The organism is Streptomyces humidus (genome assembly GCF_014649655.1).
Taxonomy (GTDB): Bacteria; Actinomycetota; Actinomycetes; order Streptomycetales; family Streptomycetaceae; genus Streptomyces; species Streptomyces humidus.
Map to the genome: position 1 here is coordinate 114975 of NZ_BMTL01000013.1, position 57671 is coordinate 172645.

43 protein-coding genes (2 of these 43 cut by a window edge) are annotated in these 57671 nt (G+C 72.0%); 10 read left to right on the top strand and 33 right to left on the bottom strand.

The genetic code is table 11. The features are described from left to right. The 5 genes from IE239_RS17270 to IE239_RS17290 all read right to left on the bottom strand — a co-directional run. On the bottom strand, positions 1–1379 hold the 5' portion of the coding sequence (locus IE239_RS17270) for a monocarboxylic acid transporter (protein ID WP_190150218.1). The gene continues 214 nt to the left of window position 1, outside the view; 1379 of the gene's 1593 nt are visible here — the first part of the coding sequence; it begins with the start codon at positions 1377–1379; the stop codon falls past the left edge of the window. Then, on the bottom strand, positions 1376–1951 hold the full coding sequence (locus IE239_RS17275; protein ID WP_190150219.1) for a DUF485 domain-containing protein: 576 nt from the start codon (positions 1949–1951) through the stop codon (positions 1376–1378). Before IE239_RS17275 ends, IE239_RS17270 begins: the two co-directional genes overlap by 4 nt. Positions 1952–2031: 80 nt before the next feature. Continuing rightward, positions 2032–2715 carry a response regulator transcription factor gene (locus IE239_RS17280; protein WP_190150220.1) on the bottom strand — a complete coding sequence of 228 codons (684 nt, stop codon included), beginning with the start codon at positions 2713–2715 and terminating at the stop codon, positions 2032–2034. Next, on the bottom strand, positions 2712–3863 hold the full coding sequence (locus tag IE239_RS17285) for a sensor histidine kinase (protein WP_190150221.1): 1152 nt from the start codon (positions 3861–3863) through the stop codon (positions 2712–2714). The genes IE239_RS17280 and IE239_RS17285 overlap by 4 nt, the downstream gene beginning before the upstream one ends. Before the next feature lie 342 nt (positions 3864–4205). Then, positions 4206–6326, bottom strand: coding sequence for a DNA gyrase/topoisomerase IV subunit B (locus tag IE239_RS17290; protein ID WP_190150222.1), 2121 nt, complete (start codon positions 6324–6326; stop codon positions 4206–4208). Between the two features lie 445 nt (positions 6327–6771). On the opposite strand from IE239_RS17290, the gene IE239_RS17295 reads away from it, so the two are divergent. Next, positions 6772–7002, top strand: coding sequence for a DUF7455 domain-containing protein (locus IE239_RS17295; RefSeq protein WP_069767438.1), 231 nt, complete (start codon positions 6772–6774; stop codon positions 7000–7002). Between the two features lie 131 nt (positions 7003–7133). Here the strand turns inward: IE239_RS17295 and IE239_RS17300 are convergent, their stop codons facing one another. From IE239_RS17300 to IE239_RS17330, 7 genes are all read right to left on the bottom strand, one after another. Continuing rightward, positions 7134–8000 (bottom strand): serine protease, encoded by an 867-nt coding sequence (locus tag IE239_RS17300; RefSeq protein WP_190150223.1) that lies wholly within the window; start codon positions 7998–8000, stop codon positions 7134–7136. A 133-nt stretch (positions 8001–8133) separates the two neighbouring features. After that, entirely contained in the window at positions 8134–9678 is a 1545-nt protein-coding gene (locus tag IE239_RS17305) for an RNA polymerase sigma factor (protein WP_190150224.1), read from the bottom strand. A 479-nt stretch (positions 9679–10157) separates the two neighbouring features. Beyond that, positions 10158–11045, bottom strand: coding sequence for a FadR/GntR family transcriptional regulator (locus tag IE239_RS17310; RefSeq protein ID WP_190150225.1), 888 nt, complete (start codon positions 11043–11045; stop codon positions 10158–10160). Positions 11046–11208: 163 nt separating this feature from the next. Then, entirely contained in the window at positions 11209–13479 is a 2271-nt protein-coding gene (locus IE239_RS17315) for an ABC transporter ATP-binding protein (RefSeq protein ID WP_190150226.1), read from the bottom strand. A gap of 114 nt (positions 13480–13593) precedes the next feature. Next, a complete protein-coding gene (locus tag IE239_RS17320; protein WP_190150227.1) occupies positions 13594–14352 on the bottom strand; it encodes an NUDIX hydrolase in 759 nt (252 codons plus the stop codon). A 140-nt stretch (positions 14353–14492) separates the two neighbouring features. After that, positions 14493–16412, bottom strand: coding sequence for a glycogen debranching N-terminal domain-containing protein (locus IE239_RS17325; protein WP_190150228.1), 1920 nt, complete (start codon positions 16410–16412; stop codon positions 14493–14495). A gap of 735 nt (positions 16413–17147) precedes the next feature. After that, positions 17148–18905 carry a DUF4192 domain-containing protein gene (locus IE239_RS17330; protein ID WP_190150229.1) on the bottom strand — a complete coding sequence of 586 codons (1758 nt, stop codon included), beginning with the start codon at positions 18903–18905 and terminating at the stop codon, positions 17148–17150. 702 nt (positions 18906–19607) lie between these two features. Here IE239_RS17330 and IE239_RS17335 point away from each other — a divergent pair. Together IE239_RS17335 and IE239_RS17340 are read left to right on the top strand one after the other, a co-directional pair. Further along, positions 19608–21773: a RecQ family ATP-dependent DNA helicase gene (locus tag IE239_RS17335; protein ID WP_190150230.1), complete on the top strand. Its 2166-nt coding sequence runs from the start codon at positions 19608–19610 to the stop codon at positions 21771–21773. Positions 21774–22210: 437 nt separating this feature from the next. After that, positions 22211–22831, top strand: coding sequence for a hypothetical protein (locus IE239_RS17340; protein ID WP_190150231.1), 621 nt, complete (start codon positions 22211–22213; stop codon positions 22829–22831). 489 nt (positions 22832–23320) lie between these two features. Here the strand turns inward: IE239_RS17340 and IE239_RS17345 are convergent, their stop codons facing one another. The 5 genes from IE239_RS17345 to IE239_RS17365 all read right to left on the bottom strand — a co-directional run bounded on the left by IE239_RS17345 (position 23321) and on the right by IE239_RS17365 (position 27626). After that, the gene (locus IE239_RS17345) at positions 23321–23956 is read right to left on the bottom strand and encodes a hypothetical protein (protein ID WP_190150232.1); all 636 of its coding nucleotides are present in this window, start codon (positions 23954–23956) and stop codon (positions 23321–23323) included. Positions 23957–24024: 68 nt separating this feature from the next. After that, entirely contained in the window at positions 24025–24726 is a 702-nt protein-coding gene (rnhB, locus tag IE239_RS17350; RefSeq protein ID WP_190150233.1) for a ribonuclease HII, read from the bottom strand. Between the two features lie 596 nt (positions 24727–25322). Next, entirely contained in the window at positions 25323–26228 is a 906-nt protein-coding gene (locus IE239_RS17355; protein ID WP_190150234.1) for an ADP-ribosylglycohydrolase family protein, read from the bottom strand. Next, a complete protein-coding gene (locus tag IE239_RS17360; RefSeq protein ID WP_190150235.1) occupies positions 26225–26902 on the bottom strand; it encodes a histidine phosphatase family protein in 678 nt (225 codons plus the stop codon). Before IE239_RS17360 ends, IE239_RS17355 begins: the two co-directional genes overlap by 4 nt. A 118-nt stretch (positions 26903–27020) precedes the next feature. Beyond that, positions 27021–27626: a YdbC family protein gene (locus IE239_RS17365; RefSeq protein ID WP_190150236.1), complete on the bottom strand. Its 606-nt coding sequence runs from the start codon at positions 27624–27626 to the stop codon at positions 27021–27023. A gap of 156 nt (positions 27627–27782) precedes the next feature. Between IE239_RS17365 and IE239_RS17370 the strand changes: the two genes are divergently transcribed. Further along, positions 27783–28316 (top strand): TerD family protein, encoded by a 534-nt coding sequence (locus tag IE239_RS17370; RefSeq protein WP_190150237.1) that lies wholly within the window; start codon positions 27783–27785, stop codon positions 28314–28316. Between the two features lie 112 nt (positions 28317–28428). On the opposite strand, the gene IE239_RS17375 is transcribed toward IE239_RS17370, so the two are convergent. Further along, a complete protein-coding gene (locus IE239_RS17375; protein ID WP_190150238.1) occupies positions 28429–31332 on the bottom strand; it encodes a vitamin B12-dependent ribonucleotide reductase in 2904 nt (967 codons plus the stop codon). 161 nt (positions 31333–31493) lie between these two features. After that, positions 31494–32063, bottom strand: coding sequence for a transcriptional regulator NrdR (gene nrdR, locus IE239_RS17380; protein ID WP_190150239.1), 570 nt, complete (start codon positions 32061–32063; stop codon positions 31494–31496). Between the two features lie 593 nt (positions 32064–32656). Between nrdR and lexA the strand changes: the two genes are divergently transcribed. Then, a complete protein-coding gene (lexA, locus tag IE239_RS17385) occupies positions 32657–33436 on the top strand; it encodes a transcriptional repressor LexA (protein WP_190150240.1) in 780 nt (259 codons plus the stop codon). Positions 33437–33555: 119 nt separating this feature from the next. On the opposite strand, the gene IE239_RS17390 is transcribed toward lexA, so the two are convergent. From IE239_RS17390 to IE239_RS17405, 4 genes are all read right to left on the bottom strand, one after another. Next, positions 33556–35607, bottom strand: a complete 2052-nt coding sequence (locus IE239_RS17390; RefSeq protein ID WP_229878143.1) for an ATP-dependent DNA helicase — start codon at positions 35605–35607, stop codon at positions 33556–33558. A 175-nt stretch (positions 35608–35782) separates the two neighbouring features. Beyond that, the gene (locus tag IE239_RS17395; protein ID WP_190150241.1) at positions 35783–36388 is read right to left on the bottom strand and encodes a GNAT family N-acetyltransferase; all 606 of its coding nucleotides are present in this window, start codon (positions 36386–36388) and stop codon (positions 35783–35785) included. Positions 36389–36409: 21 nt separating this feature from the next. Next, on the bottom strand, positions 36410–38311 hold the full coding sequence (locus tag IE239_RS17400; protein WP_190150292.1) for an IucA/IucC family protein: 1902 nt from the start codon (positions 38309–38311) through the stop codon (positions 36410–36412). Positions 38312–38624: 313 nt separating this feature from the next. Then, a complete protein-coding gene (locus IE239_RS17405) occupies positions 38625–40250 on the bottom strand; it encodes a diaminobutyrate--2-oxoglutarate transaminase family protein (RefSeq protein ID WP_308435398.1) in 1626 nt (541 codons plus the stop codon). A gap of 286 nt (positions 40251–40536) precedes the next feature. Here IE239_RS17405 and IE239_RS17410 point away from each other — a divergent pair, with 286 nt between their 5' ends. After that, positions 40537–41760: a trypsin-like serine peptidase gene (locus IE239_RS17410; RefSeq protein ID WP_190150242.1), complete on the top strand. Its 1224-nt coding sequence runs from the start codon at positions 40537–40539 to the stop codon at positions 41758–41760. Between the two features lie 230 nt (positions 41761–41990). Here the strand turns inward: IE239_RS17410 and hflX are convergent, their stop codons facing one another. The 6 genes from hflX to miaA all read right to left on the bottom strand — a co-directional run bounded on the left by hflX (position 41991) and on the right by miaA (position 50301). Then, positions 41991–43481: a GTPase HflX gene (gene hflX / locus IE239_RS17415; RefSeq protein ID WP_190150243.1), complete on the bottom strand. Its 1491-nt coding sequence runs from the start codon at positions 43479–43481 to the stop codon at positions 41991–41993. A 137-nt stretch (positions 43482–43618) separates the two neighbouring features. After that, on the bottom strand, positions 43619–45142 hold the full coding sequence (locus IE239_RS17420) for a M1 family metallopeptidase (protein WP_190150244.1): 1524 nt from the start codon (positions 45140–45142) through the stop codon (positions 43619–43621). 135 nt (positions 45143–45277) lie between these two features. Next, entirely contained in the window at positions 45278–47470 is a 2193-nt protein-coding gene (locus tag IE239_RS17425; RefSeq protein ID WP_190150245.1) for a RelA/SpoT family protein, read from the bottom strand. A gap of 300 nt (positions 47471–47770) precedes the next feature. Beyond that, entirely contained in the window at positions 47771–48640 is an 870-nt protein-coding gene (gene dapF, locus IE239_RS17430; RefSeq protein WP_190150246.1) for a diaminopimelate epimerase, read from the bottom strand. 77 nt (positions 48641–48717) lie between these two features. Then, positions 48718–49254 (bottom strand): hypothetical protein, encoded by a 537-nt coding sequence (locus tag IE239_RS17435; RefSeq protein WP_190150294.1) that lies wholly within the window; start codon positions 49252–49254, stop codon positions 48718–48720. 108 nt (positions 49255–49362) lie between these two features. Next, on the bottom strand, positions 49363–50301 hold the full coding sequence (gene miaA, locus IE239_RS17440) for a tRNA (adenosine(37)-N6)-dimethylallyltransferase MiaA (RefSeq protein WP_190150247.1): 939 nt from the start codon (positions 50299–50301) through the stop codon (positions 49363–49365). 237 nt (positions 50302–50538) lie between these two features. Here miaA and IE239_RS17445 point away from each other — a divergent pair, with 237 nt between their 5' ends. Together IE239_RS17445 and IE239_RS17450 are read left to right on the top strand one after the other, a co-directional pair. Continuing rightward, positions 50539–50823, top strand: a complete 285-nt coding sequence (locus IE239_RS17445; RefSeq protein ID WP_229878145.1) for a hypothetical protein — start codon at positions 50539–50541, stop codon at positions 50821–50823. A 24-nt stretch (positions 50824–50847) separates the two neighbouring features. Next, entirely contained in the window at positions 50848–51135 is a 288-nt protein-coding gene (locus IE239_RS17450) for an antitoxin (protein WP_190150249.1), read from the top strand. Between the two features lie 242 nt (positions 51136–51377). Here the strand turns inward: IE239_RS17450 and IE239_RS17455 are convergent, their stop codons facing one another. The 4 genes from IE239_RS17455 to IE239_RS17470 form a co-directional block, all read right to left on the bottom strand. Next, a complete protein-coding gene (locus tag IE239_RS17455; RefSeq protein ID WP_190150250.1) occupies positions 51378–52193 on the bottom strand; it encodes a class III extradiol dioxygenase subunit B-like domain-containing protein in 816 nt (271 codons plus the stop codon). A 114-nt stretch (positions 52194–52307) separates the two neighbouring features. Then, positions 52308–53837 (bottom strand): tRNA (N6-isopentenyl adenosine(37)-C2)-methylthiotransferase MiaB, encoded by a 1530-nt coding sequence (gene miaB / locus IE239_RS17460; RefSeq protein WP_190150251.1) that lies wholly within the window; start codon positions 53835–53837, stop codon positions 52308–52310. Between the two features lie 66 nt (positions 53838–53903). Continuing rightward, positions 53904–54605 carry a response regulator gene (locus IE239_RS17465; protein WP_373308112.1) on the bottom strand — a complete coding sequence of 234 codons (702 nt, stop codon included), beginning with the start codon at positions 54603–54605 and terminating at the stop codon, positions 53904–53906. Between the two features lie 101 nt (positions 54606–54706). Then, the gene (locus tag IE239_RS17470; protein ID WP_229878147.1) at positions 54707–55702 is read right to left on the bottom strand and encodes a sensor histidine kinase; all 996 of its coding nucleotides are present in this window, start codon (positions 55700–55702) and stop codon (positions 54707–54709) included. A gap of 357 nt (positions 55703–56059) precedes the next feature. Between IE239_RS17470 and IE239_RS17475 the strand changes: the two genes are divergently transcribed. Beyond that, a complete protein-coding gene (locus IE239_RS17475; RefSeq protein WP_190150253.1) occupies positions 56060–56545 on the top strand; it encodes a cation:proton antiporter regulatory subunit in 486 nt (161 codons plus the stop codon). Positions 56546–56549: 4 nt separating this feature from the next. Next, positions 56550–57671, top strand: the 5' portion of a protein-coding gene (locus IE239_RS17480; protein ID WP_190150254.1) for a cation:proton antiporter. The gene runs 105 nt beyond the window's last position; only the first 1122 of its 1227 coding nucleotides appear in the window; the start codon lies at positions 56550–56552; its stop codon lies beyond the right edge, outside the window.

Below are 57671 nucleotides of genomic sequence, written 5' to 3' on the forward strand. Positions count from 1 at the left end.
AGCACCAGGGCCGGGATCAGGCCGCCGTACACCGCCCACACGGCGCCTCGGGTGGTGAAGCCCTGCCAGAACAGCGAATACAGCAGGGCCGGCAGGTTCGCGGACGCCGCGACGGCGAAGGCCAGCCCGACCAGGAAGGCGACGTTGAGATCGCGGGCCAGCAGACCGAGGCCGATCGCGACCACGCCGACGCCCACGGCGGCGATGCGCGCCACCGTGACCTCGCTGCGGGGTTCGGCGTCGCGTCGGCGCAGGGAGGCGTACAGGTCGTGCGCCACCGACGCCGAGGAGGCGAGGGTGATGCCTGCGACGACGGCCAGGATCGTGGCGAAGGCGACGGCCGTCACGACGGCGAACAGGACCGTGCCGCCCGTGGAGTCTGCGCCGCCCCCGAGATCGAGTGCCAGGAGGGGCACCGCCGTGTTCCCGGACGCGTTCGAACCGCGCACGGCCTGCGGGCCGACGATCGCCGCCGCACCGAAGCCGAGCACGATCGTCATCAGGTAGAAGCCGCCGATCAGCCCGATCGCCCAGACGACCGAGCGCCGGGCGGCCCGTGCCGTCGGCACGGTGTAGAAGCGGGACAGGATGTGCGGCAGCCCCGCCGTGCCCAGCACCAGCGCGAGCCCCAGACTCATGAAGTCGAACCGCGCGGTCCAGTCCCCGCCGTACTTCAACCCGGGCGCCAGGAACGCGGCGCCGTGCCCGCTGCGGTCGGCGGCCGTGCGCAGCAGCTGGTCGAAGTCACCGTGGAAGCGCAACAGGACGAGCACGGTGAGGACGACGGTGCCGCCCAGCAGCAGTACCGCCTTCACGATCTGGATCCAGGTCGTGGCCCGCATCCCTCCCAGCGACACATAGACGACCATGAGCGCGCCGACCCCGATGACGGCCCAGGAGCGCGCCGCCTCGCCCGTGTTGCCCAGGAGCAGCGCGACCAGACTGCCCGCGCCCACCATCTGGGCCACCAGGTAGAGAACGGACACGGTGACCGAGGAGGTTCCCGCCGCGATGCGCACCGGCCGCTCGCTCATCCGCGCGGCGACCACGTCGGCGAGGGTGAACCGACCGCAGTTGCGGACCAGTTCGGCGACGAGGAACAGCACCACCAGCCAGGCGACGAGGAAGCCCACTCCGTACAGCAGCCCGTCGTACCCGAACAGGGCGATCAGCCCGGAGACGCCCAGGAAGGAGGCGGCCGACATGTAGTCGCCGGCGATGGCAAAACCGTTCTCCATCGGGGAGAACAGCCGTCCGCCCGCGTAGAACTCCTCCGCCGAGCCGTGCCGGTTGCGACTCACCCAGGTGGTGATCCCCAACGTCACCGCGACGAAGACACTGAACAGCAGCAACGCCGGCGTCTGATGGTTGCCGGTCACAGCGCACCGCCTCTCGCTCCACGCGTCAGCTCCTGTGTGTCCCAGCGCAGTTCGAGTGCCGCCCGGTCCCGGCGCAGCCGCGCGTGGCGGGCGTAGGCCCAGGTGAGCAGGAACGTGCTGAGGAACTGTCCGAGGCCGGCGAGCAGCGCCACGTTCACCGCTCCCGCCACGGGTCGTGCCATGAACTCCGGCGCGGTCGTCGCGGCCACGACGTAGGCCACGTACCAGACGAAGAACCCGAGAACGGCGGGCACGACGAAGCGCCGGTACCGGCGGCGGACTTCCTGGAAGGCCGCACTGCGCTGGACCTCGAGATAGATCCGGGCCGCCGCCGCGGCGCCGGTCTCCCGCTCCCGGCGGGCCCCCGGCACCTCGCTCACGTGAGGGCTGACAGCCGACTCGCCCCAGCCGGAGGCGAGAGCGTCGTACCACGGGTCCTCGTAGTGCAGGTCTCCTGCCGTCTCGACGAATGCCCGGCCCAGATCTTCGTGGTGTTCACGCGCGTGCGACGTGGGACCGCCGGTCTCGGGACCGTCCCCGTCAGCACGGGCACGATCGTTGCTTGACTGCATGCCCAAGGATGGACAGAACGGGAAGATCTCTGACTCTTCTTTCCCGAACACTTCACCCCATCAGGTGACCAAAAGGCCATTCACCCTGTGGGTGGTCGTACCAAGCCCTTTCGGAACGCGTAACGCACCGCCTGGGCACGGCCCTTGAGCCCGGTCTTGGTGAACATGTTGTTGATGTGGGTCTTCACCGTGGCGGTGGACACGCTCAGCCTGCGCGCGATCTCCTGGTTGCTGAGACCCTCGGCGATCAGCACCAGCACCTCCGCCTCCCGAGTGGTCAGCCCGTCGGGCACGACCGCGGGTTCCGCCGGCTCCCGCTCGGGGGCGGACAGACGCTCCAGGAGCCTTCGCTGGACGCTCGGCGAAAGCCCCGCGTCCCCGGACAGCACGCTGTGCACCGCCCGTACGATCTCGTCCCCGTCGGCGTCCTTGGTCAGGTAGCCGCGTGCTCCCGCTCTCAGCGCCGGGAACAGGGACTCGTCGTCCGCGTAGGTCGTGAGCACCACCACCTGCGTCCCCGGGTGTTCCGCGCGGATGCGCCGGGTCGCCTCCACTCCGTCGCAGCGGGGCATGCGCAGGTCCATCAGCACCACGTCGGGAGCGAGTTGGCCCACGAGTCGCACCGCCTCGTCCCCGTCCGCCGCGGCGCCCACGACCTCGACTCCCGGCAGCAGCCCGAGCAGCATCACGATGCCTTCCCGGACGACCGTCTGGTCGTCCGCGACCACCACCCGGGCGGGCTTCTTCTCCGGCTCCTCGGTCATACCGGCACCTTCAGCGTCACCACGAACCCCTCCTCGCCCGGTCCCGCGGCGAGCGAGCCGCCCAGCAGCTCGGCGCGCTCCCGCATGCCCAGCAGACCGTACCCGCCTCCGGCCTCCGCGAGTTCGCCCGGCGGACCCCCTGTGTCCCGCACGTCCAGGGTGACTTCGCGTGGGCCGTACTCCAGCCGTACGCGGATCTTCGCGCCCGGTGCGTGTCTCCGGGCGTTCGTCAGGGCTTCCCGGGCGACCCTGCGCACGGCCTGCGACGCCTCGGCCGGCAGCGGCCGGCGTTCGCCCCCCACGGTGACCTCGACGGCGTCGGACGTTCGCACGAGGGCCCGCAGGCAGTCTTCCAGGGGCGTCAGTTCTCCCCGCAGCGCGGAGAGCGACTGTCTGGTCTCGTCCAGACCGTCGCGGGCCATTCCGCGGGCCGCCACGACCCGTGCGAGGATCTGCGCGCGGTCCGCTCGTCCCTCGAGCAGCAGTCGGGCCGCTTCCAGGTGCACGAGTTGCGCCGAAAGGCTGTGCGCGAGGACGTCGTGGATCTCCCGGGCGACACGGGCCCGCTCGGCGAGGGCGGCCGACTCGGCTTCGGCGGCGCGCGCCGCCCGCTCCTGGGCGAGCAGCCGATGCGCGTTGCCCCGGGCCTCGGCGTCGAGCCGCAGGGCGTATCCGGCGAGCGCCATCCCCCCGATGGCGGAGGCCGAGGTCGGACCGGTGCCGTCGTCGACCGCGACGAAGGCGGCGAAGGCGACCGAGGCCGCCGGCAGGGCCGCGAGCAAGGGCAGCCGCTCCAGGGCCGTGACGGCGCACCCACAGCACAGCACGACGGCGGCCGGTCGGAAACCGGCGGCCTCCGACCCGGCGGCCAGTCCGAGCAGCATGAGGACGAGGGCGAGGGACGGCCGCAGCCGGTGCTCGGGCGTGGTCCGCAAGAGCGCCCCTGCCAGCCCGCCGGACGCCAGGGCCGCGCCGGCGCCGGCCACCGCGATCCACCCGTGGACGCGGCTGTCGTGGAAGGCGGTGCACATCAGCGCGGCCGGCACCAGCAGCCTCACCGCCCAGGCGAGCAGCCGCCCGGGGCGCGAGACCTCCTTGGGGCTCGGCGCCTCCCGGGAGAGCCGGCGGGTCCACCCGTTCGCCGTCACCCGCGCTCCTTCCGCGCGGTGCGGGCCACACCGTCCCCGTACGCCGTGGCGGCGGCGAGAGCCGGGCGCGGAGACGGACATCACGGCCTCCGTGAGCGGGAAGGGGAGGCCGGCAGCGAGTGCCGCCGACGCCTTCGACGCTACGGAGATCCGTCCGTCCGCAGATCGGAGCCGGGGTGGATCGTGGGTGGACCTTCACCGGCGAGGGTCTCCACCCGTGGGTGGAGACCCCGACCGGACGACATGCCGTCGCATCGGCCGGCGCGTCTCGCGGGCCCTGCCGGACCGCCGCGCGGATTCCCGGCCGAGCCCACGCAGACCCGCGAGCGGTCGCCGCCGCGGCTACGCGTCGATGCGCGACCGGTCCAGCGTCGCCGCGGAGCTGGAGATGAACTCCTTGCGCGGTGCCACGTCGTTGCCCATGAGCAGGTCGAACACCTGCTCGGCGGCCTCCAGGTCGGAGAGGTTGATCCGCCGCAGGGTGCGATGACGTGGGTCCATCGTCGTCTCGGCCAGCTGATCGGCGTCCATCTCGCCGAGGCCCTTGTAGCGCTGGATGGAGTCCTTGTACCGGACGCCCTTGCTCTGGAACTCCATGAGCTTGTCGCGCAGCTCCCGGTCGGAGTACGTGTACACGTACTTGTCCTGGCCCTTCTTGGGCTGGACCAGCTCGATGCGGTGCAGCGGCGGCACCGCGGCGAACACCCGCCCGGACTCGACCATGGGCCGCATGTAGCGGTGGAACAGGGTCAGCAGCAGCGTCCGGATGTGGGAACCGTCCACATCGGCGTCGGTCATCATGATGATCTTGCCGTAGCGGGCCGCGTCGATGTCGAAGGTCCGCCCGGAGCCCGCTCCTATGACCTGGATGATCGCGCCGCACTCGGCGTTCTTCAGCATGTCGGTCACGGACGACTTCTGGACGTTGAGGATCTTGCCCCGGATCGGCAGCAGCGCCTGGAACTCGGAGTTGCGGGCCAGCTTCGCCGTGCCGAGCGCGGAGTCTCCCTCGACGATGAACAGTTCGCTGCGCTCGACGTCGTCGCTGCGGCAGTCGGCCAGCTTCGCGGGCAGCGACGAGGACTCCAGTGCCGTCTTGCGGCGCTGTGCGTCCTTGTGCTGCCTGGCCGCGATACGCGTCCGCGCGGCCGCGACCGCCTTCTCCATGACGACCCGCGCCTGAGCGGCCGCGTCGCGCCTGGTGGAGGTGAGGAACGCCTTGAGCTCCCTGGAGATCACGGTGTTCACGATGCGCCGGGCCGCCGAGGTGCCGAGGACCTCCTTGGTCTGCCCCTCGAATTGGGGCTCGGCCAGGCGTACGGTGACGACCGCGGTCAGGCCCTCCAGGGCGTCGTCCTTGACGATGTCGTCCTCGGCGACGCGCAGCAGCTTCTTGGTGCGCAGCACCTCGTTCATCGTCTTGGCGACGGCCTGCTCGAAGCCGGCGACATGGGTGCCGCCCTTGGGCGTGGCGATGATGTTGACGAACGACCGGAGGGTCGTGTCGTACCCGGTGCCCCAGCGCAGGGCGACGTCGACGCCGAGCTCGCGGGTGACCTCGGTGGGGGTCATCTGCCCATGGTCGTCGAGGACCGGGACCGTCTCCTTGAACGTGCCCTGACCGGTGAAGCGCAGGACGTCGCAGACGGGCTTGTCGGTGGCCAGGTACTCGCAGAACTCGCTGATGCCGCCGTCGAAGCGGAAGGACTCCTCGCCCTTGCTGCCGCCCTCGCCGAGCCCGTACTCGTCACGCACGACGATGGTCAGACCGGGCACCAGGAAGGCCGTCTGGCGGGCGCGCTGGTGGAGGTGGTCCAGGGAGAGCTTGGCGTCCTTGAGGAAGATCTGGCGGTCGGCCCAGTACCGCACGCGCGTGCCGGAGCGGTTCTTGGCGACCCGCTTGACCTTGCGCAGACCGCCGGTCTCGAACTTGGCGTCGGGACCGGCTGCGGCGAAGGCGCCCGGAACGCCTCGCCGGAAGCTGATGGCGTGTGTGTGGCCGCCACGGTCCACCTCGACGTCGAGCCGGGCGGACAGGGCGTTGACCACGGAGGCGCCGACGCCGTGCAGGCCGCCGGAGGCTGCGTAAGAGCCGCCGCCGAACTTGCCGCCGGCGTGCAGCTTGGTCATGACGACCTCTACGCCGGACAGACCGGTCTTGGGCTCGACGTCGACGGGGATGCCACGGCCGTTGTCACGGACCTCGACCGAGGCGTCGTCGTGGAGGATCACCTCGATGTGGTCGCAGTAACCGCCCAGGGCCTCGTCGACGGAGTTGTCGATGATCTCCCACAGGCAGTGCATCAGGCCACGGCTGTCGGTCGAGCCGATGTACATACCCGGGCGCTTCCGCACGGCCTCGAGGCCTTCGAGGACGAGCAGGTGCCGCGCGGTGTAATTGGAACCGTCCCGGTCTGCTCCTGCCAGCAGCGCTGTGGACGGCACGGACATTTCGGCGGTCACGCGGTTCGCTCCTCGCTGAATTTCAGTTGGGGCCCTTCTGGGTAAGGGCGCGGCTTGGGTTGCCGCCACGAGGGTACCGAGGCCTGGTAGAGCCGTTGTCACGCCACCCTCGCGTCTGAACTCACACTAGACCAGCGTCGTATGCATGTTCGATCCCTCGAAGGAGTGAAGTACATGTCACGTTCCCTTCGAGGCATGAACCATTTAGGCTCCGGGCACGTCCTCATGAACAAACCGGCAAGCCAGCCGGGAGGACGGGACCATGACCGACAGCGCGAAACCGTAAGCACCGCAGACCACGCAATACGGCACATTCGCCGCCAAACCGGCAGCAGACGGCCACCTCGGAAAGATTTTTCGAGGAAAAGCCACGAGCGGGAACGTTTTGGGGCTGGTTGGATGTTGACCCTGGTACGACAGCTCGTCGAGCTAGAGAAGAGGCGACGTGACTACTGTTCTGACCCCCGCGAGCCCGCTGACGGCCGCTGACCGCTGCGACCGCTGCGGCGCCCAGGCGTACGTGCGCGTCGTTCTGCTCAGCGGCGGAGAACTGCTCTTCTGCGCCCACCACGGCCGCAAGTTCGAGCCGGAACTCAAGAAGATCGCCGCTGAGATACAGGACGAGACGGAGCGGCTGACTACCGTTCCCGTGTCCGCCTCCGAAGAAGAGCGCTGATCCGACGCGTCCACGACGAGCCAGACCGGCACAGGCCGGCGTACGGGCGGTCGTCCCTGCTCCCAGGGGCGGCCGCCCGTCCGCGTGCCGCCCGACTGTCCGGGGAGGCCACCGCGCCCGAGCAGGTCCGCTCAGGCGCTGCGAGGGGCCTCGTGGGGGCTTCCCGTGCCGGCGTCCCAGTGCAGTGTCCGCAAGGCGTCGGAGACCCGTGTGTAGACGCCCGGGCTTCCCGGGCGACCGCAGCCGCTGCCCCAGGACACGAGTCCGATGAGCCGGCCCCGCGCGACCAGCGGTCCCCCGCTGTCGCCCTGGCAGGCGTCGGGGCCGCCCCGCGCCTCCCCCGCGCACACCATGCTCCGCGCCTGGTAGGCGCCGTCGGCGGATCTGGGATACGCCCGCTCACAGAGCGTGTCGGCAAGGACGTGCACGTGCGCCGCCCGCAGCCCGTGGGCGTATGCGCCGAATCCCGTGGTGTCGCCCCAGCCGTAGACGACGGCGTCCGAGCCGGGTTCGTAGGCCCTGTCGCCCGTCGCGGCCATGGGGGCGACCGCCGTCGCCGCGAGCGGCTCGGCAAGGCCGAGCACGGCGAAGTCGCCGGCGTTGGTGGAACCCTGGTAGTCCGGGTTCACCCAGACGCTGCGCACGGAGATCTCTCGGCCCGCGCCCGTGGACAGGTCCGTACGGCCCGCGACGACCTTCAGGTCGGGCAACCGTCCCGGCGGCACTCCCAGGACGTCCTCGCCCATGCAGTGGGCCGCCGTGAGCACGGTGGACCGGCCGACGGCCACGCCCCCGCAGAACTGGCCCGAGCGCGTACCTCCGAACCGGTCACGGCTGGACAGGGCGACCACCCACGGGGCCTGGGAGACGTCGACGGGGACACCCCCGAGGACGATGCCGCCGGACGCGGCCGGGGCGGCGGACGCCAACGGTATGGCCATCGCAGCGGCCGCCAGGACCAACGGCCGGGACAGAGCCCGGACCAGACAACGACGCATGCGCGCTCCTCACTCGAAGTGATCGATGAACACCCAGAGTGATGCAGAGGAACCGGCCCCGCACCCGCGCACCGACGCCGAAGGCCCGGCTCCCCGAGGGGGTCCGGGCCTTCGGCGTCGGCGGGCCGGCGACTCAGTCGAGGTAGTCGCGCAGCACCTGCGAACGCGACGGGTGGCGCAGCTTCGACATGGTCTTGGACTCGATCTGGCGGATGCGCTCGCGCGTGACGCCGTACACCTTGCCGATCTCGTCGAGGGTCTTCGGCTGACCGTCGGTGAGACCGAATCGCATGGAGACGACGCCCGCCTCCCGCTCGGACAGGGTGTCGAGCACCGAGTGCAGCTGCTCCTGCAGAAGCGTGAAGCTGACCGCGTCGGCCGGGACGACGGCTTCGGAGTCCTCGATGAGGTCGCCGAACTCGCTGTCGCCGTCCTCGCCGAGAGGGGTGTGCAGCGAGATGGGCTCGCGACCGTACTTCTGGACCTCGATGACCTTCTCCGGGGTCATGTCGAGTTCCTTGGCCAGCTCCTCCGGGGTGGGCTCGCGGCCCAGGTCCTGGAGCATCTGGCGCTGCACGCGCGCGAGCTTGTTGATGACCTCGACCATGTGCACCGGGATGCGGATGGTGCGGGCCTGGTCGGCCATCGCGCGGGTGATCGCCTGACGGATCCACCAGGTGGCGTACGTGGAGAACTTGTAGCCCTTGGTGTAGTCGAACTTCTCGACCGCGCGGATCAGACCGAGGTTGCCCTCCTGGATGAGGTCCAGGAAGAGCATGCCGCGGCCGGTGTAACGCTTGGCCAGGGAGACCACCAGACGGAGGTTGGCCTCCAGGAGGTGGTTCTTGGCGCGACGCCCGTCCTCCGCGATGATCTCCAGTTCGCGCTTGAGTTTCGGCGCGAGCTTGTCGGCGTTGGCCAGCTTGTCCTCGGCGAACAGACCGGCCTCGATGCGCTTGGCGAGCTCGACCTCCTGCTCGGCGTTGAGCAGCGGGACCTTGCCGATCTGCTTGAGGTAGTCCTTGACCGGGTCGGCGGTGGCGCCCGCGGCCGCGACCTGCTGGGCCGGGGCGTCGTCCTCGTCCTCGTCGGACAGGACGAAGCCGGCGCTCTCGGTGCCCTCGGGCTCGCCCTCGGCCTTGGGAGCGTCCTCGAGGACCTCTTCCTCGACCAGCTCGGCGTCGTCCTTCTTGGCGGTGGTCTTCTTGGCCGCCGTCTTCTTCGTGGCGACGGTCTTCTTGGCGACGGCCTTCTTGGCGGTCGTCGCCTTCTTGGCAGCCGCCTTCTTGGCGGGGGCGGCTTCCTCTGCAGGGTCGTCCACAGCGGGGGCGGCAGGGGCGGCCTCGGTGGCGGCGGCGGCCTTCCGCGTGGTCACCGTCTTCGCCGCGACCGTCTTGGTGGCGGTGCGCTTGGCCGGACTCTTCGCTGCGACGCTCTTTCGGGTGCGCTTTGGCTCCGCGGCACTGACCATCAGCGTCACACCCTCTTCCTCGAGGATCTGGTTGAGGCTGCGCAGTACGTTCTTCCACTGAGTGGCCGGAATCTGGTCAGCTTCGAAGGCCCGACGCACATCGTCGCCGGCGATCTGCCCCTCAGCCTTTCCCCGCTCAATGAGCGCCATGACAGAGACGGACTCGGCGATCTCCGGCGGGAGCGTACGGGATGTGCTGGCCGACACGAACAACCTCTCGGAACGTTGGAAAACGGCTTCCGGCCCCGTTCGCAGACGAACAGGAGCCGACCACCGGCCTGGGGGTGGGCCGACGGTGCGGGCGGGGACCGGGAGGATGCACAGCGCCTTGAACGGCGTCCGTATTCCCTCCGCGGCAGCCACCTCTTAGGTCATCGCGTTGTTTCCACAAGCGTTACGCCCAATCTTCGTGGCCCGAGTCACACCCCGTAAGCACGTAAAAACGGTCAGACACGGGCAGAGGCGGTCACCCGTGGTGTCTACCCGGGCCTCCGCGGCCGAATCCCCCTCGCGTCACCCTTGCCGCGCCCTTCTTTGTGCGTTCCCGGCCGTATCCCCCCTGACGGCCGTCGGACCCCGCAGGACCCCGTGACGGGTTCTGCGGGGTCCGACGAGCGGGTGGGCGCGTCGCTCGGGGAGGACGCGACGAAAGAGGACGTCCGCGGACGGTTCCAGTGCGGATGCGATCAGTGCTCGCGCGGTGCCGGCACGACGCGCTCCACCTCGGGATGCACAGCGAGCAGCTGCCGCATCGCCGCCTCCGCCGCGGCGCCGTCGCCCGCGGCGAGCGCGTCGACGATCCTGCCGTGGTGGGAGAGCGACGCGTCGTTCGGACGCTCGCACCCCGCGACCGGGCCGCCGGAGACCTGCAGAGCGCAGGACACGATCCCCGAGAGGTGCTCCAGCATCCGGTTGCTCGCGACCTGGATGAGCAACGAGTGGAACTCGGCGTCCGCCCGGGAGTAGGTCAGCGCGTCGCCCTGCCCCATGGCGTGAGCCATGATCTCGACCATGTCGGAGAGGCGCTGCTGGACGTCGGCCCGCCCGTGCCCGGCGGCCAGGCGGGCGGCCAACGGCTCGATCGTCCAACGCAGCTCGCTCAGCTCGCGACGTTGGTCGTCGCGCTGGGGACCGAAGGCGCGCCACTCGATGATGTCAGGGTCGAGAAGATTCCAGTCGCTCACGGGACGCACACGCGTACCGACGTTCGGTCGGGCGCTGACCAGGCCCTTCGCCTCGAGGACGCGCAGCGATTCGCGGACGACGGTGCGGGACACCTCGAACCGCTGGCCGATCTCCTCGGGCACCAGCGGACGGTCGGCGCCGAGGTCACCCGAGACGATCATCTGGCCGAGCTGCTGGACGAGTTGGCCGTGCAGTCCGCGTCCACGGCTGCCCGTGGCGCGACGCCCCACCCGGCCCAGTTCGGGATCGGCGGCCTCCCAGACGGGAGCTCCGACGCGGTCGGCGGCGGGGGCCTCGGCGTAGGGGTAGCGGTCGAGTCCGCCCGGGCCGGCCAGACCGGAGTCGGTGGAGCGGGCGGCGGTCATCATGGTGTGCGCAAGGGTACTCACGGATCCTTTGTCGGCGCTGCCTCCAACTGCCTTGAGGTCTTTGGTGAAAAGCACACGAAAGGGTGATCGCTCACCCCGTCGCAATTGACGCCTTATCGGAAAGAAACGTGCTTTCTTCGGGGAGTTGCGCACACGCGAGGACGGGATCGGCCGGGGACGGTCGTCATCGGACCTTGCTGCGCAGCGTGGTGAGCACATACGCGCACACCAGGGCGGCGAGGGACAAGGTCATCGCCCCACCGACAGGTTGAGCGATCACGCGTACCGCAGCAGTCAGATAGCGCTCTCCCCCGAAGGGCCACTGCAACAGGAGCGTCTCCCGCAACCGCAGGGACAGGCCGGCGGCCGTCCGCACGGACGCGCTGCCGACGAGCTGTTGTACGACGGGTACGACGACCACGGGCACGGCGACCACCGCCGCCAGCCCCGCCGTGGTGGAGCGGAAGACACCGGCCGCCAGCACACCGGCCCAGGCGCACCCGACGACGAAGGCGAGCCAACTCGCGCTCAGCTCCATCCAGTCCGCGGGAACTCGCGCGAGTTCCCGTCCGTAGACGAGATAGAGCGCTTCGGCGTCGCATCCCAGTGTGAGGAAGCCGAGCATCAGGGCGGTGAGGGCGGCTACGAGGAGTTTGGCGGTGAGCACCCCGAGCCTGCGGGGCACGGTGCCGCGGTCCGCGGCCAGGGCGGGGTGGCGGAACTCGTCGCCGAACGCGAGCGCCCCGAGCAGCCCGGCTCCGAGCGCCGCGGGCGGCAGCGGCAGCTCCACAGGCCACGCCGCCAGCAGCCGCGCCTGCCGGGTGTGGCCGGCGTGGGCCAGGAGCAGGGCGGTGAGTACGGACACGATCAGCACGACGGCTCCGGTGACGAATCCGGTGCTGATCCCGGCAGCGCGGCGGAGTTCGTAGCGCAGGGGCCGCAGGGGACCGGGAGCGGACCGTACGCAGATAGGGGGCGGCAGGTCCGGCAGAGCGTCCGGCGTCCGGGAGGCGGAGGCCCGCGGGCTGCGCCGGGCTGAGGGCAGAACGGGCGGTGTGACGACGGTTCGGCACTCCCCCACGGCGAGAGCCGCGGTCCCGGCCGACGCGGTCCCGGCCGACGCGGTCTCAGCCGACGCGGTCCCGGTCGACGCGGTCGAGGCCGTCGCGCCCGGCGGAGTCGAGGCGGTCACGCCCGGCAGGGCCGGGGAAGCCGACGCGGTCGTGGCCGGCGTGTCCGGGGTCGTGCCGCCCTCGCCCCCCACGGCGGTACCGGGCCGGAAACCGTCCGCCCCGGCCCGGGAAACGTCCGAGGGAGAACCCTTGGCCGGCCCGTGCGTCGCGGGGAAACCCGGCGCTTCGCTGTCGGACGGCTGCGGCGCGACGGCGGGCGAGGTCTCCCGCGTACCGTCCTCCACGCCGGACCCCTCGGCCGACCTCAGGACGTCCGAGCCCTTCGCGAAGACTTCGACGGCGGTCCGCTCACCGGACGACGGGCCGGGCTGCGCGCCACCCGGGAGCGGCGGCCCCGCTTCGGAGCGCGCGGGGAGCGACGGCGTCGAGTCCACCGCTCCTGCTCCCGGCCCCATGTCCCCGGTCTCGTCGGCCAGTTGATGGACGAGGACGCCGTGCCGGAACGCCGTCTCTCCGACGTGGGCACATGTGCTGCCGTACACGGAGAGCCGGTTACCGTCCTCCTGCACCACCTCGACCGAGCGTCGTCCGGCCCGGGCCTCCTGGGCGAGCAGGGCGGCCAGGCGGACGGCATGGGGGGTGCGTACGGCCACACGGGGACGCAGCCGGGTGCGGGAGAAGTCGGCGGCCTCCTGGTCTGCGACGAGCCTCCCCCGGTCGAGGGTGACGACGCGGTCGGCGGTGCGCGCCGCCTCCTTGGGGTCCGCCGTGGTCGTCAGGACCGTGCCGCCCTGCGCCGCGTGTGCGCGCAGCATGCCGAACAGCCAACGGCCCTCCCGTCCGGAGAGCCCGTCGGCCGGCTCGTCGAGGACGAGAGTGTGCGGATCGGCGAGGAGGGCGCCGGCCAGACCGAGCCGACGGTCCACGCCGCGGGAGAGGGTGCCGAGGCGCTCGTCGCGCAGGCTGATCAGGCCGACCACCTCCAGCACCTCGTCGGCACGCCGGACCGGCACGCCGACGGCCGCGCACAGCATGCGCAGATGGCCGCGGACCGTGCGCGCGGGATGCCCCGGCACGTCGCCCAGCAGGACACCGACCTCCCGTGAGGGGTGCGCGATGCGGTGCAGGGGGCGGCCTCTGAAGTGGGCGATTCCGCGGCCCTGTTGGAGTTCGAGCATCAGTCTCAGCACGGTGGTCTTGCCCGCACCCGGCGCTCCGAGCAGCACGGTGACGCGGCCCGCGCGCGCCTCGAAGGAGACGTCGTCGACGGCGGGCGGAAGCGCCTTGCGGGGGTTGCTGGTCAGTCCGAAGGCCTGGATCACGCGAAGCAAGATAGCGCGCTATGTCCGTTTTTTCCGTTCACCGCACGGTCGGGAGCGCGCACGCCCGACCGTCGGGCATCGCCGCGACGCCGCGGCAGTCGCCGCGGTCCGAGGTCAGACCTCGGGCCGCAGCATCGGCGGGTTGAGCAAGGTCGCGCCGCCCGCACGGAAGAGCTGGGCGGGACGCCCGCCCTGACGGGTGGTGGTGCCGCCGGTGGGCACCAGGAAGCCGGGCGTGCCCGTCACCTTGCGGTGGAAGTTGCGCGGGTCGAGCGCCACGCCCCACACCGCCTCGTACACGCGGCGCAGTTCCCCGACGGTGAACTCCGTGGGGCAGAACGCCGTCGCGAGGGACGAGTACTCGATCTTGGAGCGGGCTCGTTCCACGCCGTCCGCGAGGATCTGCGCGTGATCGAAGGCGAGCGGGGCTGCCGTCTCGCCGTCGCGGCCGTAGCCCTCGTGCCGCAGCAGTTCCTCGACGGGCGCCCAGCGCGCGTTGCTGGCGTCGCCGCCCGCTCGCGGGGCCGGGAGGTCCGGGGCGAGCGCCAGATGCGCGACGCTGACCACACGCATCCGGGGATCGCGCCCGGGATCGCCGTAGGTGGCGAGCTGCTCCAGGTGGGCGCCGTTGTCCTGGGCGGGGACCGAGGGGGCGTGGGCGTGCAGACCGGTCTCCTCGGCCAGTTCACGCGCCGCCGCCTGCGTCAGGTCCTCGTCGGCCCGTACGAAGCCGCCGGGCAGCGCCCACCGCCCCTTGTACGGCGCCTCGCCCCTGCGTACCGCCAGCGCGCACAGGGCGTGACGGCGCACGGTCAGCACGACCAGGTCCACGGTGACGGCGAAGGGCGGAAAGGCTGACGGGTCGTAGGACATGCGGTGATCATAGTCGTCTCACTGACGATAAACACTCCTTTCGTCGACCGCATCGACGGCTGGTCCGATGCGGTCCCGCACGGTCTTCGCCGCTCGGGCCGCCCCTCGCTCCGTTCGGTGTCGTCCGAGGTCACATGGGGTCACACTCGCAGTTGCAGCCCTTCGGCCGCCTCCTCCACCATGGCGAGTCCGAGCCGACCGACCCGTACGGAGAAGGGTGCGCCCGCGACCCGCAGACCGGTCAGGCCGACCTCGCCCAGGGGCGCGCTGGGCAGGGGGCGCAGGGTGACGGTGCCGGCCGGGGCGTCCGGCCGGACGCCGACGAGGGTGGTCAGCAGCAGGACCCCGGCCGCCGCCGCGGTGGCGGCGGGACGGCAGGCGGCCGGATGTGGAAGGGGCGCGCTCCCGCCTCCGCGCTGCTCCCCCGCGTACATCTCGGGGAGGCGCTGGTCGAAGGCGTCGGCCGCCGCCAGCACGCCGCGCAGCAGGGCCGCACTCTCCTTCTCGTGGCCCGTGGCCGCCAGTCCCGCTACGGCGATCGCCGTCTCGTACACCCGGACGGCGCCGCTGCGGTGGCCGAAGGGGTTGTGGCCGGCCTCCTTCGCGCCGAGGCCGCGCAGTCCCCAGCCCGAGTCCATGGCGGGGCTGCCGAGCAGCCGGGCCAGTTGCTCGGTCTGCACCTTGTCCAGCAGACCCGGTGCGTGGGCGCCGCCGCCGAGCAGCCCGGTGTCGAGGATGTGGACGGTGGCCGCACAGAGATGGGGCAGCGGCCGCCCGTCCGGGCCGAGGGCGGCCGCGGGTCGGCCCCCTGCCCGGTCGTCGATCCAGAAGTCCCGACGGAACACCGCGCGCGCCGTCCGGGCCCACTCCCGCAGCCCGCCGCCGCCCGGTCTGCCACAGGCGTCGAGCAGGTCGGCGCCGAGCAGTGCGGCACGGTGGGCGTAGGCCTGGGTCTCGCAGCGGACCGGGCCGTCGGGCTGCGGGTCCCGAAGGTAGGGCCCGTCGCCGACCGAGGCGCGCAGCCAGGTCAGACAGCGTTCGGCCGCCGGCATCAATTCCTCCGTCTCACTCTCGGGCAGACCCCATCGGCGGGCCTCCGCGAGAAGCACCGGGAAGAGCAGCGTGGCCTCCGTCGCCGTACAGACCGGCGGCAGGTGCACGCCCGCGTCCCGTCGGGGCCCGGGGATCATGCCGCACCGCGGTCCCGGGACGGTGAGCTGGGTGCGGGCGAGCGTGCGCAGTGTGCCCGCGGCGAGACGGGTGCCCAGAGGCAGTGTCATCCGGGCCGCGGCGAGCGCCTCGGCCGGGGCCAGACCGCAGCGCCAGGGGGCTCCGGCCGCGAGATGGATGTCCGCAAGGCGCTCGGGGTCGCGCACCAGCAGGGCCTGCAGATCCTGGACGCTCGTCGCCAGCAGTGCCCGGACGCGGGGGTCGTCGCCCGTGGCGTGCGCGGGTGCCAGGGGGCTTGTCGCCGCACGGCCGACGGCGCGGACCGGCCCCGCGCCGTCCAGCCGGACTCTCAACTCCAGGCAGACACTGCCGCCGGGCGGCACGTCGAATTCCCAGCGCAGCAGTCCCGCGGAGGCGATCACGTCGGCGGGTGCGGGGGCGGCGCTGACGCTCGACGTCCCGGCGGCGCCGGACCAGCGCAGCCCGGAGTCGTAGACGCTGGCGGGCAGTTCGGGACCGACGACGCCGGCGGCGATCGCACCGAGGTCGGCCAGGTCGGCCCCGAGTGCCACCTCGACCGGGAGGTGCAGCGGGCGTGCGGCCGTACTGCGCAGGGTGATGCGCTCCGTGCCGTCCGCGGACCGGATCCGCTCGACGATCACGTCCGGATCCGGGCCGCCGTGCGGAGTGACACGCAGGGTCCCGACGAAGCGCGCGGAGTCGGCCAGTGTCATCCGGGCCTGGACCACGAGGGGTTCACGCCCCGCCACCCGCAGCCGGCAACGGGACAGGATCCGCCGACCCGCCCGGTAGAAACCCTCCAGACCGTGTCCTGTCAGCTGACCCTGTTCCGTCGAGATGGCGAGACCGGGCAGGGCGACACAGATCATCGCGGTGTGGGCGGGCGGCAGGCCTGCGATGCGCGGCGGCGCCGATGATGCGGACGGCTGGGCGCTGCCTCTGGCCGCGGTGGCCGACGGGCGGCCGACTGTGCCGGGCGGCTGAAGGAGGCGGGACGGGGCGCGTGTGTTCCGCCCGGCCGGCAGGACACTGCGAGGGTCGGCCGGACCTTCGTCCCGACTCGGCCGGCCTGGACCTGTTCGGTCGGAAAGCAGTCGGTCGGAAAGCGGTCGGTCGAGATGCAGCTGGTCGGGAGGAAGCCGGTCGGCGTCCGTGCCAAGGTGTGGCTCCGAGCCGCCGGTGCCGGAGCATTGGTCGAAGCTGAAGTGGGCGTCGAAGCCGACGTGTTGGTCGGCGGCGGAGGGCGGAGTCGGCTGATGCATGCGGTGACTTCTTCTGCTCTCTGTGCGCCTCGGCGTGGTCGAGGCCTGATGGAAGGCTCCGGCAGGGCGGGTGAGCTGCGGCGGAACGCCCTGCGCGGGCAATCCGCCACTCAGGTGAACGGGGTGGGACTCCCCCAGGTCACGCACCCGGCCCGCAGGCCCCACCGAATGGCGGTGGGACCCGGACGTCAGGCCGGGAAGGCGCCTCCCGGGCGGGCAGACGGTGGGGCCGTCCCGCCGCAGCGGGTGACGGGCGTGCGCGGGACCTCGCCGTTCGTCGCTGCGGAGGGACGGCGTTCATCGCGACGGGGGGGGGACGGCGTTCATCGCGACGGGCGAGCCTCAGTGCCCGCCCGGGGTTTCGCCCGCGTGGGACCGCACGCCTTTCGTGACCTCGCCATGAGTGCGTGCGGGGGACTTCCCTCCACCGCGTGTGCGCAATCCCGCACCGCTCGGAGCGGTGGGACGGGGGGCGTGCGCCTGCGTCGGGCGGCGGCGAGGTGCCTTCGCCTCCGGCACCTCGGCGCCTCCTTCCGCGGCCTGCCCGGAACCTGACCCGGCAGCGGTGGAACGAGGACGGCGGCGCCTGCGGGCAGTCGGGGCAGCGTTGCGCGCTGCAGCCGTCGAGGCCCCTGGCGCGCATACCGGTGAGCCGTTGGGTTCCGAGTCCACGGAGCCCCTCACCTCGCCGGGTCGGGCCGTGCCATCGGCTCGGCCGGCATCGTCCCCGTCGTCCGGATCACCGCCCTCGTCGTCCGCGAAAGTCGCTCCTGTCATACCTGTCACACCTGTCGCCCTGGTCGCGCCATTCCCGCCCGTCGCGCGTGCCGTGCCCGGCGTGCCCGGCCCGTCGGCGGCCCGCGTGTCCGGGAGGAGCGCTGCTCCGGCGGTCAGCGCTTCTTCCGCGGTCGGCCCCTCCCCGCCCGGCGTTTCCGCCGCTGCGCGCCGTCCTCGTCGCTCGCGCTCGGCGCGCAGGCAGCGTCGCACCGACTCGGGGTCGAGGCCTTCGTTGCAGGCCTGGTGCAGCAGGCGGGCGAACAGATATCCCGGTTCCGCGCCGAGCGCCATGGCGAACGCCTCCCTCGCCTCGAGTTCGTCGCCGCCGGACCATGCGACCCAGCCGGCGAGAGTGAGCGGCGGCGCCGCGTGTTCGCCGTAGGGTCCGACGCAGCGCCGTGCCAGTGCTCGCCACAGGCGCAGTGCGGTCGCGGCCTCGTCGCCCTCCATCCACTCGGCCGCCCGGTCGCGCGTCACGCGATCCTGAAGCCCGAGGATCAGGGCTGCGGCCTCGTCGCATCCGAGCAGCTCGTCGTCTCGGCGATCGGCGAGAAGCACGCCAGGCAGCACGGGCGCTTCGGCCAGGCGCAGCATCACGCGTCCGGCCAGTTCGAGCGTCTCGGCGGCCACCGCCGTTCGGCTCGCGTCGTCGAGCATCCTCGGGACGAGTGCCATGGCGGCGGTGTCCAGGGCGACTTCCTGCTCCAGCGCCACGCCGGTCTCCAGAGGCTGCAGCCGGGCCCGTAGCTCACGCAGGGTGCCGCGGACCTGGATCCCCGCGTAGGTAGCGGCCGCGGCCAGCACGGACGTGCCGGGCAGCCCCATCGGGACGCCCTCGACCGGGCAGCATCCCTCGCCCGCGCAGCAGTAGGACCAGAAACGACCGTCCGCGATACAGAGCGCTTCGATCACCGGGATGTCGAGACGGCCGCATTCCAGACGCAGTTGCTCGGCCAGCGGCGTCAGGCGCTCCATGACTTGACGGCCCGTCTCGCCGCTCTCCGGCTCCTGACAGAGGTAGGCCACCATCTGCGCGGGGCGGGTGCCCCGGCGTTCGCTGCCCCTGACCAGTCCGTGTGCCAGTTGCTGCGCGACGGCGCCCCAGTCGTCCGGGTTCGCGGGGATGCCGAGCCGGGCCCGGCCGCCGAACCGCCCTCGTCCGCCGCGGTCGTGCAGGGCCACCAGGACGATGCTGTCCTCCGGCCGGTATCCGAGCAGATAGGGCAGCGCGTCGGCCAGTTCGTCCGGGGACCGCAGGGTGACCTGATGGGCTGTCTGAGCAGTGCCGTACTCGGCCTCACCGTCGTACATCGGGTGACTCATGTACGTCGTGTGACCGCCGGTCTCCGGCGGGCCCTCCTGCGCCGCCCGGCCTCCGCGCCCCGGCGGCCCTTCATACGCCGACCGGGCCGGCCGATCCGGCTGATCGGGCCGATCCCGATGTTCCAGCTGATCCGGATGTTCCGGCCGACCCCGCTGCGTGCCGTACGAGTGGCAGCCGTCGGCACCGTCATGTCCCTTACATCCGTCACCTCCGTCGCATTCGCCGTCCGTGGGCTCTTCCCCTCCGCGGCCTCCGCGGCCTCCGAGGGCTCCGAGGGCTCCAGGGCCTCCGGACCCTCCCGAATCGCCCCCTCCTTCGAGGCCTCCGCTCCCTCGACGGTCTCCGTCACGTCGGCCGTTCCCGTCACGCCCCTCGTGACCGGTGTCGGCGTCCGTGGCAACCGAAGCGCCCGCGGACCTCGACGGCTGGGACGCCTGCGATTCCTTCCCTGCGTCCTGGGAGTTCCGTGCGTCCCGTTCGTCACGTCGGGCGGTGTCACCGTTTTCAGAGGATCCGGTGGATTCGCTGTGATTCGTCATGCGACAGACGATCTCGCGGATGACAAGATCCCGCTGGGCCTGTGGACAACTCCGATCACGGACACGTCAAGCACAGCGGAACCGTCGCGACGCGCGCCCGCCGAGGACCCCGCTGACCACGGCCGTGACCGGATTGTCAGCGCCGTCCTGTTGTATGGAGGCATGGAGCACACGAGCAACACGGATCTCCGGGCCGACGCCGACGCCGTCCTCGCCCGCCTCGTCGGCGACGCCTCGGGGGCGGCCCGGCTGCGCGAGGATCAGTGGCGGGCGATCGAGGCGCTGGTCGCCGACCGGCGCCGGGCCCTGGTGGTCCAGCGGACGGGGTGGGGGAAGTCCGCGGTCTACTTCGTGGCGACCTCCCTGCTCCGCGCCCGTGGCTCCGGCCCCACCGTGATCGTCTCCCCGCTGCTCGCCCTGATGCGCAACCAGGTCGAGGCCGCGGCCCGGGCCGGTATCCGTGCACGCACCATCAACTCCTCCAACACGGAGGAGTGGGAGACCGTGCAGGGCGAGATCACCGCGGGTGAGGTCGACGTCCTGCTGGTCAGTCCGGAACGGCTCAACAACCCGGACTTCCGTGACCAGGTGCTGCCCGGGCTGGCCGCCGCGACCGGGCTGCTCGTGGTCGACGAGGCCCACTGCATCTCCGACTGGGGTCATGACTTCAGGCCGGACTACCGCAGGCTGCGGACGATGCTCACCGACCTTCCTCCGGGCGTTCCGGTCCTCGCGACGACCGCCACCGCGAACGCACGTGTGACGGCCGACGTCGCCGAGCAGCTCGGCACCGGAGGCGCCACAGACGCCTTGGTACTGCGTGGGCCGCTGGATCGCGAGAGCCTCAGCCTGAACGTGCTGCGACTGCCCGACGCGGCGCACCGGATGGCCTGGCTCGCCGATCATCTCGACGAACTGCCCGGTTCCGGAATCGTCTACACGCTCACGGTGGCGGCCGCGGAGGAGGTCACCGCCTTTCTCCGGCAGCGCGGCCATGTCGTCGCCTCGTACACGGGCCGGACCGAGAACGCCGACCGGCAGCAGGCCGAGGAGGATCTGCTGGCGAACAAGGTGAAGGCGCTGGTCGCGACCTCCGCTCTCGGTATGGGCTTCGACAAGCCCGACCTCGGCTTCGTCGTGCACCTCGGCTCGCCGTCCTCGCCCATCGCGTACTACCAGCAGGTGGGCCGTGCCGGACGCGGTGTCGAGCACGCGGAGGTGCTGCTCCTGCCGGGACGGGAAGACGAGGCGATCTGGGAGTACTTCGCCTCGCTGGCCTTCCCGCCCGAGGACCTGGTACGCCGCACTCTCGACGTCCTCGCGGGCGCGGAGCGGCCCGTGTCGTTGCCCGCCCTGGAGCCCCTGGTGGAGCTGCGCCGCTCCCGTCTGGAGACCATGCTCAAGGTCCTCGACGTGGACGGGGCGGTCAAGCGGGTCAAGGGCGGCTGGCTGTCGACCGGACAGCCGTGGCGGTACGACACCGAGCGGTACGCGTGGGTCGCACGGCAGCGCAAGGCCGAACAGGAGGCCATGCGGCAGTACGCGTCGACGACGGACTGCCGGATGGAGTTCCTCCAGCGCCAGCTCGACGACGACGGCGCCAAGCCGTGCGGACGATGCGACAACTGCGCGGGGGCGCGCCATGCCGCCGACACGTCCTCGGCCGCGCTGGACGCCGCACGGGTGGACCTGGGCCGTGCGGGCGTCGAGGTGGAGCCCCGCCGGATGTGGCCGACCGGCCTGGCAGCGATCGGCATGGATCTCAAGGGGCGCATCCCCGCGAACGAGCAAGCGGCGGCCGGGCGGGCCCTGGGGCGTCTCTCGGACATCGGCTGGGGAAATCGGCTGCGTCCGATGCTGGCCCCCCAGGCGCCGGACGCACCGATTCCGGACGATGTGGCCCGGGCCGTGGTGGATGTGCTGGCGGACTGGGCGAAGGGGCCCGGCGGTTGGGCCTCCGGAGCGGCCGACGCCTCACCGCGCCCGGTCGGCGTGGTCACCGTCGCCTCTCGCACCCGTCCGCGGCTGGTCCACTCGCTGGGCGCGCGGATCGCGGACGTCGGCCGCCTGCCCCTTCTGGGTGCGGTGGAATACACCGCCGACACCTCGCCGATCTCCCGGAGCAACAGCGCCCAACGTCTCAAGGCGCTCGACGGCATGCTGCACGTGCCGCCCGCCCTCGCTGCCGCCCTCGCCGGGACGCCGGGGCCGGTTCTGCTCGTGGACGACTACACCGAGACCGGCTGGACCCTCGCCGTGGTGGCCCGGATGCTCCGACGGGCGGGCGCGGAGGGGGTGTTGCCCTTGGTGCTGGCCGTGCAGGGCTGACGGAGAGGACCCGGCCGTGCGAGGCTTCCCGCGATCCCCGGCGTGAACACCCGAAGCCCGGCGACGACGGCGGAACGCAGGAGCGACCCGGGCAGCGGAACGCCGGAGCGAACCGGGCGGCAGGATGCCTCGGGCCCCGGTCTCCGCGGCGAGCCGGCCGCGGACGCTCTCGCCTCCAGGTTGCCTCCAAGGCCCCTGCACGGCTTGAACTGACGACTCACGCATCCTTCCGTGAATCACTGGGTAGGGATATATGCCACTCAACGCCATATAACGGCCGGTGGCCCCAATTGCTCGTTGCCGCATCCAAGTTCGGCAGGAAGAATTGAAGTCCGCTCCCCGCACGGCTCGGTCCCTAGTCCGGTTGAGCTCTGCTGCGGCGTGCGCCCCCCGAATCCGACCCGCCCGCAGTGTGGGCCGTAGCCGAAGGGAGGATCGTGACCTTCGGATTCGCTCCGTCCTCGGCGGCATCGTTGTCGACGTCCACGTCCGCCGCCTCCGCCAACCGCTTGCTCGAGCCTGCCGAATGGGCCGCGGCCGGGATACCCCTGCTGCGCAACCCACGGGAAGTCGTCAGCGGTCTGCACTCGCGGCACCGGCCGCGGCCGACCACGGCGATCGTGGCCGTCCTCGACCCGGACGAGCGGGTGCGGGCCAGCGCTTCGTTCACCCGGCGTCAGGCTTCGAGTGACGGCTGGGTGTTCCGCAACGCCCTGCTAGCCCAGCTACGCCGAGTCATACCCCACGACCTGCGACTGCGCACCCCCGTGCGTACCGCCGTGCTGCTCTACTGCCGCGACGGCGACGCGCGCTGGACGGAGGAGGACGGGGCATGGATGTGGGGCCTGCGGGACGCCTGCACTTTGCACGGTCTGCGCTGCGGGGCGTACATCACTCTGACCCGGGACGGCTGGCAGGTCCTCGGTGAAGGGCGCGGGGGCCGACGGCCCAACGCGGATTCGACCCCGGAGCCCTTCGCCCTGTCCGAGGCTCCGCCGCCGCTCCCCCGGACCGGCGGCTCCGCCTCCGAGGTGATGCGTCGCGCGGCCGCCCGCTGACGGCGCCCGGTTTGCCGAAAGGGTTCTGCAGCCCCCTGCCCCCCGACATGGGCGGGACGACCGGCCGCGACGCGTCCCCGGCGAGCGCCCGCAGGCGCCCGACGCCGGGCATGCGGGGAGGGCGGCGCACCGAGCACGCCGCAGCTCGAGACCGCCCCGGAGCCCGCGCCGAGGAGCACGAGACAGCCGCTCCAGGCCTGAACCGCCGCACGACCGCGGCGCACGCTCACAGCAGTGACCGAGGAAGAGACCTGCCGGTCCCGACGGCGACGGCGTCAGCGAAGGCGTCGACAGAGTCTCGACCACCGCGATCAAGCCGGGGACGGCACCCGGGCCGGGACGGATCCCACGACGGGACGGCGACGGCGAGGCAGGTCGAGCGAGCCCCCGCCGTCGGCCTGTGAAGGATCGCCACAGGGCGCACCGAAGAGGCGCCGCAGCAGCGACGCCTCTTCTGGGCTCCGGTCCTGTGCGCCTACCGGATACGGCTCAGACGCCCGCGCCCAGCACCCCGTTGATCCGCTGCGGGTCGCCGCAGACGATCAGCAGGGCCGAGGCGCGCGCGAGGGCCAGCGGCAGAACGGTGGCGGCGGCGGTGTCGGCTCCACCGTTGACGGCGACGACGACGACCGGGCGCACCCCGGCGCGGGTCACCGCGGCGGCATCGGCGTAGAAGACGTCGTCCCCGGCGTCGTGCTGCGCCCAGTAGGGCGCCTCACCGAAGGACAGCTCGTGAGCGGCCCAGGGGTGCCGTTCGCCGGTGGTGATCACCAGAACGTCACCCGGGGCGCGCCCCGATTCCAGGAGGAGGTCCACGGCCTCCTCGGCGGCGTCCAGCGCACCCTCGGCCGAGGCCGGGATCAGCTGGACCTGAGCAGTCGCCGAAGCAGCCGCGACGGCGGGAGCGGCCGGGGCCGAAGGCCCGGGCTTGGCGGCCGTGTCACGCGGCGCGCGTTGCGCCGGCGGCGTGGGCCGGAGCGGTCCGGGACGACCGGGACGCGACGGAGCCGCGGGACGGGGTCCGGGTACAGGTCGAGGGGTCGGCGCGGTGCGGCCGCTGGCCGGAGTGGCGCGGGGACCCTGGGCACTCTCGTGAATCTGAGGCTCCTCGGGAATGAGAGGCATGGGCTGTTGTCTATCAAACGTTCGTGCGGCACGGGCCGGCGGGTGGCACATCAGTGCGGCCGGAAGGGTCAGAAGTCGAAACCGAGTTGACCTTCGACCTCCGGAACGCTCCCGTTCGCCCAGCTGCGGGCCTTCTTGAGGTGCCGCCACTGGGGCAGCGCATCAAGATACGCCCACGACAACCGGTGGTACGGGGTGGGTCCCCGCTCCTCCAGTGCGGCCTTGTGCACGGGTGACGGATACCCGGCGTTGTCCGCAAAGCCGAAGTCTGCATGCTCGGCACCCAGTTCGGCCATCATTTTGTCGCGCCGGACCTTGGCGATCACCGAGGCCGCCGCGACCGCCACGCACGACTGGTCACCCTTGATCACCGTGCGGACCCGCCAGGGGGAACCGAGGTAGTCGTGCTTCCCGTCGAGGATGACCGCGTCCGGGCGGACCGGGAGAGCCTCCAGAGCGCGTCCGGCGGCGAGCCGCAGTGCGGCGGTCATCCCGAGATCATCGATCTCCTCGGGCGACGCGTGCCCCAGGGCGTGCGACGTCACCCACTGCAGCAGTTCCTCGGAAAGCTCGTTGCGACGCTTGACGGTGAGGAGCTTGGAATCGGTGAGGCCGACGGGAGGTCGGCGGAGTCCGGTGACGGCCGCGCAGACGGTGACGGGTCCGGCCCAGGCACCGCGGCCCACCTCGTCGACGCCGGCGACGACCTTGGCTCCGGTCGTGGCGCGGAGTGAGCGCTCGACGGTGTGAGTGGGTGGTTCGTACGGCATGGCGCCCTTAGATTACGCCGCCTCGATCCCGTTGCGACACCCCGGTCGGCACCGATCCCCTGCGGGTCGGCCGCGTCGGCGTCGGCACCGTGCTCAGGGCGCGTCCGGCCGGAGCAGGGACAGCATGAGCCGGTCGACCTCCTCCTCGGGTTCACGGTCATCCTCTTCACATTCGCACATCTTCGATCAGTGGATCATCATGGCCGGACGGCGTCGAAGGCGGAGCCGTTCGCCACGTCGGCCCGCACCTCGACTCTCTAGATTCCCCTGCTGAAGACGCTATGCAGCAGCCTCGCCGTCGGCTCGACCGCTCCCTCGAAGATCAAGTCCGGGAAGCGCTCCGCCTGGAGCGGATCGCATGCGTGAATCCCCGAGCGCATCGCCGGAATCGACCTCACCGGGCGGTCGGCGCGGACCCGCTCACCGTCGGCGGCCTGCTGCTCGGCGCCGCTCCGGCGACGTCCTCGGCCGACGCCGGGTGTTCACGGCAGGCGTCCCGCTGCCGGACAGCGCCTCGCCGTCGCTCTCGCCACCCGGATCACGAACCGGGCGGGTGTCGGCGGGCAACGTGCCGCGGTGAAGCGCCGGCCCCCGTCTCACCCGGACGGGAGCAACCACCCCGGCAGGTCCTCCACCTGTCGCGTCCACGCGACGGGCGGCTTCCCGGCCTGGCCGGCGGCGAGCACCCCGCCCACGATGGCGCACGTGGTGTCCACGTCCCCGCCCGCCTGCGCGGTCGTCCAGAACGCCGTCTCGTAGTCGGCCAGGGCACGAGCGGCCGACCACAGCGCGAAGGGCACGGTGTCATGGGCCGACGTACGTCTGCCGCAGCCCAGTACGGCCGCGACGGTGCCCGCGTCGGCGTAGTCGAGCATGTCCCGGGCACGGCCCAGTCCCGCGCGAACGGCGCTCTTGGGGACCAGGGCGATGACGCCGTCCAGCAGCGCCTCGGCGCCGGGCGGCCCGCCCGGTGCTCCTGCCAGCGCGGCGGCCGCGGCCACGGCCATGGCCCCGACCACGGCCTCCCGGTGCTGATGCGTGGGGTAGGCGGAGATCTCCGCCTGGTGGGTCGCCTGCTCGGGGTCGTCCGCGTACCAGGCGCCCAGGGGCGCGATCCGCATGGCGGCGCCGTTGCCCCAGGACCCCTGCCCGTTGAACAGGGCGGAGGACAGCTCGCGCCAGTCCGCCCCCTCTCGGACCAGCCTGAGCAGCCGGTTGACGGCGGGCCCGTAACCGCGGTCGAAGTCGTGGTGCTCGGCGAAGGAGCGGGCCAGGGCGTCCTGGTCGATGCGGTGGTGAGCCATCAGGACCGCCACCACCGAGCAGGCCATCTCGGTGTCGTCGGTCCACTGCCACGGGCCGGGCGGCAGCTCGCGACGCTGCAGCAGCGGATAGTTCACCGGCACGAAGAACTGAGAGCCCAGTGCGTCGCCCACGGCGAGGCCGCGCAGGCTGGCCAGGGCGCGCTCCAGGCGCCCGGCGGCAGAGAAGTCAGCGGTCATCCTTCACCCATTCCGTCCCCGGTGATCCCATAGGGCGCAGGTTCCCGCCAGCGGTCGAAAGGCCGGTCGAGGGCGTATCTGTCGTCGTCCTGGAGAACGAGCATCCGCATCTCAGCGTTCCCGGGGTTCGCGAGCGATTCGAACTCGGCGACCGTCCAGTGGAACCAGCGCATGCAGAACAGACGCATCGCCAGGCCGTGGGTCACCAGCAGCACGTTCGGCGGGTGGTCGGGGGCCTCGAAACTGCGGAACAGGCTCTCCAGGAAGCCGCCGACCCGGTCGTAGACGTCTGCGCCGCTCTCGCCCTGCGCGAAGCGGTAGAAGAAATGCCCGTAGGCGTCACGGTAGGTCTTCTGTAGCTGGACGTCGTCGCGGTCCTGCCAGTTACCCCAGTCCTGTTCGCGCAGCCGGGGCTCCTCGCGCACCCGTATCAGCCCGGGGTCGAGGTGGAAGGCCTGCAGGGTCTCGTGCGTGCGCCGGTAGGGCGAGACGTACACGCTGACCCGCTCGCGGCCGAAGACCTCCCGCAGGTGTTTTCCCGTCTCCTCGGCCTGGCTGCGGCCCCGGTCGGTCAGGGCCAGTGCGTGGTCGGGTTCACGCTCGTAGACGGTGTCATCAACATTGCCCGTTGACTCCCCGTGCCGGACAAGGACGATGCGCCGTGGTCGTGCCATGCCAAAACCCTAGATCGGTTGACGCCCGATCGAGCACTGCTCGGGCCTCCATACGGCGTAGGTCACACCATCACTGTCCCGGAAGGGCCCGAACGGCGCACGTCGGACGGCCGCACCCTCATACCGTCCAGGAAGGCTCGAGCTCGACGATGTCGCCGGTCAGGGAGGAGACGTCCGCCTCCGTCTGCGCGCGCAGGGCGAGTCGTTCCACTCGTTCCGCCCTGTACTTCCCGTGCTCGGCCTGCGAGCGCCACATCGACAGGACGAGGAACTCGGGGCCCGGCGCCTCGGCGAACAGACCGCGGATCATGCCGGGAGAGCCGGCCATCGCGGGGTTCCACACCTTCTCCTGCATCAGCGTGAAGTGCTCGGCGCGTTCCTCGTGGACCCGGCAGAGAGCGACCCGCACCAGGTCGGAGTCGGTGAACCGGGGCTCGAAGCCCGTCTTCACGTCGAAGCGGTAGTCGAACAGCCGGACCTGGGGATCCTTGAAGGTGCCCGACTGGGCCGTCGCCAGCCGGTCGTGGGAGCGGGCCATGAAGGAGTCGTAGAAGGCGCGGCTCTCCCAGAACGTGAAGACATGCGCGACAGAGGGCCGTGTCCTGCTCCAGCCCCCGCCCTGTCCCCGAAATCCCGGCTCCCCCGGAAGCCCCGCCCACTTTCGCTGTCCTCGTTCGAAACCGCGGCGGTCCACCACGGTGCAGCGAATCCACTTGACCAGCACCGCGCCATGGTAAGGCCAGCAGGCGTGGCGTTGGTCACTCTCGTGCACACAGCTCCACTGCCCCGGTGCACGCGCGCGTGGCAGGATGGACAACCGGCCCTGACAGACGGGCCGTTCGGGGCGACAGCAGACGGGAAAACGGGGAGGGGAAGTCCGGTGAGCGGCCTCAACAAGGGAATCCGCAAGATCGAGATGGCGCTGAAGTGGGATCCCAGTGCGGCGGGGCAGCCGCCCACCGACCTGGACGTCGTGGCGGCGACCTACCTGGCGGACGATCCGCACGGTGACCCCGCCTACGTGGTGCACTTCGACAGCCGCTCGCCCGACGGCACGATCTATCTCAACCGGGACAGCAAGGACGGCAAGGGCTTCGGCTGGGACGAGGTCATGACGCTGGAACTCGACCGCCTGGACGCGCGGTACGCGCGCGTCGTCCTCGGCGTCGTCATCCAGCAGAACCCCGGTCACCGGACCTTCGTCGGGGTGCTCAACCCGGCCTTCCGCATCCGGGAGGGCTACACCGTCCTGGACGAGGGCGACTTCGGCGGCGTCCTCGGGGCGACCGCGGCGACGGTCGCGGAGTTCGTGCGCGAGACGTCCGACGGCTGGTCGTTCCACCCGGGCGTGCGGGGCTTCGAGGACGACCCGGTGACGTTCACCAGGGTCATGGGCCGGGTACACCGCTCCTGAACGCGCAGGTCGCGAACCGACAGCGCGCGAACGGGCGGGAACGCAGAGGGCGGTGGAGCCGAAGACCGGCTCCACCGCCCTCCCCGGATCACACGGACCCGGCTTGCACGACCTAGCTGCAGCCGCTGGTGGAGCCGCAGCCCTCGCAGATGTAGCAGGAGCCGGCGCGCTGCATCTTCGTGCCGCAGGAGAAGCACAGCGGGGCGTCGGCGTGGATGCCCAGCTGCATCTCCACCAGTTCGGCGCTGGTGTGGGCCTGCTGCGGCGCCGGCCGGGCGGCCTCGGCGCCGGACTTGGGCGCGGCGACGGCCTTCAGGTCCGTCTGGCGGGGCGCGGACTGGGCGAGGCCCTCCACGTCCACGTCCTCCTCGTCCTCGAGGTTCGGCTCGTAGGAGCCGGTCTCCAGGTGGCGCTGACGCTCCTCGGCGGAGTGGATGCCGAGCGCCGAGCGCGTCTCGAAGGGCAGGAAGTCCAGCGCCAGGCGGCGGAAGATGTAGTCGACGATCGACTGCGCCATCCGCACGTCCGGGTCGTCCGTCATACCGGCCGGCTCGAAGCGCATGTTGGTGAACTTCGAGACGTACGTCTCCAGCGGCACGCCGTACTGGAGGCCGACGGAGACCGCGATGGAGAAGGCGTCCATCATGCCGGCGAGGGTCGAACCCTGCTTGGACATCTTCAGGAAGACCTCGCCGAGACCGTCGTCCGGGTAGGAGTTGGCGGTCATGTAGCCCTCGGCGCCGCCGACCGTGAACGAGGTCGTGATGCCGGGACGGCCCTTGGGCAGACGCTTGCGGACCGGGCGGTACTCGATGACCTTCTCGACCGCGGCGCGGATCGTGCCCTCGGCCTTCTCGGTGACCTCGGCCTTCTCCTTCTCCTTGGTCTTCGCGGAGAGGGGCTGGCCGACCTTGCAGTTGTCGCGGTAGATCGCGAGCGCCTTGACGCCGAGCTTCCAGGCCTCGAAGTAGATCTCCTCGACCTCCTCGACGGTCGCCGTCTCCGGCATGTTGACCGTCTTGGAGATGGCGCCGGAGATCCACGGCTGGATCGCGGCCATCATGCGGACGTGGCCCATCGGGGAGATGGCGCGCTCGCCCATGGCGCAGTCGAACACCTCGTAGTGCTCGTGCGCGAGACCGGGGGCGTCGATCACGTTGCCGTTCTCGGCGATGTGGGCGACGATCGCCTCGATCTGCTCCTCCTGGTAGCCCAGGCGGCGCAGGGCCTGCGGGACGGTGCCGTTGACGATCTGCATCGACCCGCCGCCGACCAGCTTCTTGAACTTGACCAGGGCGAGGTCGGGCTCGACGCCGGTGGTGTCGCAGGACATCGCCAGACCGATGGTGCCGGTCGGGGCGAGCACGGACGCCTGGGCGTTGCGGAAGCCGTTCTTCTCGCCGAGGCGCAGGACGTCCTGCCAGGCCTCCGTGGCTGCGGCCCACACCGGGGTGTCCAGGTCGTCCATGCGGACGGCCGTGGCGTTGGCGTCGGAGTGCTGCTTCATGACGCGGTTGTGGGCGTCGGCGTTGCGGGCGTAACCGTCGTACGGGCCGACGACCGAGGCCAGCTCGGCGGAGCGGCGATAGGCCGTGCCCGTCATGAGGGAGGTGATGGAGCCGGCCAGGGAGCGACCGCCGTCGGAGTCGTACGCGTGGCCGGTCGCCATCAGCAGGGCGCCGAGGTTGGCGTAGCCGATGCCGAGCTGGCGGAACGCGCGCGTGTTCTCGCCGATCTTCTGGGTCGGGAAGTCCGCGAAGCAGATGGAGATGTCCATCGCGGTGATGACGAGCTCGACGACCTTCTGGAAACGGTCCGCGTCGAAGGACTGGGTGCCCTTGCCGTCGTCCTTGAGGAACTTCATCAGGTTCAGCGAGGCGAGGTTGCAGGACGTGTTGTCCAGGTGCATGTACTCGCTGCACGGGTTCGACGCGGTGATCCGGCCGGACTCGGGGCAGGTGTGCCAGTTGTTGATCACACCGTCGTACTGGATGCCCGGGTCGGCGCAGGCCCACGCGGCCTCGGCGAGCTTGCGGAAGAGCGCCTTGGCGTCGACCTTCTCGATGATCTCGCCGGTCATACGGGCGCGCAGCCCGAACTCGGCGCCGTTCTCGACGGCCGTCATGAACTCGTCGTTCACCCGGACGCTGTTGTTGGCGTTCTGGTACTGGACGGACGTGATGTCGTCGCCGCCCAGGTCCATGTCGAAGCCGGCGTCGCGCAGGGCGCGGATCTTCTCCTCCTCCTTCACCTTCGTGGCGATGAAGTCCTCGATGTCCGGGTGGTCCACGTCGAGGACGACCATCTTGGCCGCGCGACGCGTGGCGCCACCGGACTTGATGGTGCCGGCGGAGGCGTCGGCGCCCCGCATGAAGGACACCGGGCCGGAGGCGTTGCCGCCGGAGGAGAGGAGCTCCTTGGAGGAGCGGATGCGGGAGAGGTTCAGGCCGGCGCCGGAGCCGCCCTTGAAGATCATGCCCTCTTCCTTGTACCAGTCGAGGATCGACTCCATGGAGTCGTCGACGGCCAGGATGAAGCAGGCGGAGACCTGCTGGGGCTGCGGGGTCCCGACGTTGAACCAGACGGGACTGTTGAAGCTGAAGATCTGGTGCAGGAGGGCGTAGGCCAGCTCGTGCTCGAAGATCTCGGCGTCGGCGGGCGAGGCGAAGTAGCTGTTGTCCTCCCCGGCCTTCCGGTACGTCTTCACGATGCGGTCGATCAGCTGCCTGAGGCCGGTCTCACGCTGGGGGGTGCCCACGGCACCGCGGAAGTACTTGCTGGTGACGATGTTGACCGCGTTCACCGACCAGAAGTCGGGGAACTCGACGCCACGCTGCTCGAAATTGACCGAGCCGTCGCGCCAGTTGGTCATGACGACGTCACGACGTGCCCAGGCCACCTCGTCGTAGGGGTGCACTCCGGGGGTCGTGTGGATGCGCTCGATGCGCAGGCCCTTGGTGGCCTTGGCTCCCTTGGCTCGGGAACCTCGTGCCGGACCGCTCGCCGTCTCTGTCATGCCGCCTCCCTCTACGGGCGAAAACGCCCTGAAATGCCACGTTGTTCCCGTGACACGTTGTTCTGTCTTGAGTTGTGGGCGCCCACGCGCTACCGCCCACAACAGGTCTTCGTCCGCCGCCGCCCGGCCGCCCCGGAGAGGCTCCGGCCGTGGCCCGTCGGTCAGTCGGCCGCCCGGGCGGGCTCGGGGACCTGCTCGGCCCCTCCGCGCCCGCCGTCGCCCTTCCGGCTCCCCACGACGACCCCCGCTTCGTCCGCACGGTCGTCGCCGTCCGCGGCGGGGGGTCCCGCCTGGTCCCTGAGTTCCGTGATCGCCGCCTCGAAGTCCTCGAGCGAGTCGAACGCCCGGTAGACGGAGGCGAACCGCAGATAGGCGACGAGGTCGAGTTCCTGCAACGGGCCGAGTATGGCCAGCCCCACGTCATGGGTGGTCAGCTCGGCGCTTCCGGTGGCCCGCACCGCTTCCTCGACCCGCTGACCGAGCTGGGCGAGGGCGTCCTCGGTGACGGGCCGGCCCTGACACGCCTTGCGCACGCCGTTGATGACCTTGGTGCGGCTGAACGGCTCGGTGACCCCGGACCGCTTGACCACCATCAGCGAGCACGTCTCCACGGTCGTGAAACGACGGGAGCAGTCAGGGCACTGACGCCGCCTGCGGATCGACGTGCCGTCGTCCGTCGTACGGCTGTCGACCACACGGCTGTCGGGGTGCCTGCAGAAGGGGCAGTGCATGAAATCCAACCCTCCTCACAGCAGACTCGATGGCCTCGCAGGCCTCACGGGCCCCTCGAAGCAGCCCCCAGCATAGGGGATCCATCAGCGTCCGATGACACCGGGGAACACAACTTCTGGGCCGCTGCGCCAATCCAACCACTACATGTGGGGCTTGGCGCATACAACCAGGCCGTATCGCGTGTCGCGCCCGCCACGCTCGACGCGCGCTCACCGCCCGCTGTCCGCCCGTCACGCCGAGCACGCGGAAGGCGCCCCGGCACACGCGTGTGCGGACATGTCGCGGCGGTTCCTGCGGCGATACCGTGGGCGCCGCGAGGAGGAGAGGTGGGACTCTCGCGCGGCAGCGGGACCGGTCCTCGGTCGACCGGGAGCCGGATGGCAGACTGGGGCCACGCCTCACAAGGTCATCGTCTCCGGCGGTGAAGGGTACAACAACGAGCCCCGTCGCCCGCCGGAGACCGCGTCAGCTATACACCCAGACACCCGATCAAGTCCCGTTATCCACGGTTTTTCACTCGAACGTGTGTTTGGCGCAACCTTTCGAAAGCCACTACCGTTGTCCAGCAGGGAGACAACCGAGAGGGGCCGACGTGACCACCACCGCAGACAGTGCCACCATCACTGCCCAGGACCGCTCCCAGGGCCGACTCGAGCCGGTGCATGCGATGAACGAAGCCGTGAATCCCGAGGCGCACAAGCGCTCGCTGCCTGGCCGGCCTCCGGGCATCCGCGCCGACAGCTCGGGGCTCACCGACCGGCAGCGCCGAGTGATCGAGGTCATCAGGGACTCCGTACAGCGGCGCGGCTACCCGCCGTCCATGCGGGAGATCGGTCAGGCGGTCGGCCTGTCCAGCACGTCCTCGGTCGCCCACCAGCTGATGGCACTGGAGCGGAAGGGCTTCCTGCGCCGCGACCCGCACCGCCCACGCGCGTACGAGGTGCGCGGCTCCGACCAGGCCGCCTCGGTGCAGCCCACGGACACCGCCGGGAAGCCGGCCGCGTCCTACGTCCCGCTGGTCGGCCGGATCGCCGCCGGCGGCCCGATCCTGGCCGAGGAGTCGGTGGAGGACGTCTTCCCGCTCCCGAGGCAACTCGTGGGCGACGGCGAGCTGTTCGTTCTGAAGGTCGTCGGCGACTCGATGATCGAGGCCGCCATCTGTGACGGCGACTGGGTCACCGTCCGCCGCCAGCCCGTCGCCGAGAACGGCGACATCGTGGCAGCGATGCTCGACGGAGAGGCCACCGTCAAGCGGTTCAAGCGCGAGGACGGCCATGTGTGGCTGCTGCCGCACAACTCCGCCTACGAGCCGATCCCGGGCGACGACGCGACCATCCTCGGCAAGGTGGTGGCCGTACTCCGCCGCGTCTGAGCGCGGCGGCGGGCGGGGCTCCCCCCGCCCTACCCCCTGACGGGGCCCCGGGATCCCTGCGCCGGTTCCGGGGCCCTGTGCTGCGCCGGTGGGCCCGCCCCCCTGTGTCTGCGCCTGCGCTATGCCTGCGCCCCGGCGTCCTCCTCCGTCCCGGTCGCCGCCTCCGGCGTCGGCGGCGTCCCGGCCGGCGCCGCTCCGTCGGACTCCGCCTGCCTGGCCTTCGCGTCGATCGCGGCGAGGGACCTGCGGACCTGGTCGCGGTCCGTGGTGTACCAGAAGTCGGGCAGTGAGGCCTTCAGGTAGCTCCCGTAGCGGGCCGTCGCCAGCCGCTGGTCCAGTACGGCGACCACACCGCGGTCCCCCGAAGCCCGGACCAGGCGGCCCGCGCCCTGGGCCATGAGCAGCGCCGCATGGGTCGCGGCGACGGCCATGAAGCCGTTGCCTCCGGCCTCCTCCACCGCCTTCTGGCGGGCGCTCATCAGGGGGTCGTCCGGGCGCGGGAACGGGATCTTGTCCATGACGACCAGCTGACAGCTGGGGCCGGGCACGTCGACGCCCTGCCAGAGCGACAGGGTGCCGAACAGGCAGGTCTTCGGGTCCGCCGAGAAGTTCTTGATCAGCTCGCCGAGCGTCTCCTCGCCCTGGAGGAGGATCGGGAACTCGGGCAGCCGGATGCGCAGCTCCTCGGCGGCGAGCTGCGCGGCACGCATGGAGGAGAAGAGGCCCAGGGTGCGCCCGCCCGCCGCCTGGATCAGCTCGGTCAGCTCGTCGAGCATGTCGGCACGGTCACCGTCGCGCGCGGGGCGCGCCAGATGCTTGGCGACGTACAGGATGCCCTGCCTGCGGTAGTCGAAGGGGGAGCCGACGTCGATGCCCTTCCACTGCGGGACGTCCTCGCCCTCCGTGCCCTCCGGGGCGAGGCCCATCGACGCGCCCACCCCGTTGAAGTCCCCGCCCAGCTTCAGCGTGGCCGAGGCCAGGGTCACGGACCGGTCCGTGAAGAGCTTCTCCCGCAGCAGGCCCGAGACCGACATGGGGGCGACGCGCAGGGAGGCGCCGAAGCGGTCGTGACGCTCGTACCAGACGACGTCCCACTCGGAGCCGTTGCAGATCCGCTCCGCCACGTCGTGCACGGACTCCACGGAGGCGAGCGCCTGCTTACGGACCGCGTCCTCGTCCTGGACGGACTTGTCACGCGTGGCGCCGATGGCGGAGATGACCGTCCGCGCGGCGTCGCGCAGTGCCATGAGGGCGTAGCCGAGGTCCTCCGGGATCTCCTCCAGGCGGCCCGGCAGCGCCAGCTCCATGAGCCGCTCGAAGCCCTCGGCGGCGGTCTGCAGCTGGTCGGCGGCCTTCTCGTTGACCAGCTTGGCCGCGCGGCGCACGGCCCGGTTGACCTGGCCCGGGGTGAGCTCGCCGGTGGCGACGCCGGTGACCCGTGACACCAGCTCGTGCGCCTCGTCGACGATCAGCACCTCGTGCTGCGGCAGGACCGGGGCGCCCTCGATCGCGTCGATGGCCAGCAGCGCGTGGTTGGTGACGACGACCTCGGCCAGCTTGGCCCGCTCGCGGGCCATCTCGGCGAAGCACTCGGCGCCGTAGGCGCATTTCGTGGCGCCGAGGCACTCCCGGGAGGACACCGACACCTGGGCCCAGGCCCGGTCGGAGACGCCCGGCGTGAGATCGTCGCGGTCCCCCGACTCGGTCTCGTCGGACCAGTCCCGCAGCCGCAGCAGGTCCTGGCCGAGCTTGCTGGTGGGGGCGGCGGCCTCGAACTGGTCGAAGAGGCCCTCTTCCTCGTCCTGGGGCATGCCCTCGTGCAGCCGGTGCAGGCACAGGTAGTTGGACCGGCCCTTGAGCATCGCGAACTCCGGGCGCCGGCGCAGCAGCGGATGCAAGGCATCGACCGTGCGCGGGAGGTCCCGTTCGACGAGCTGGCGCTGCAGGGCCAGCGTGGCCGTGGCCACCACGACGCGCTCCCCGTGGGCGAGCGCGGGCACGAGGTAGCCGAGTGACTTGCCCGTGCCGGTGCCGGCCTGGACCAGCAGGTGTGAACCGTCGTCGATCGCCTGGGCGACGGCTTCGGCCATGGTCACCTGGCCGGGGCGCTCCGTGCCGCCGACGGCGGCGACGGCGGCATGCAGGAGTTCGGGGAGTGAGGGCTTCGTCATAGCGCGACCACCCTACGGCGCGGCAGTGACAAACGGGTGGAGGAGGCGGACGGGAGGGAAGGGATCAAGACCGTGGGTTTCCTGGTGATGGTGGAGGGGGCGGGCCGGCAGGGGCGCAAGACGACGGTTCGGCGGCGAGGGATGGCCGGATCCGGCCGATGTCGCCCGTGTGGTTTCACAGGAGATCACGCGGGTGACGTTCTCGGATCATCAGGGCCGCTCGCTTGGCGGGCAGATCGACCTCCGCGGAGAACCGGAAACCGGCGCTCAGGAAGACCGCGACGGACGGGACGTTGCGCAGGTCGGGCTCGGCGACGAGACGGGTGCACGCGGGTGTTCCGTCCAGGACGAGATCGGCGACGGCTTCGAGCAGCGGGCCGCCGAGCCCTCGCCCCCGGTCGGCCGCACCCCCGATGAGGAGGTGGATGCCGATGTCGTGGGGCCGGGCAGGGTAGTGGCGGGCGAGCGGGTCGAGGTCCGCCCGGTAGATCTCCCAGTAGCTCATGGGCCGCCCCTCGAGCACGCCCAGATACGGGCTGCTGTGTCCGCCTGCGGCGAGTTGGCCGCGCAGATGCCGCTCGGTCACGGACCCGGGCCCGGCCAGCTCCCAGAACGCGGCGACGGCCGGGTCGTTCATCCACCGGCCGACGAGCGGGAGGTCGCGCTCGATCCGTACGGGGACGAGCCGGAACGCGCCGCCGGGCGTGCCGACGGGTCCCCGGCCGCCGGCGGCGAGGCCAGGGAGCGCGTCTGGGTCGGCCTCCCTCCCGGGAGAAGGCACCGCGGACTCCTCTCGGACGGTTCAGGAGAACAGGGGGTTGGCGACGGCGACGTAGACGGACTGGGTGTCCACCGGTCCGACGAGTTCGTCGAGCCCGTGCAGCCGGGTGAGCAGATTGGCCTTGCAGCGCAGGACGGGCGAGCCGAGCAGCCGGGCGGGAACCGCACTGCGGCTGCCCCTCCGCCCGGGGCCGGATGCGGCCCGCCCGCCGGCGTCCGTGTCGGTGTCGGCGCCGGTCCGGGCGGCGTCGGCGAGGAAGCGTCGGAAGGCCGCGAGCAGCAGGCGTTCGTCGGCGAGCCGCTGGGAGCCGAACGCGCCGATGAGCCCCAGCACGTTGTTGATCCCCAGGTAGTAGCAGAGGCGCTCGTCGGTGACCTCGTCGGAGACGAAGGTGTCACTGCGCTCCCCGACCCCGGGCAGCCGGGAGTCGAGGTCCGCGCGGCGGGACTCGCGGAAGTAGTAGCCCTGGTTGTCGCGGTAACGGCCGCCCCTGGGCCAGCCGTCCGGATCCAGCAGGACGAGCGTGTTCTGCTGGTGCGCCTCCAGAGCGATGCCCGCCACGTCGTCGAGCCACAGCACGGGCCGGACGACCTGCTCCAGGTAGCGCATGAACCACTCCGCCGCCACCGCCCCCGGCGGCCGGCCGGTGCGCCCTGCGAGTCGCGTGACGATCACGGCGAGCCGGGAGCGCCGGACGGGACCCGCGTCCACGGGGCCGGGCGGCGTCCCCGGCCCCCGGTCGAACGCATCGGCCGTCTCGCGGGCATGCGGCCGGGGCGCCACGAGACCGGCGAGGCAGCAGACGTCGTCCGCCGGGGTGAAGGGATTGTGGCGGATCATCACGTCGAGTCCGGTCAGCGGGCGGCCGTCCGGGCCGTCGACGCCGAGCCAGGCGGGGTCGCGGACGATGTCGAAGCCCGGGTGGGCCGCGTGCCACCGCGCGGCGAGGCCGGAACGCAGGAGCCGGTGCACCTCGACGCCCCGGTGGAGTTCCTTGCGGAGGTTCTCCCGGCGCGAGTTGGTGATGCGCAGGCCCAGGGACAGCTTCAGCATGGCCGGGGCGCCGGACCGGTGCACGGTGCGCACCGAGGAGGTGGGATGCCACGGAAGGCCGTGGGCGCCCGCATCCCGGAGCAGACCGGCGTCGAACAGCGCCTCGGCCTCGGGGCGGCGCCGCATCTCGCCCAGTTGCCAGGGGTGGACGGGCAGGGCGGTGAATCCGTCGGGCAGCGGCAGTCCCGCGCCCGCGAGTCGCTCCGCCAGTCGGGCGGCGGGGACGGGTCGGCCGCCCTCGGTCCAGGCGGAGTCCGTGGCGAGCACGGAGGGAGCGACGGCAAGCCAGTGCAGCGGGAAGGAGCCGCGCGACTCGGGTGAGTACAGGCGCGCCTCGCCGTCCGAGAGCGCTTCTCGGCTCTTGGGGGTCGGGTGCAGCGGGTGTCCCAGCAGCAGTGCCTGCTCGGCGGCCAGGAACAGGTCGGGGCCGTCGGCGGGGCGCGCTCTGCGCTCGCCGATGAAGACGGCGGTCCGGCGGACGGAGTCGGCGACGCGAGCGACGAGCTCGGCGCCCTGACCGCCCTCGCCGCTCGCGGGCGTCTCACGGGCCAGCAGGGCGGCGACCGTGACGGCGTCCGCGGGCGGGGCCTGCTCGGGGGCGCCGGCCAGGCGCGGCGGGCCGAAGCGGTGCCAGCCCGTCGGTGACCAGTAGTCGACGGGGACGAGCAGGCCCGCAGCGCTCGCGGGCAACGGCACGCGCAGGACGCCGTCGTCGGGTGCGGCCAGGCCGGTCTCGCGGACCCAGCAGCGCAGCAGGTTCTCCACGGCCGCGGCCTGGGCGGCGGTGTACGGATCGGGGTGGTCCAGAAGGTCGCCGGCGGCGGAGGGCGGCGGTTCTGCGGGGGGAGGCGTTCCCTGCCCGCGCGGCATCGGCATCGGGAACGGGAACGGGCGCGCCGCGGGATCGGCGAACCCGGAGGCGGAGGAGGCCGCGGCGGAGGCTGAGGCGGCGGAGGGTGGCTCGGGCAGTGCCAGGAGTGCGTCCGCAGTGGGCACGGAGTCGGCGTCGGCGGGTTGCGGGAAGGTGGTCAAGGTCGGTCCTCGGTCGGTCCTCGTGGAGTGGGACGGGGCGAAGCGGGCAGGCAGTGGCACGGGGCCCCGCTCGCTCCCGGCTCCCGCGGGCGGGGCGGGGACGCCCGGCGTGCCCCGTCCCCGAAGACGCCGGTGGAGCGGGGCGCCCGGTTCATGTCTTCCGGTCGGCGAGGCCGCTCTGGCAGGGGGCCTGCTCGGGAGGCCGGCCCAGCGGGTCGGGCCTGCTCGGACGGTTGGCCTCCGGCCGCCCCGCCTGTCCTTCGTGCCCCGCCTGCCTGGCCGGCCCCGCCTGTTCTGCGGGCCCCGTGCGTCCCTTGCGGGCCGTGCCGCGGGTGTGGCTCGCGGCCACGGCTGCCGTCGCGTCCGCAAGTCGGTCCAGCACCGCTTCGGCCTGCTCGTCGGTGATGGTCAGCGGCGGAAGCAGTCGTACGACACCGGCGTGGCGTCCTCCGAGTCCGACGATCAGGCCGCGCCGCAGGCACTCCCGCTGCAGGGCGAGGGCCAGCGCGGGGGCCACGGGGAAGGGACGGTGCGCACCGTCGATCCCGTCGCCCGCGCCGGCCTCGGGATTCCCGTCGCCCTCATGAACCCCGCCGACCGCGTGGAAGTCGTCGGCCGCACGGGTGCCGTCGACCCTGCCGGGCTCCTGGCTCCCGACACTCCCGCACCCCGCTTCCGGGTCCACCATCTCGACCCCGATCATCAGTCCGCGCCCTCGCACGTCCCCCATGCACGGGAACTCCTCGGCGAGGCCCCGGAGCCGGCTCAGCATGCGGGCGCCCAGCACGGCGGCACGGTCGGCGAGGCCGTTCTCACGGACGAAGGCGAGGGTGGCCGTACCGGCGGCCATGGCGAGCTGGTTGCCGCGGAACGTGCCCGCGTGGGCCCCCGGTTGCCAGACGTCGAGGTCGTCGCGGTAGACGACGACGGCGAGCGGGAGGCTGCCGCCGACGGCCTTGGACAGGACCATCACGTCAGGAGTGATCCCGCTGTGTTCCACCGCCCAGAAGGCGCCGGTCCGCCCGACGCCCGTCTGGACCTCGTCGGCGATCAGCGGGATGGAGCGGTCCGCGGTGATCTGTCGCATCCGGCGCAGCCAGGCGTCCGGAGCCGGGATCACCCCGCCCTCCCCCTGGACCGGTTCGAGGATCATCCCGGCGGGTCGCGGCACCCCCGACTTGGGATCGTCGAGGACGGACTCGGTCCAGCGGGCGGCGAGTTCGGCGCCGCGCTCGCCGCCGACGCCGAACGGGCAGCGGTAGTCCTGCGGGAAGGGCAACCGCGCCACCCGGACGTCCCCCGCGCCCCCGGAGACCTCGAGGGATCCGGCGGTCATCCCGTGGTAGGCGCCGGTGAAGGCCAGGACGCCGGTGCGGCCGGTGGCGGCCCGGACCAGCTTGAGAGCCGCCTCCACGGCGTCCGTGCCGGCCGGACCGCAGAACTGCACGCGCGCGCGGCCGGCCAGACCCGGTGGCAGGGTGCGGAACAGTTCGGTGACGAAGGCGTCCTTGACGGGGGTCGCGAGGTCGAGCACCTGCAGCGGCGCGCCCGAGTCGAGCACTCCGCGGATGGCCTCCAGCACGACGGGATGGTTGTGGCCGAGGGCGAGAGCACCGGCGCCCGCGAGACAGTCGAGGTAGCGACGGCCGTCCGCGCCCTCGATGGTCAGCCCTCGTGCCCGCACCGGCACGATCGGCAGGGCGCGCGCACAGGTGCGCGCCGCCGACTCACGTGCCGTCTGACGCCTCAGAACGCTCTCGGGCACTGGCTCGGTCACGACCACGGCTTCCCGTCCTCCCGCAGTTCAGGGGCCGGACGCGGACAGCGGACCCCCCACCGCTACCAACCCCGCACCGTCTTCGCGGTTACGGGTCGCCGCAAGATCTCCGCTGTGACCGAACAGTTGCCGTTCCGTCGGGAGCCGCCCACAGCGAGCGCATATCGTGTGGAGGCATCGCACCCGGCCGTGGCACCCGCTCGAACTCGGTGCGACCCATCCGTGAGTTCCGCTCCGGGGGACGGCCGTTTTCTCAAGTTCGTTGACAGCAGGGGGAGTTCAGACCATGCGATCCACACGGCCGTCGTTCACCGTTCGACGGAGGAGGAACGCGCGCCGCGGAACTTCCCCCGTGCTGGGCGTCGTGGCCCTCGTCTCGGTGCTCGCGCTCACCGCGACCGCGTGCGACTCGGGCGACACCGTCGCCGGCGGCGAGACCGGCGCCTCCACGCCGGCCGTCGGCGACGGAAAGATCGTGATCCCGGACGACATCAAGGACAAGCTCAAAGAGCACGGGATCGACCTCGACAAGTGGAAGAACGGCGCCTGGAAGAACTGGGACCGGGACGACTGGCTGCGCGAGGCACAGGACTACGTCAACCCGATCATCAAGGGCCTGTGGGACCCGGACCGGATGCGCAAGGCGGAGGACCCGGACCGCAGCGTGGACGACAGCGATCTCTCCGGTGACCAGGGCGTGACCGACCCGACGCCGCAGGCGGTGGCCGCGCAGGCCGTGCCGACGAAGTACCACGCCAACGCCCCGGAGGCGGGCAAGGTGTTCTTCGACTCGCCCGAGGGCACGATGGTCTGCTCGGCGACGGTCGTGCGGGACCCCGCCCATCCGGGCAAGTCCAACCTCGTGTGGACGGCGGGCCATTGCGTGCACGCGGGCAAGGGCGGCGGCTGGTACCGCAACATAGCGTTCGTGCCGTCGTACAACGACCAGGGCCTGTCGTCCGCTCAGTTGCAGACAGCCGCCAAGGAGCAGGCCGCTCCGTACGGGGTCTGGTGGGGCGACTGGACGAAGACCTCGGACCAGTGGATCGCGCAGGGCGGCCAGACCGGCGGCGACGGCGCCTCCTACGACTACGCCGTCATCCATGTGACGCCGGAGGAGGGCGGCTCGGGCAAGTCCCTCGAGGAGACCGTCGGTTCGGCTCTCCCGGTGAACTTCACGGCACCGGCGGTCCCGAAGATCGACAGCGTGACCGCGACCGGCTACCCGGCGGCGAAGCCGTACGACGGCCAGAAGCTCTACCAGTGCCAGGACAGGCCGGGGCGGTTCTCGATCAGCTCCGCGGACCCGACGATGTACCGCATCGGCTGCACGATGACCGGCGGTTCGTCCGGCGGCGGCTGGGTCGCCGCGGGCTCGGACGGCAAGCCGGCGCTGGTGTCCAACACCTCGATCGGCCCGGCGAAGTCGGGGTGGCTCGCGGGCCCGCGGCTCGGCGACGTGGCCAAGGGCGTCTACGACTCGGTGAGCGACAAGTTCGCCGGCCGTTAGCCGGGCCGGCGGTGGACGCGCCGAGGGGACCCGCAGGGGAGCCTGCGCCGTGCCGCCGCCGTCTCCCCACCGCCGTTCGTCCCGGCTCGCCCGAGAAGCCGCCCTCACCGGGGCGTCGCTTCCGGAGAGCCCGAGGCGCGGCGGCCGGTGAGCCGGACAGGCCGTCGGCCCGTCCCCCGGAGAGGGGGACGGGCCGACGGCGTACGGCGGGTAGGGCCGGTCGCGGCGGTCTACGCGGCTGCCGGGATGTACGGCGCGAGGTCCGCCGCCAGCTCCTCGTGCACCCGGGCCTTCAGCAGGGTGCCCTCCGCGGTGTGCTCCTCGGAGATCACCTCGCCTTCGGTGTGGGCGCGGGCGACCAGGCCGCCGTGGGTGTACGGCACGAGTGCCTCGACCTCGACCGACGGCCGCGGCAGCTCGTCGTCGATCAGGGCCAGCAGTTCGTCGATGCCCTGGCCGGTGCGGGCCGAGACCGCGATGGAGCGCTTCTCGATCCGCATGAGCCGCTGGAGCGTCAGCGGGTCGGCCGCGTCCGCCTTGTTGATCACGACGATCTCGGGCACGCCGGTGGCGCCGACGTCCCGGACCACCTCGCGTACGGCGGCCAGCTGCTCCTCCGGGTTCGGGTGCGAGCCGTCCACCACGTGCAGGATCAGGTCGGACTCGCCGACCTCCTCCATGGTGGAGCGGAACGCCTCGACCAGGTGGTGCGGGAGGTGCCGGACGAAGCCGACGGTGTCGGCCAGCGTGTACAGACGGCCGCTCGGGGTCTCGGCCCGGCGCACGGTCGGGTCCAGGGTCGCGAACAGGGCGTTCTCGACCAGGACGCCCGCGCCCGTGAGCCGGTTGAGCAGGGACGACTTGCCGGCGTTGGTGTAGCCCGCGATGGCGACGGACGGCACCTTGTGGCGCTTGCGCTCCTGACGCTTGATCTCGCGGCCGGTCTTCATCTCCGCGATCTCACGGCGCATCTTCGCCATCTTCTCGCGGATCCGCCGACGGTCCGTCTCGATCTTGGTCTCACCGGGGCCACGGGTGGCGAGGCCGCCGCCCTTGCCGCCGCCCATCTGACGGGACAGCGACTGACCCCAGCCGCGCAGCCTCGGCAGCATGTACTGCATCTGCGCGAGCGCGACCTGCGCCTTGCCCTCTCGGGACTTGGCGTGCTGGGCGAAGATGTCGAGGATCAGGGCCGTACGGTCGATGACCTTGACCTTGACGACGTCCTCGAGGTGGATGAGCTGGCCCGGGCTGAGCTCTCCGTCGCAGATCACGGTGTCGGCGCCGGTCTCCAGGACGATGTCCCGCAGTTCGTTCGCCTTGCCGGAGCCGATGTACGTGGCCGCGTCGGGCTTGTCACGGCGCTGGATCACGCCGTCCAGCACGAGCGCTCCCGCCGTCTCCGCGAGGGCGGCCAGCTCCGCGAGGGAGTTGTCCGCGTCCTGCGAGGTTCCCGTGGTCCAGACGCCGACGAGCACCACGCGCTCCAGGCGGAGCTGTCGGTACTCGACCTCGGTGACGTCCTCGAGTTCGGTGGAGAGGCCCGCAACGCGGCGCAGGGCCGCGCGCTCGGAGCGGTCGAACTGGTCGCCGTCCCGGTCTCCGTCGATCTCGTGGCTCCAGGCGACGTCCTCTTCCATCAGGGCATCGGCCCGAAGACCTTCGGGGTAGGCGTGCGCAGTGCGCCGGGCGTCCTGGGAAGGGGAAGAAGAGGAGGTCATTGGATCCTTACGTCGTGGGGAATGCCGGTTCGGCGGCCTTCATGAAGGACAACGCACGAATGCCCCGGGAGATTCCCGTGCACCGTGCCGCGCCGACCGCACGATGGTCGCACGGCACGGCCCGTCTCGTCATCGTCTTATTCCGATGCCCGTGGGGCCGTCCGCCCCGGCCTCGGGGCGGTCTTCGGCTCCGCCTTGTGTTCGGCCCTGGCGGCCGGGGCGGTGGGCTTCCAGTCCGGGTGTCCGGGCATCGCCGGCGTCTTCTCGGCGTACAGCCAGGCCTTGAAGAACCCGCTCAGGTCGCGGCCTGAGATCCGTTCGGCCAGGCGCTCGAAGTCGGCCGTGGACGCCGTGGAGTCGCGGTGGTCGTGCACCCAGACCCGTTCCAGGCGCTCGAACGCGGGGCGGCCGATCTCCTGGCGCAGCGCGTACAGGACGAGGGCCGCGCCGTCGTAGACGTTGGGCCGGAAGATGCTGATCTTCTGGCCCGGGTGGGGCGCCTTGGGCAGCGCCGGGGGGCCTCCCGCGGCGCGCCAGCGGTCGGAGGCGCTGTACGCGACCTTCATCCGCGCCTCCAGGGTGCGGCCCGCCTGCTCCTGGGCGTACAGCGCCTCGTACCAGGTCGCGTGTCCCTCGTTGAGCCACAGGTCGGACCAGCTGCGCGGGCTGACGCTGTCGCCGAACCACTGGTGGGAGAGCTCGTGCACCATGATCGACTCGACGTACCACTTGGGATAGCCGGGCTCGGTGAACAGGTCCTTCTCGAAGAGGGACAGGGTCTGCGTCTCCAGCTCGAACCCGGTCGAGGCGTCGGCCATGAGCAGGCCGTACGTCTCGAACGGGTAGGGACCGACCTTGGTCTCCATCCAGGAGATCTGCTCCGGGGTCTTCTTCAGCCACGGTTCGAGGAGCTCGCGGTCCTTGGTGGGCACGACGTCCCGCAGGGGCAGTGCGCGCGGGCCCTTGCGGTGCACCACGGTGGACCGGCCGATCGAGACCTGGGCGAGTTCGGTGGCCATGGGGTGCCGGGTGCGGTAGGTCCAGGTCGTCGCCGCGCCGACGCGTTCGACTCCCTCCGGCAGGCCGCCCGCGACGGCCGTGTAGTCGTTGGGCGCGGTGACGCGGACGGTGAACATCGCCTTGTCGGAGGGGTGGTCGTTGCACGGGAAGACCAGGTGGGCGGCGTCGGCCTGGTTGGCCATGGCGAGGCCGTCCGCGGTCCTGACCCAGCCGCCGTCCCGGTCGTCGGCGCTCACCGGATCGCTGGTGTGCCGCACGGTGATCCGGACCCGGCTGCCCCGGGGCAGCGAGCTTCGCGGGGTGACCACCAGGTCGTCGCCTGCGCCGGCGAAGGCGGCGGGCTGGCCGTCGACCTGGACCGAGTCGACCTTGCCGTGGGCGAAGTCCAGGTTGATCCGGTCCAGGGCCGCCGTGGTCCGGGCGTCGATGGTGGTGACCGCCCGGAGGGGTTCGCTGTTGACGCCGGAGTAGGTGAACGACAGGTCGTACGACGCGACGTCGTATCCCGGGTTGCCCAGGTACGGGAAGAGGCGGTCGCCGACGCCGAGCGGGTCCGCCGGAGCGCTCGCGGCGACGAGGCAGACGGAGACGGCCGAGGCGAGCAGCGCGGACTTGAGCCGGACGCGGGGGGTGAGCAGCATGGACCACCGCTACCAGCGCGGACGCGGGCCGTGTGGGCGACGCGCGCCCGGCCCACCCGAACGGATGGCCCACACGCGTGCGCGGACGCCCTGGGGATCGGGGACTTGACGCGCGCGTCCCCGCGCGGGTGCGCCCTACGCGGGTTCGGCCGAGGCCTGCGCGTGGTGCTGCGCGCGGTCCACGTCGTACACGCCGGGGACGTTGCGCATGGCTCTCATCAGGGCGGGCAGGTGGGCGGCGTCGGGAAGCTGGACGGTGTACGTGTGACGCACTCGCTGCTGAGCCGGGGGTTCCACGGTCGCGGAGACGATCTCGGCGCCCTCCAGCGCCATGGCCTCGGTGAGGTCGGCGAGGAGATGGGGCCGGCCGAACGATTCGGCGACCAGGGTGACCCGGCAGCCGGTGCCGTCGCCCCAGCGCACGTCGACCTCTCCGCGCCCCGCACCCGCCATGCGCGCCACGGCGTCGCACTCAGCGCGGTGCACGGTGACCACTCCCCCGCGCACCAGGAACCCGGTGACGTCGTCGAGCGGTACGGGTGTGCAGCACCCGGCGAGCCGCACGGCGGCGTCGGGCCGGTCGACGACCGTGACGGCGGCGCCGGGTCCGGGGCGCGGGGCCGGCGCGTCGGCTCCGAACGGGTCGGCCGTGGACCGGGCGGTGGCCAGTGCGGCCTTGGCTGCCTCCGGGGTCCCGGCCGGTGCGGAGTCCTCCTGCTCGGCCGGCGCCGGGTGCGTCGCCAGCCACCGCTGGATGGCGATCCGGGCGGCCGGGGTGTGGGCGTGCTCCAGCCACTCCCTGGACGGCTCCGAGGCGGGGTCCTGGCCCATGAGGAGCTGGACGGTGTCGCCGTCCCGCAGAACGGTGCTGAGGGTCGCCAGGCGGCCGTTCACCCGGGCGCCGATGCAGGCGTGGGCGTCCTCGCCGTACTGCGCGTACGCGGCGTCGACGCAGGTCGCGCCCTCGGGCAGGCCGAGTGTGCCGCCGTCCGGCCGGAAGACGGTGATCTCGCGGTCCTGCGCGAGGTCCTCGCGCAGGGTGGACCAGAACGTGTCGGGGTCGGGTGCGGCCTCCTGCCAGTCCAGGAGGCGGGAGAGCCAGCCGGGCCGCGTGGGGTCGACGCGCTCCTCGTCGGCCGCGGCTCGTTCCCGGGCCTGTTCCTCGGAAGGAGCCGGGTAGGGATTGCCGAGCGCCACGACGCCGGCCTCCGCGACCTTGTGCATCTGGTGCGTGCGGATGAGGACTTCGGCGACCTGGCCGTCCTCGCGGGCGACCGCGGTGTGCAACGACTGGTACAGGTTGAACTTGGGGACGGCGATGAAGTCCTTGAACTCCGAGACCACCGGCGTCATACAGGTGTGCAGTTCACCCAGCACGGCGTAGCAGTCGGCGTCCTCGTTCACCAGCACGAGCAGACGGCCGAAGTCGGAGCCGCGCATCCGGCCGCGCTTGCGGGAGAAGCGGTGCACGGAGACGAAGTGCCGTGGGCGGATGACGACTTCGGCCTGGATGCCGGCTTCGCGCAGGATCGCGCGCATCGTGTCGGCGAACTCCGCAAGGGGGTCGTCCGCGCGGGAGGCGTTCTCGACGATCAGCTCGCGGGTGTGCTCGTACTCCTCGGGGTGCAGGATCGCGAAGACGAGGTCTTCCAGCTCGGTCTTGAGGGCCTGGACGCCGAGGCGTTCGGCGAGCGGGATGAGGACGTCCCGGGTGACCTTGGCGATGCGCGCCTGTTTCTCGGGGCGCATCACGCCGAGGGTGCGCATGTTGTGCAGCCGGTCGGCGAGTTTGATCGACATCACGCGGACGTCGTTGCCGGTGGCGACGAGCATCTTGCGGAAGGTCTCGGGCTCGGCGGCCGCGCCGTAGTCGACCTTCTCCAGCTTGGTGACGCCGTCGACGAGGTAGCGCACCTCGGCGCCGAACTGCTCACCGACCTGATCGAGCGTCACCTCGGTGTCCTCGACGGTGTCGTGGAGCAGCGAGGCGGTCAAGGTCGTGGTCTCCGCGCCGAGTTCGGCGAGGATCAGGGTCACCGCGAGGGGGTGGGTGATGTAGGGCTCGCCGCTCTTGCGCATCTGGCCGCGATGCGAGGACTCGGCGAGGACGTAGGCGCGACGCAGGGTTTCGAGGTCGGCGTCGGGGTGGTGGGCGCGGTGGACCTCGACGACGTGGCCGATCGCGTCCGGAAGGCGGCCGCGGGAGGCGGGGCCGAGCAGCGCTGCGCCGACCAGGCGGCGCAGGTCGATCCGGGGACGGCTGCGCCTGCGGGACGCGGCCGGCGCTACCGGGCCTGGGGTCGCAGGGTTCGTGGCCTCCGCACTCATGAGCACCTCCGGCTGCGTGGACCGGCGGACGGGGTGTCCCAGGGCGGACACGGCTCAGGGGACTGGTGATCGGTCCCCCGTCCGGGCCGGTGCTTGATGCTACCGAGCCCATCACGCGGGACCGACCGCCTCTCGCCGAGCGTGAAACGGATCACCCATTCGAGCGATGGGTGAGGAGGTTTGCGGTTTTGAGCCACCCGCCCCGAAGCCGGTCGCGCATTCGAACCCGTGACCCGCCCTCGAGGCCGACCTTCTCTGCCGTTCGGCCGACCAGGCCTCCGATGCCAAGCCCCGACCATGTCAGCGGCCGACTGTTTCCAGCCACTCGGGCGCGATCTCCCCTGTGGCGACGATCACTGCGGGGCCGGTCATCTCGATCTCGCCGTCGGGCCGCTCGGTGATCACCAGACGCCCGCCGGGCACGTCGACGGTGTAAGTGACCGGCGTCCCCGTGACCGCCGGGTCGGCGCCGTCCCTGCGCGCGGCCGCCACGGCGACGGCACACGCGCCCGTGCCGCACGAGCGGGTCTCGCCGGCCCCGCGCTCGTGCACGCGCAGGGCGACGTGGCCCGGTCCGCGGTCCACCACGAACTCCACGTTGACCCCGTCCGGGTAGGCGGAGGCCGGGCTGAAGGGCGGCGGCGCGTGCAGGTCGCCGGCGTGCGCGAGATCGTCGACGAAGGCCACGGCGTGCGGGTTGCCCATGTTGACGTTGCGCGCGGGCCAGCTGCGGTCGCCGACCCTCACCGTGACGTCGCCCTCGGGGAGGCGGGCCCTGCCCATGCCGACGGTGACGTCCCCGTCCTCGGCGAGGTGTACGCGCTTGACGCCCCCTCGCGTGGCGACCGTCAGATCGCCCTCGCCGACGAGGCCGGCGTGCTGGAGATAGCGGGCGAAGACCCGGACCCCGTTGCCGCACATCTCGGCGATCGACCCGTCGCCGTTGCGGTAGTCCATGAACCACTCCGCCTCGGCCGCCATGTCCTTCGCCTCGGGGTGCGCGGCGGACCGCACGACGTGCAGCAGGCCGTCGCCGCCGATGCCCGCGCGTCGGTCGCACAGGGCGGCGACGGCGGCCGGGGGAAGGTCTACGGCGTTGTCGGGGTCGGGAACGATCACGAAGTCGTTCTCGGTGCCGTGCCCCTTGAGGAAGGCGATCCGCGTGCTCATCCCTCGATCGTACGGCGTGGCCACGACACCGGGCCCGGAGCCGCGGAGGGGCCGCCCGCCACCCGCGTGCGGACGGTTCAGCGGAGCCGGGCGACCCGCCAGACGGCCAGGGCCACCACCGCGGCGACCATGACGACGTAGGCGAGGGCGACCCGCCAGTCGGGCCGGCGCCCGGAGCCGCGCGCGGGCAGGCCGGGCCACGTGTAACCCACGCGGCGGGCGGCCATCATTCCCCAGCCGGCCGCGCAGGAGCAGATCAGCAGCCCGAGCATGGCGATCATGGCTCCGCTGTCGCCGAAGTCGAAGGCGAGCGGGAAGGCGAACATCAGGGAACCGATCGCGGCCAGGGCCACGATGGGCGCGAGCTGCCAGATCCGCAGCCGACGCTGGGGGCGCAGCTCGACCTCGACCTCGGGGCCGCTCGCGAACATCTCCTCGGGCTCGGGACCGTCGTCGGTCACACCGCCCTGGGTTTCGTCCGTGCCGTCCGTGCCGTCCAGGGTGACCTCGTACCGCCCGTCCTGGCTCGGACGGCCTTCCTCGGCCTCCGGTTCACCGCTCCCTGTGGTGCGGTGCCCAGCGCCTTGTGCGGTGTCGCGAGGGCCGGCCTCCATCGCCACGCGCCCTCCCAACTCGGACTCCACTTGGTCGATCGAAGCTCGATGATGGCACGCCGCCGGAGGCCCGGATGACGGCCTGGGCGTCCCGATGCCATGACGTGATCAGGCTGTGACCGGTCGCTCCACCAACGCCAGCGCGAGCTCCGGAAGTTCCGTGAGATCAGCGGCGGCCCCACTCAACCAGTGCACCCGCGGATCGCGCCTGAACCACGAATCCTGACGGCGCGCGAAGCGCTTGGTGGCACGCACGGTCTCCGCGCGCGCGTCGTCCTCGGTGCACTCACCGGACAGGGCCGCGAGGATCTGCTGGTAACCGAGCGCGCGGGAGGCCGTGCGCCCCTCGCGCAGGCCCTGCGCCTCCAGCGCGCGGACCTCGTCCACGAGCCCCGCGTCCCACATCCGGTCGACGCGGCGGGCGATGCGCTCGTCGAGTTCCGGGCGCGCCACGTCGACCCCGATCTGGACGGTGTCGTAGACGGAGTCATGACCGGGCAGGTTGGCCGTGAAGGGCTTACCGGTGATCTCGATCACCTCGAGGGCCCGGACGATGCGGCGGCCGTTGCCGGGCAGGATCGCCTGAGCGGCCCCGGGATCGGCGGCGGCCAGCCTGGCGTGCAGCGCGCCGGACCCGCGCAGCGTGAGCTCCTCCTCCAGCCTGGCGCGCACCTCGGGATCGGTGCCGGGGAACTCCAGGTTGTCGACGGCCCCGCGGACGTACAGTCCGGAGCCGCCGACGAGGACGGGCCAGCGGCCCTCGGCGAGCAGCGCGTCGATCCGCTCGCGCGCCAGCCGCTGGTACTCGGCGACCGAGGCGGTGACGGTGACGTCCCAGACGTCCAGGAGATGGTGCGGGACTCCAGCGCGCTCCTCGGGCGTCAGTTTGGCGGTGCCGATGTCCATCCCTCGGTAGAGCTGCATGGAGTCGGCGTTGACGACCTCGCCGCCGAGTCGCCGGGCCAGGAAAACGCCCAGATCCGACTTTCCGGCCGCGGTCGGTCCGACGACGGCGATGACGCGGGGGGCGGGGGGTGCGCTGCTCACCGCACCAGTCTCGCAAACCCCGCTCCCGCCCTCGAACGAGTTAGGTGACGACGCCGGTCCGGGGTCGTTCCCCGTTGCGGGATTCCCGTCGCTCCGCACAGGGGCGACGCCCCCGGTGACGCGAACGGACGCACCGGCCGAGGCGGGTTTTCGCCCGCACGAGTACCGTATGGAGTGGACATGGGCGTTTTGGCGCGACTTTTCCGGAGGCCGAAGTCCGTGGAGGAGCCGTCCGCGATGGAGGCGACCGCCGCCGCCGAGGCTTCGGGCGACGCGGCGCAAGGCGCAGCCGGGGCGGAAACGGTCACGGAGGACTCACGGGAGACGACGGAGGCCGGAGCCGCAGCGCACAGCCGGACGGCGAAGGATCCGGAGCCTGAGCCGGTCCCCGAAGACGAGATCGTCGAGGTCGCTGTCGACGGCACTGCCGACGGCGCTGTCGACAGCCTCGGCATTCCCCGTCAGCAGTCCCCCGAGGAGACGGCCGACAGCGAGGCCGCCGACGGCGGCGCCCGCACTTGACGCACCCGCCAGGGAAGGTGGCCCATGGGTCTTTTGGACAGTTTGAAGGCCAGGCTCGGCCCGGCCAAGGGCAAGGTCTCGGACCTCGCGCACCGGCACGGGGACAAGGCGCACCACGGCGTCGACAAGGCCGCCAAGGTCGTCGACGAGAAGACCAAGGGCACATACAGCGACAGCATCCACACGGGCGCCGACAAGGCCAAAGGAGCCGTGGACCGGGTAGCGCACAAGGACGAGCCCTCGACGGGCCGCGGCGACACGTTCGTCCCGCCGACCCCTCCGAGCCCGCCGAGCCCGCCGCCGGCTTCCTGACCGGGGCGGGGAGGGGCGCACGGCCGCGAACGTTCCCGCGGCGCGGCCGTCCCGCCGCTCCCCGCCCGGACCCGGGTCGGTTACCCGGACGGGTCCGGCTCACGCCCGGGTCCCGTTCACGGACGGGCACGGTTCACGGACGGGCACGGTTCACGGACGGGCACGGTTCACGGGCGGCTTCAGCTCATGCCTTGGCTCGGCTCACGCCCCGGTCAGGTTCACGCCCCGCAGCCCCACGGCCGTCACGACCAGGTCGCGACCACGTAGCCCACGCCGTACGGCGCGTCCTCGTACAGCAGCGCGCCCGTCAGCCCGGCGCCCTCGGCGGCGCCCGCGAGCACCTGCCACGGCGCCCGGCCGCAGGCCTTGAGCGCGTACGCCAGCTCCGCGTCCAGCGCTCCGAGCGCCGCCACGTCCGCCGCGCCGAGCGCGCGGGCGACCTCCGCGTCGAAGGGCGCGGCGCGCTCGTCGAGGTAGCCGGGAGCCTTCAGGGTCCGGCACGCGCTCGCGTCGCCCATCACCAGCAGGGCGACCCGCCCGGACGCGGCGCCGATCTCCCGGCCGACCTCGAGACACCGCTCGGTCGTGAGCTGCTCGCCGACGCCGAGTCCCCCGACCGGGGCGGCCGACCATCCGGCCCGCTCCAGCAGCCAGGCGCCGACGGCGAGGGACGGCGGCAGGTCGCGGGCGGACGATACGCGTGACGCGCGTGACGCGTGTGACGCGTGTGACGCGTGTGACGCGTGTGACGCGTCCTGTGCATCTGGTGCGTCCGGTACGACAGGTGTGCCCGATGCAGCCGCGTCGGCGCGGCCGAGGCGTACGCCCACGTCCACTCCGAACGCGCGGAACGAACCCGGCGCGCCTTCCGGGTGGAGGCCTCGGCCGGCCTTCTCGGCGGGTCCGACGACCACGAGCCGGTCCGGCCGGGCGGCCGCCAGCACGGCCAGCGCGTCGGAGCAGGCGGTACGCGCCGCGTCCAGCTCGGGCGCGGCGCCCGCGGCGACCTCGGGCACGAGCAGCGGCGGACAGGGGCAGACTGAGGCGGCGACAAGCATGATCGGCAGGGTAGCCCCGCAGGCGAGCCTCGGGGCGCCCTCGGCTCGGATGCCCCAGTGGGCCCCTGGGTGGGGCGTGGCCGGTGGGCCCCGGCCGTCCGCCCCGGCCGTGGGTCAGTCGCAGCCGCAGCCGCTGCCCGTGGCCACCGGAAGCGGCGCGGGCACGCCGATCCCGGGCAGGCCGAGCAGAACGCCGGCCGGCTTGGCCGCCTGCTCCGCGGTGCGCTTCTCCCAGGCGTCACCCGCGCGCGTGCGGCGCACGTCCAGGACCGCGCCCTCGGCCAGGAGGTGGTGCGGGGCGGCGTACGTGATCTCGACCGTCACCACGTCGCCGGGGCGCACCTGCCGCTCCGGCTTGGTGAAGTGCACCAGACGGTTGTCGGGTGCACGGCCGGACAGGCGGTGGGTGGCGCCGTCCTTGCGGCCCTCGCCCTCGGCCACCATCAGCTCCAGGGTGCGGCCGACCTGCTTCTTGTTCTCCTCCCAGGAGATCTCCTCCTGGAGGGCGACGAGGCGCTCGTACCGCGCCTGCACGACCTCCTTGGGAATCTGGTTCTCCATGGTCGCGGCCGGGGTGCCGGGGCGCTTGGAGTACTGAAAGGTGAACGCCTGCGCGAAGCGGGCCTCGCGGACCGCGTGCAGGGTCTGCTCGAAGTCCTCCTCGGTCTCGCCGGGGAAGCCCACGATGATGTCGGTGGTGATCGCCGCGTGCGGGATGGCGGCGCGCACCTTCTCGATGATCCCGAGGTAGCGCTCCTGGCGGTAGGAGCGGCGCATCGCCTTCAGGACGGTGTCCGAGCCGGACTGCATCGGCATGTGCAGCTGCGGCATCACGTTGGGCGTCTCGGCCATGGCGGCGATGACGTCGTCGGTGAAGTCGCGGGGGTGCGGGGAGGTGAAGCGGACGCGCTCCAGGCCCTCGATCGCGCCGCACGCGCGGAGCAGCTTGCTGAAGGCCTCGCGGTCGCCGATGTCGGAACCGTAGGCGTTGACGTTCTGGCCGAGCAGGGTGATCTCGCAGACCCCCTCCGCGACCAGAGCCTCGATCTCGGCCAGGATGTCGCCGGTGCGGCGGTCCTTCTCCTTGCCGCGCAGCGCCGGGACGATGCAGAACGTGCACGTGTTGTTGCATCCCACGGAGATCGACACCCAGGCCGCGTAGGCGCTCTCGCGCCGCGTCGGCAGGGTGGACGGGAACGCTTCCAGCGACTCCGCGATCTCGACCTGGGCCTCTTCCTGCACGCGCGCGCGTTCCAGCAGGACCGGCAGCTTGCCGATGTTGTGCGTGCCGAAGACGACGTCCACCCAGGGCGCCTTCTTCACGATGGTGTCGCGGTCCTTCTGCGCGAGGCAGCCGCCGACCGCGATCTGCATCCCGGGCCGGCTCGCCTTGCGCGGCGCCAGCCGGCCGAGGTTGCCGTAGAGCCGGTTGTCGGCGTTCTCGCGCACCGCGCAGGTGTTGAAGACGACGACGTCCGCGTCGCCGTCCGAGCCCTCGGGGGCGCGCACGTACCCGGCCTCTTCGAGCAGCCCGGACAATCGCTCGGAGTCGTGGACGTTCATCTGGCACCCGTAAGTGCGGATCTCGTAGCTCTTGGGGGCTTGGACGTCCACTGCGAGGCTCCGGTCGCTGCTGCTGGTCATGGCTCAAGGGTAGGCGCTCCCCGGGGGACGCCCGCCGCCTCCGCGGTCCGGGGGCCTCGACGGCCTTCAGGGATCGATCAGCCCGGCGCGGATCGCGTAGCGGGTGAGTTCCAGCCGGTCGCGCATGCCGAGCTTGTGCAGGAGGTTGGCTCGGTGCCGTTCGACCGTCTTGGCGCTGATGAAGAGCAGCGCGCCGATCTCCCTGGAGGTGTGCCCCTCGGCCACGAGCTTGAGTATCTCCTCCTCGCGCTCGGTGATGGGCCGTTCGGGCAGGCCGTCGACGTCGCCGCCGCGGTGCAGCCGGTCCAGGTACGAGCGGACGAGCGCCCGCTCCGCGCCGGGGTAGATGAACGGCTCGTCGCGCACGACCGCGTGGCACGCCTCGACCAGATCCCGGTCGGCGACCGACTTCAGCACGTATCCCCCGGCCCCGGCCTTGAGTGCCTCGAAGAAGTACTGCTCGTTGTCGTACATGGTCAGGATGAGGATGGGCAGCGCCGGAAGTCTGCGGGAGAGTTCACGCGCCGCCTGCAGCCCGGTCATCCTGGGCATGGCCACGTCGAGGACGGCGAGATCGACGTCCCCCTCCCGGGCGCGTTCGACCGCCTCGGCCCCGTCGCCGGCCTCGGCGACCACCGTCAGGTCGGGCTCGCCGTCCAGGATGAGCCGCACCCCCCGGCGTACGAGTGTGTGGTCGTCGGCGAGGAGGACGCGGATCGGCGCGGACGGCACCGGCGACGCAAGCGGCGCGAACGGTTCGGACGACACGGACGGCGAGGACGGCGGGAACGGCGGGGAGGGTTCGGGCCGGGGGGCCGAGGCCGCCGGCGGCCTCGACGGCGTCGATGCCGCCGGAGAGGCGCCGTCCGTCATCGGAGGCCTCCGGCGGAGAAGTCCGGGGCGGCCGGCGCCACGGCGGGGCCCGCCGTGGCCCGCAGTCGTACGTCCGTCCCGCCGCCGCTGCCGTCCGCGTCCGACGAGACGGTGAGGACCGCGCCGATCAGCAGGGCCCGCTCGCGCATCCCGCGGATACCGGCGCCCTCTCCGGCCTGCGCGCCCAGGCCCTTGCCGTTGTCCCGTACGAGGAGTTCGACGCCGTCGGCGGCGGGGCGCAGCCAGAGTTCGGCGCGGTCGGCGCCCGAGTGCCGCGCGGTGTTGGTGAGGGCTTCCTGAGCCACGCGGTACAGCACCAGTTCCGTCTCCTCGGTCAGTGGGGGCAGCGGGGCGCGAAGATCGTGGCGGACCGTCAGCCCGTGGGTGGTGAACTCGGTGGCCAAGGAGCGCAGGGCGCTGAGCAGGCCGAGCTCGTCGAGGACTCCGGGGCGCAGCCGGCGGGCGATGCGACGGATCTCGTCCAGGCCGTCCCGGGTGGCCTCCTGCGCCTGGGCCAGTTCCTCGCGCAGGTCCGTCGGGGCCCGGTCGGCGACGCGCTTGAGCTGGAGCAGCACGGCGGTCAGCGTCTGCCCCACCTCGTCGTGGAGCTCGCGGGCGATGCGGTGGCGCTCCCGTTCCTGCGCAGACAGCGCCCCTGCGGCGCTGGCGGCGCGCTCGGCCTCGAGCCGGTCCAGCATGGCGTTGTACGTGGTGATCAGCTCGGCCGTCTCCACCGGCCCCGAGACCACGGCACGGACCCCCGGGTGCAGCAGGTCGGCGTCGGCCATGGCCCGGCCGAGCCGCCCCAGCGGCGCCAGGCCGACGCGCAGCACGACCGCGTTGACGGCCAGCAACGCGGCCAGACCGGCCACCACCACGAGCACCTCGCCCGGCAGTATCGGCGTGGAGACGGTCACCGGACCCAGGAGCAGCGCGGCCGCCACGACCAGTCCCATGGCGTCGAGGACGAAGATCCGCCAGAACAACGACACGTGCGCGGCTCCTTCCCGCCTGCCTCTCCTGTCTCTTCTGCCTCTTGTGTCGCTTGTGTCTCTCTTACCTCTTTCGCCCCAGTCGCCTCGTCGGCCTCGTCGGCCTCGGCCGCCTCGGCCGGCGCGGGCAGAACCGTCCCGGCCGCGTCTCCATGGCGCCGCCGTGACCAGCCTCTCCAGGGGCCGGTGGCCCTGTCCATCCGTGACGACACCCATGTCGTCACCGTACGGGCAGGTGGCAGCATGGCGACTCCGGGCACCAGCCCGTAGACGTCACCGCCCGACGACGGCCACGAAGCACGACTGCGACCACAACCACGAACACGAACACGAACACGACCAGCAAGGGGAAGAAACGTGCCTGCTCCACGTCTCCGAACGACTCCGCTCCCAGGCATCGGAGTCCAGTACGACCTCGTGACGCGGGAGCAGCGGCACCTGTCGGTCGTGGCGCACCGCGACGGCGCCCGCACGGTGAACGTGTACCGGACCGACGACCCCGACTCCTGCGCCCAGTCGCTGCGGCTGACCGGCGCCGAGGCGGACGCGCTGATCGACGCCCTGATGCCGTCCCACCACAGCGCGAGCCTGCTGTACACGACCGATCTGGGACTGGTCGCCGAGCGGGTGGAGGTCGCGGCGACCTCCCGCTGGAACGGGCGGCTGCTGGGCGACACCCGGATGCGCACGGAGACCGGCGCCTCGATCGTGGCCGTGCTGCGGCGGGCCGAGGCGATCCCGTCCCCGACGCCGGACTTCCGTCTCGCGGGCGGTGACACGCTCATCGTAGTCGGCACCCGCGAAGGCGTGGACGCGGCCGCGGCGATCCTCGGTCGGGAGTGATCGAGTGCACTCCGCCGTCCTGCTGATCGAGTTCGGTTCCATCATCCTCGCCCTCGGCCTGCTCGGCCGGTTCGCGGCCCGTTTCCGGTTCTCGCCGATCCCGCTCTATCTGCTGGCCGGGCTGGCCTTCGGCGAAGGCGGGCTGTTGCCGCTGGGCGCGAGCGAGGAGTTCGTGGCCACCGGCGCCGAGATCGGCGTCATCCTGCTGCTGCTGATGCTCGGCCTGGAGTACACGGCGAGCGATCTGGTCTCCAACCTCAAGGCCCACTATCCGTCCGGTCTCGTCGACTGTTCCCTCAACGCCCTGCCGGGCGCTGCCGCCGCGCTGCTGCTGGGCTGGGGGCCGGTGGCCGCCGTGGTGCTTGCGGGGGTCACCTGGATCTCGTCCTCCGGGGTGATCGCCAAGGTGCTGGGCGACCTGGGGCGGGTCGGCAACCGGGAGACGCCGGTCATCCTCAGCGTGCTGGTGCTGGAGGACCTGGCCATGGCCGTCTACCTGCCGATCGTCACCGCTCTGGTGGCCGGGGTGGGACTGGCGGCCGGCAGCATGACCCTGGCGGTCGCGCTGGGCGTGGCGGGCCTCGTGCTGTTCGCCGCGGTTCGCTACGGCCGGGTGATCTCGCGCTTCGTGTCGAGCGACGACCCGGAGAAGCTGCTCCTGGTCGTGCTGGGCCTGACGATCCTCGTCGCCGGCGTGGCACAGCAACTGCAGGTGTCGGCGGCGGTGGGGGCGTTCCTGGTGGGCATCGCGCTGTCCGGGGAGGTCGCCGAAGGCGCGCACACGCTGCTGAGCCCGCTGCGGGACCTCTTCGCCGCGGTCTTCTTCGTCTTCTTCGGGCTGCACACCGACCCGGCGAGCATCCCGCCGGTCCTTCTGCCGGCCCTGGCGCTGGCCGTCGTCACCGCCGCGACGAAGATCGCCACCGGCTACTGGGCGGCCCGGCGGGCCGGCATCTCCGTCAAGGGACGCTGGCGGACGGGCGGTGCGCTGGTGGCACGCGGGGAGTTCTCGATCGTCATCGCCGGACTGGCGGTCACCGCCGGGATCGAGCCGTCCCTCGGCCCGCTGGCCACCGCGTACGTCCTGATCCTGGTCGTGATCGGTCCGCTCACCGCCCGCTACACG

Bases quoted from the DNA above. Each gene is read 5' to 3' on its own strand.
- IE239_RS17275 (WP_190150219.1), bottom strand. From the start codon at position 1,951: ATGCAGTCAAGCAACGATCGTGCCCGTGCTGACGGGGACGGTCCCGAG.
- IE239_RS17280 (WP_190150220.1), bottom strand. From the start codon at position 2,715: ATGACCGAGGAGCCGGAGAAGAAGCCCGCCCGGGTGGTGGTCGCGGAC.
- IE239_RS17300 (WP_190150223.1), bottom strand. From the start codon at position 8,000: ATGCGTCGTTGTCTGGTCCGGGCTCTGTCCCGGCCGTTGGTCCTGGCG.
- IE239_RS17320 (WP_190150227.1), bottom strand. From the start codon at position 14,352: ATGTCCTACGACCCGTCAGCCTTTCCGCCCTTCGCCGTCACCGTGGAC.
- IE239_RS17325 (WP_190150228.1), bottom strand. From the start codon at position 16,412: ATGATCTGTGTCGCCCTGCCCGGTCTCGCCATCTCGACGGAACAGGGT.
- IE239_RS17330 (WP_190150229.1), bottom strand. From the start codon at position 18,905: ATGAGTCACCCGATGTACGACGGTGAGGCCGAGTACGGCACTGCTCAG.
- IE239_RS17335 (WP_190150230.1), top strand. From the start codon at position 19,608: ATGGAGCACACGAGCAACACGGATCTCCGGGCCGACGCCGACGCCGTC.
- IE239_RS17345 (WP_190150232.1), bottom strand. From the start codon at position 23,956: ATGCCTCTCATTCCCGAGGAGCCTCAGATTCACGAGAGTGCCCAGGGT.
- rnhB (WP_190150233.1), bottom strand. From the start codon at position 24,726: ATGCCGTACGAACCACCCACTCACACCGTCGAGCGCTCACTCCGCGCC.
- IE239_RS17355 (WP_190150234.1), bottom strand. From the start codon at position 26,228: ATGACCGCTGACTTCTCTGCCGCCGGGCGCCTGGAGCGCGCCCTGGCC.
- IE239_RS17360 (WP_190150235.1), bottom strand. From the start codon at position 26,902: ATGGCACGACCACGGCGCATCGTCCTTGTCCGGCACGGGGAGTCAACG.
- IE239_RS17375 (WP_190150238.1), bottom strand. From the start codon at position 31,332: ATGACAGAGACGGCGAGCGGTCCGGCACGAGGTTCCCGAGCCAAGGGA.
- nrdR (WP_190150239.1), bottom strand. From the start codon at position 32,063: ATGCACTGCCCCTTCTGCAGGCACCCCGACAGCCGTGTGGTCGACAGC.
- IE239_RS17390 (WP_229878143.1), bottom strand. From the start codon at position 35,607: ATGACGAAGCCCTCACTCCCCGAACTCCTGCATGCCGCCGTCGCCGCC.
- IE239_RS17400 (WP_190150292.1), bottom strand. From the start codon at position 38,311: ATGCCGCGCGGGCAGGGAACGCCTCCCCCCGCAGAACCGCCGCCCTCC.
- IE239_RS17410 (WP_190150242.1), top strand. From the start codon at position 40,537: ATGCGATCCACACGGCCGTCGTTCACCGTTCGACGGAGGAGGAACGCG.
- hflX (WP_190150243.1), bottom strand. From the start codon at position 43,481: ATGACCTCCTCTTCTTCCCCTTCCCAGGACGCCCGGCGCACTGCGCAC.
- IE239_RS17420 (WP_190150244.1), bottom strand. From the start codon at position 45,142: ATGCTGCTCACCCCCCGCGTCCGGCTCAAGTCCGCGCTGCTCGCCTCG.
- IE239_RS17425 (WP_190150245.1), bottom strand. From the start codon at position 47,470: ATGAGTGCGGAGGCCACGAACCCTGCGACCCCAGGCCCGGTAGCGCCG.
- dapF (WP_190150246.1), bottom strand. From the start codon at position 48,640: ATGAGCACGCGGATCGCCTTCCTCAAGGGGCACGGCACCGAGAACGAC.
- IE239_RS17435 (WP_190150294.1), bottom strand. From the start codon at position 49,254: ATGGAGGCCGGCCCTCGCGACACCGCACAAGGCGCTGGGCACCGCACC.
- IE239_RS17445 (WP_229878145.1), top strand. From the start codon at position 50,539: ATGGAGGCGACCGCCGCCGCCGAGGCTTCGGGCGACGCGGCGCAAGGC.
- IE239_RS17450 (WP_190150249.1), top strand. From the start codon at position 50,848: ATGGGTCTTTTGGACAGTTTGAAGGCCAGGCTCGGCCCGGCCAAGGGC.
- IE239_RS17455 (WP_190150250.1), bottom strand. From the start codon at position 52,193: ATGCTTGTCGCCGCCTCAGTCTGCCCCTGTCCGCCGCTGCTCGTGCCC.
- miaB (WP_190150251.1), bottom strand. From the start codon at position 53,837: ATGACCAGCAGCAGCGACCGGAGCCTCGCAGTGGACGTCCAAGCCCCC.